The following is a 53,638-nucleotide window of genomic DNA, read 5'->3' on the forward strand; positions in this document are numbered from 1 at the left end:
CCGGCAGTCGGATGCCGCCGGCGACCGACATCACCCGCCCCTGGCGTTCCAGCAGCTGGATGTCGCGTCGCACGGTCATGTGCGAGACGCCGAGCAGCTCAACCAGTTCGTTGATGCTCAACACCCCGCGGCCGGTCAGCCGGGAGACAATCAGGTTTTGCCTCTCGGCTGGAATCATGGTCAGCGGGCGCGAAAGGACGCAAACCAGCCCAGGCCGGCGGTGGTGTCGCCACGCGGATTGTATTCGCAGCCGATCCAGCCCTGGTAGCCGGTCTTGTCCAGCACGGCATAGAGGTGCGGATAGTTCAGCTCGCCCTCGTCCGGCTCGTGCCGCTCCGGCACGGAGGCGATCTGAACATGGGCGAACTTGCCCGCCATCTTCTCGATCAGCCGGGTCAGATCGCCATCCATGATCTGGGCGTGGTACAAGTCCAGCTGCACCGACACGTTGGGCCGGCCCACCTGCTCGACCAGCTCCATCGCTTCCAGCTGATGGGCGATGAAGTAGCCTGGCATGTTGCGGCTGTTGATCGGCTCCACCAGCAGGGTGATGCCTTCCTTGGCCAGCTCGTCCGCGGCGTGGCGGAAGTTCTCGACAAAGGTCTTCCTGCAGGCGTCCCGATCGAGGCCGTTCACCATGCCGGACATGCCATGCACCGTCTTGCAGTTCAGGGCCCTGGCATAGCGGATGGCGATCGCGACGTTGTCGCGGAACTCCTGCTCGCGGCCGGGGATGGCGGCCATGCCGCGCTCTCCCTGGGCCCAGTCGCCCGGCGGCATGTTGAACAGCGCCTGAGTGAGATTGTGCTTCTTGAGCTCGGCGGCGATCGCCTCGGGCTCGTGCTCGTAGGGAAACAGGAACTCGACGGCCTCGAACCCGGCCTCGGCGGCGCGGCCGAAGCGCTCCAGGAACGGCACCTCGGTGAACATCATCGACAGGTTGGCGGCGAAGCGCGGCATGGTGGTGGTCCTCCCGTTATGCGGCGGCGGATTGCGCGTCGAAGAAGAAGCGCTCCTGGCCGAAATTGCCCGATTTCAGCGCGAGCGACAGGTTCCGGCCCACGGCCCGCACCCACGGCACGCCCGGCGCGATCTGCGGCCCGATGGCGAACCCCTTGATGCCGAGGGACTGCGTCACGATGCCGGAGGTTTCGCCGCCGGCGATGATGAACTGCTCGAAGCCGGCCTCGGCCAGCCGCCTCGCCAGCGCACCGAAGGTGCGCTCAACCGCCTCGCTGGCTTCGGCGGCACCGAAGCGCTGCTGCACCTCCCGCAGTGCCTCCGGCGGCAGGGTGGCGTAGACCATCGGCGCCAGCCCGTCGCGCGGCTGCGCCTCGACCCAGACGGCGAGTTCGCCGGCATAGACGTCATCCTGCAGGCAGCGTGCCACATCGACCGCGAGGGACGGCGCCGCCTCCCGGTAGGCCGCCACCTGCGCATTGGTCATCTGCGAGCAGGAGCCGGACAGCACCACCGCGCGGCCCTGCACCGGCCGGCCGGCCTCGGCCGCCTTCGCCGCATCGCCGCGCAGGTCGGTCCAGGCGCGCGCCATGCCATCGGCGAGGCCGGAGCCGCCGGTGACCAGCTTCATGTCGGACACTGCCTCGCCCATGGTGACGAGATGCGCGTCGTTTAGCGCATCCAGCACGGCGTAACGCACGCCCTTGCTCTTCAGCGCGGCGAACGCCTCGCGCACCGCCTGCGGGCCCTGGTCCATCACGGTGCTGGGGACGTTGCCGGCGCGACCGCGGGACTGCGCCTCCATGACGCGCATGATGTTGCTGTCGGTCATCGGCGTCACCGGGTGGTGGCGCATGCCGGATTCGTGCAGCGGCACGCCGTTTACGAACAGGTACCCGTTATAGATAGTGCGGCCATTCACCGGCAGCACCGGGCAGATCACCGTGAAATCCTCGCCAAGCGCCCCGAGCAGCGCATCGGTCACGGGGCCGATATTGCCCTTCGGCGTGCTGTCGAAGGTGGAGCAGTATTTGAAGAAGAATTGCGGGCAGCCACGCGCCTGCAGCCAGCGCAGCGCGGCAAGGCTTTCGTCGATGGCCTGTTGCGGCGGGCAGGACCGCGTCTTCAGGCTGATGACCACGGCATCCGCATCCACCTGCAGCGCCTCGTCCGGCACGTCGTTGAGCTGCACGGTGCGCAGCCCGTTGGCCACCAGGAAACCGGCGATGTCGGTGGAGCCGGTGAAATCGTCGCCGATGACGCCGAGGCGCATGGTCACTTCTCCTGCTTCTGACCCGGCAGCGTGATGCCGGCAAAGGTCTTGATCACCGCCGCGTCATCCTCCTTGCCGTAGCCGGCGTTGGAAGCGTTGGCGAACATGGTGTAGGCGGTGCTGGCCAGCGGCAGCGGGAAGCCCAGCGTCAACGCCGTTTCGGTGACCAGCCGCAGATCCTTGACGAAGATGTCCACGGCCGATTTCGGGGTGTAGTCGCCGTCGACCACATGCTTCATGCGGTTCTCAAACATCCAGCTGTTGCCGGCGGCATGAGTCACCACGTCATACATGGTATCGAGCGGGATGCCGGCACGGGCGGCCAGCGCCATCGCCTCGGCGCCCGCCGCGATGTGCACGCCAGCCAGTAGCTGGTGGATGATCTTCACCGTGGCGCCGAGGCCGATCTCCTCGCCGATCTCGTACACCTTGCCGGCCACCGCATCGAGCACCGGGCGGAGCCGGTCGAAGGCGGCTCGGGAGCCGGAGGCCATCACCGTCATCTCGCCGGCGGCCGCCTTGGCGGCGCCGCCCGAAACCGGGGCATCCAGCATCAGCAGCCCGTGCTCGGCCAGGCCGGCGCCGATCGCCTGAGCATCGGCGGCCGAGATGGTGGCGGACACCATGACGCCGGTGCCCGGGCGCAGCTTCGCGGCCAGCCCGTTCTCGCCGAACAGGACGGCCCGGCATTGCGCGGCATTGACCACCAGCAGCAGCACGGCGTCGAGCTGCGCGGCGAAGGCCGCGGCATCGGGGCCGACCGCCACGGCGCCCGCCCTGGCGAGGCTGTCGCGGACGGCGGGGTTCAGGTCACTGCCGTAGGTGCTCAGCCCCGCGGCGATGCAGGAACGGGCCGCGCCCATGCCCATGGATCCCAGTCCGATCACACATACGTGATATTCGTTCCTTGGCACCATGGCGACGGTCCTTGTGAATTCCTGTGCAAGCTTGCGCAGATCGGCGCTTCTACTCCGCTGCCATCCCGCGTGTAAGAGAGATTTCACAACAAATCTTCACAGCTTCCGGCGCGAAGGCGTCGCCCTACTCAAGCGTTGTTAACCGCGAGAATGCTTCCCTGCGGGCACCGCTTCTTTGGAATCGACCGCGCCATGAGTTTGTTCCTGAACAACCTGACCATTCGCGCCAAGGTGGTCGCCGCCTTCGCCATTGTTCTGCTCGGCACCGCCGGCATGGGTGGCTTCGCCTTGCAGCGCCTCGCCCTGGTAAACGCCGCCGCCGAGGATCTTGCCACCAACTGGCTGCCCAGCAGCCAGGTGCTGGGCAATGTTGCCCTGGAATTCGAGAAGCTGCGCGCCCGCGAGTCGCAGATGCTGTTACGCAGCGGCGAAAAGGCCGAGGCATCCGCCCGGCTGGTGGTGGAAAGCACCACCCTGGTGGAGGAGGCGCTGCGCCAGTACCGCCCACTGGTGTCCACCGGTGAGGAAGGCCGCCTTGCCGCCCGGATGGAACAGGAATGGCAGCGCTACCGCGCCGTGTCACAGCAGATGCTGGCAGCCTCCCGCGCCGGCCAGCAGGCCCAGGGCAGCGAACTGTTGTTCGGCGCCGGCAGCGCGGCGCTCGGCGGTGTCCGCGATTCCATCAAGGCGGTGCGCGATCTGCAGAGCGCCGGCGGCGAGGCCGCGGGCCGGCTCGGGCGCGAGCTCGGCGCGTCGACCCGGCTATGGGTGGAAATCGCCCTGGCGGTTACCGCGCTGCTCTGCATCCTGCTGGGCGTGGCCGTGGTTCGCGGCGTGGCCGGCCCGGTGATCGCCATGACGGCGGCGATGCGGCGCCTGGCGGAGCGTGACCTGGCGACCGAGATCCCGGGCCGCGGTCGCGGCGACGAGATCGGCGGCATGGCCGCCGCCCTGCAGGTGTTCAAGGAGAACATGATCACCGCCGACCGGCTGCAGGCGGAACAGGAAGCCGCCCGCGCCGGTCGCGAGAAGCGCGCCGCCACGGTGGATGCGCTGGTGCGCGGCTTCGAGCAGCGCGTGGGCGAGACGGTGGGGGTGCTGTCCTCCGCCTCCACCGAGTTGGAAGCCACGGCGCGCGCCATGTCCGCCACTGCGCAGCAGACCAACAGCGAGGCCGGCGAGGTCAGCCATGCCGCCGCGGATGCCAGCAGCGGCGTGCAGACCGTGGCCGCCGCCGCCGAGGAGCTGAGCTCCGCCATTGGCGAGATCAGCCGCCAGGTCAGCCAAGCCTCCGCAGTGGCCGAGCGCGCGGTGGGCAGCGCGCGCCAGACCGACGCCACGGTGCGGGCCCTGGCCACCGGCGCCAGCAAGATCGGCGAGGTGGTGGGGCTGATCACCACCATCGCCGGCCAGACCAACCTCCTCGCGCTGAACGCCACCATCGAGGCGGCCCGCGCCGGCGAGGCGGGCAAGGGCTTCGCCGTGGTCGCCTCCGAGGTGAAGAACCTGGCGCAGCAGACCAGCAGGGCGACGGAGGAGATCGGCGCTCAGATCGCGCAGATCCAGGCGGCGACGAACGAGGCGGTGCATGCCATCCAGACCATCGCCGGCACGATCGACGAGGTCAGCGCCATCACCGTCACCATCGCTGCGGCGGTGGAGGAGCAGAGCGCCGCGACCGGCGAGATCGCCCGCACGGTGCAGCAGACGGCCCGCGCCACCGGCGCGGTGACGCAGAGCATCTCGGCGGTCAGCCGCGGCGCCAACGACACCGGTGCCGCCGCCGCCCAGGTTCTCTCCGCCGCCGCCGAGCTGTCCCGCCAGTCGGAGAACCTGACCGGCGAGGTGCGCGGCTTCGTCACCGAGGTGCGCGCCGCCTGACACGATTGAGGCAGGCGCGCGCCTGCCTCCCGCTTTCGGGACTTGCCCCCGGTCGGTCATTGACCCAGCTTCGTGGCACCGGTCCGCAAGAGGCCGGAACGGAGGAGAAGCAGATGACACCGGACGACAATCTTCGCGTGCTGCGTCAGCAGGTCCGCGCCGCGCGGCGTGAACACATCGCGGGCGCGCTGGGACAGGTTCCGGCCGACCCGTCGCAGGACCGCCTGCCCCGGGTCCAGCGCATGCTGGCCAACCTCGACCAGGCGCTGCACCTGCCGCAGCCCGCCCACAAGACCACCGGCCAGCCGCAAGGCTGAGCGCTCCGGCGGCGCCGGGCTCAGGGCAGCAGGGCGCCCGGCACCGCCAGCCCGGCCGACTCCCCGGCAAAAGCGGCCACGTTGATGCCCAGGATGGCCCACTGGCCCGGCGCCCGCTCCGCGAGAAGCGGCGCGCCGCTGGCGCCGCGGGTGCCGGCGCAGTCATGGCGCAGCAGGGCGACGCCGCCGGCGCCCCGCACCACCCCGGCCAGGGCGCAATCCGGATCGGCCAGCAGCACCTCGGCCCGGTCCTGCTGATAACCGCCGAGCATCAGGCGGGTGCCGCGTGCCGGCAGCGCGCGCATCACCTCGAGCCATTCGCCGGGCGCGGTGGCCAACGGCACCGCGAGGTGCAGCAGCGCCCAATCGGCAGCGGCCGGCCCGCGGCGGGCGGGATCAAAGCCGGGCGCGACCTGCAGCCGCACCGCGCGCGCCGCGGCCCGCCAGCGGCCCCGCTCATAGCCGAGCAGCATGTGCACCGATCCGGGCTGCACCAGTCGGCCGCTGTTTGGCGCCACCAAGCAATGCGCAGCGGTGAGCACGGTACGGGGCCCGATCAGCGCCCCGGTGCAGCGCGCGCCGAGTTCCGTTTGCACGCGGCCGAGCGCCCGCCATGGCGCCATGCCGGGCTCCATCACCCGGCGCGGGTCGTGGCTGCCCAGCCCCGGGCGAAGGGGCGGTTCGGCCTGGAGCGTCGCGATGCCTGCTGCGCCGCAAAACAAGAGCGTGATCGCCGCAACCCGTGTCTTGCGGCTCAATGTTAACGCCGCGTTAAACTTGCTGCTGAACAATCCGGTCATCTCATTCCGGCCCGAGACCCGCCCGATGCCATCGCGTATCCACCTCCATCCGCTTCATGCTCTCGGCCTGCGCCTGGGCCGCATCATGCGAATCCTGTCGCGCTGGACGCGTCGCGACGGCTACAGGCCCGAGCGGCGGTACATGCGCGGCCGCGTCTGAGCCGGCAGCGTCCGGGCCGGTTGTTCAGGGCAGCTCGACCCGCGTTTCCGCTGCGCCGCGATGCACCGCGAGGCCGGCCGCCCGCAGCGCGGCCTCCGTGGCATCGTCGGTGGGCCAGTTCACCGTGATGTTGCGGCCGTCGAGCAGCAGCAGCGGCACGCCATGCGGCAGGTCGCCGGCCGGCATCACCAGATCCAGCAGGGCGAGATCCACCTCCGGGCGGCCCGGACGCACCGGGGCGGTGGCGCGGATCTCCATCTTCAGCGGCTTCTTCACAGCCAGCGCCAGCACCGGGCGCACCGCTTCCAGGAAGCGCCCGGAATCGGTTTCCGCCTGTTCCTGCGGCCGGCCCAGACGGAAATAGCTGCGCAGCAGCGCCTCCATCTCCTTCATGCCCTGCTGGGCCCGTGCCATGCGGAGGGCCGACTTGTCCTCCGGCGGCAGGGTGTTGGCGACGCTCTCCAGGTTCACCTGCAGCACCATGAAGAAGTTGTTCAGCGCATGCTGCATCGGGCGGGCGAGGCCCGCCATCCGGTCCGGCGCGTCGGTCAAGGCGGTGTCTCCTGCAGCACGTCGTGGAACAGGCGCGCCGGCAGGCTGCCGCCGCTGACCTCGTTCATGGGACTGCCATCGTCATTGCCCAGCCAGACGCCGATGACCAGGGGGCCCATGCGGCTGCCCGCGATGCCGACGAACCAGGCATCACGGAAATCCTGGGTGGTGCCGGTCTTGCCGGCCACCGCGCGGCCCGGCAGGGCGGCGGCGCGGCCCGTACCCTCCCGCACCACGGCACCCAGCATGCGGCGCATCGCCGCCGCCAGGGCGGGCCGCAGCGCCGGCTGCGGCGCGGTGCGGGGCACCGCCAGCAGCCGCTCTGCGGCCTCGGCCCGCTGCACGCCGTAGGGCGTGACCCGGAAACCGCCATTGGCAAAGGCGGCATAGGCGGCGGTCAGGTCGAGCAGGGTCACTTCCGCGGTGCCGAGGGCCAGCGACGGATGTTCGGGCAGGCGTCCCGCCACGCCGAGACGCCGCGCCACCGCCGCCACCTCGCGGGCGCCGCCACCCTGCAGCAGCAGCCGCACCGCCGCGGTGTTGACGCTGTGCGCCAGTGCGTCTTTCAGCGTGATCATGCCGCGGGACCGCCAGGAACCATTGCCGGGCGACCAGCCGCCGAGGCTGAGCGGCGCATCGGACACGCTGTTCTCCGGCCCCAGCCCGCGCTCCATCGCCGCCAGCCAGACAAACGGCTTGAAGGCCGAGCCGGGCTGGCGGCGCGCCGCCGTGGCGCGGTTGAAGGGGCTGCCGCGATAGGACCGGCCGCCAGCCATGGCCCGCACCGCGCCGTCCCGCGCGTCCAGCACCACCACGGCACCCTGCCCGACCCCGGCGGCGCGGCCGGCTCCGTCCAGCAATGTTTCCAGCCGGCGCTCCACCACGGCCTGCAGCCGCAAGTCCAGCGTGGTGCGCAGCACCAGGTCGCCCGCGCCGGGGTAATCCTCGGCCAGATCGGCCTGCACCCAGTCGGAGAACCAGCCGGCATCGCCGGACGGCCGCAGCGGCAGCACCATGCGCTCGGCTTCCAGCGTTTCCTGGCGCACCGTGATCAGGTTCTCTTCCCGCATCGCCGCCAGCACCTCGGCGCCGCGCCGGATGGCGGCATCGGGGTTGTTGCGCGGGTTGAGGCGGGAGGGCGCCTTCGGCAGCCCGGCCAGGATCGCCGCCTGCCACAGCGTCACGCGGCGCGCCGACACGCCGAAATACAGCCGCGCCGCCGCATCCACGCCATAGGCCCCGCTGCCGAGATAAACGCGGTTCAGATAGATCTCCAGCAGCTGGTCCTTGGTGAAGCGGCGCTCCAGCCAGAGCGCCAGCATGGCTTCCTGCACCTTGCGGCGGAGCGAACGCTCCGGTGTCAGGAACAGGTTCTTGGCCAATTGCTGCGTCAGGGTGGAGCCGCCCTGCACCACCCGCCCGGCCCGCAGATTGGCCACCGCCGCGCGCGCCAGCCCCACCGGGTCCAGCCCGGCATGCGACCGGAAGCGGCGGTCCTCCACCGCCATCAGCGCCGCCGGCACGAAGGCGGGCAGCTCGGCCAGCCGCGCCGCCTCACCGTACAGATCACCGCTGGCGGCCAGCAGGCGGCCATCCCGCGCCTCCAGCATCACCGACGGGCGTCGGGTGGCGGCCAGCACCTGCTCCGGGCGCGGCAGGTCCCAGGCAAACCACAGCAGCACCAAGCCGAGGGCGAGGCCGCCCCAGATGCCCAGCAGCAGCAGGGCGCGAACCAGCCTGCCGAACAAGGGCGGCGATGCAGCGGAGGTCGAGTTCACCAGGGACAGCGGCGTGCCGGAAGCTCAAGGGGCCAGGGAAGCCTGCCATATGTGGCGCCCCGGCCCCGGCTCACAGGGCGGCGGCGCGCGCCGCGGCGATTTCCCCGGCAGGCGCGGCGCCCGGCAGACCCCGGAGCACCTGTTCCGCCCCATAATTTCGCCCAAGTTCAAGGCAATCTTGGTTGGATCAAGCTTTGCAGGCGGAATCCCGGCGTGTTGTCCTCCTTGTCCAAGGTCCTCGTCACCGGAGGTGCCGGCTTCATCGGTTCCGCGCTGGTCCGCCATCTGGTGGCGGGGCGGCGCCACCGCGTGCTCAATCTGGACAAGCTCACCTATGCAGGCACGCTGAGCTCGCTGGCCGCCGCGACGGATGATCCGTGCCACGAATTCGTGCAGGGCGACATCGGCGATGCCGGGCTGCTGGCGCAGCTCTTCGCCCGCTTCGATCCGGATGTGGTGGTGCATCTCGCCGCGGAAAGCCATGTGGACCGCTCGATCGACGGGCCCGCCGCCTTCGTGGAAACCAACGTGGTCGGCACCTTCGCCCTGTTGCAGGCGGCGCTGGCCCATTGGCGCGGGCTGCCGCCGCCGCGCCGCGAACGCTTCCGCTTTCACCATGTTTCCACCGACGAGGTATACGGCTCGCTCGGGGCGGAAGGGCGGTTCACCGAGCAGACGCCCTATGACCCGCGCTCGCCCTATTCCGCCAGCAAGGCGGCGTCGGACCACCTGGTCAGCGCCTGGCACCACACCTACGGGCTGCCGACGCTGATCACCAACTGTTCCAACAATTACGGCCCGTTCCACTTCCCCGAGAAGCTGATCCCCCTGGTGACGCTGCGCGCCCTGGCCGGCGAGGAGCTGCCGGTCTATGGCCGGGGCGAGAACATCCGCGACTGGCTGTTCGTCGAGGACCATGCGCGCGCCCTGGAAGCGGTGTTCGAGCGCGGCGCGCCGGGCGAGACCTACAACATCGGCGGCGATGCCGAGCGCCGCAACATCGACGTGGTGCGCGGCATCTGCGCCATTCTCGACCGGATGCGGCCGCGCCCCGACGGCCTGCCGCATGCCGGGCAGATCCGCTTCGTGCAGGACCGGCCCGGCCACGACCTGCGCTACGCCATCGATGCCGGCAAGATCCGGCGGCAGCTGGGTTGGGCGCCGCGCGAAAGCTTCGAGAGCGGGCTGGAGAAGACGGTGGCCTGGTATCTCGGCAACGAAGCCTGGTGGCGGCCGATCCAGGAGCGGACCTATGCCGGACAACGCCTCGGGCTGAAGGGCTGAACGCCATGAAGGGCATCGTTCTCGCGGGCGGCACCGGCACGCGGCTGCACCCCGCCACCCTGGCGGTGAACAAGCAGCTGCTGCCGATCTACGATAAGCCGATGATCTATTACCCGATCTCGGTGCTGATGCTGGCCGGCATCCGCGAGATCCTGGTGATCTGCTCGCCCGAATTCCTCGACATGTACCAGCGCCTGCTGGGCGATGGCAGCCAGTATGGCGTGTCCTTCGCCTACGCGGTGCAGCCTCGTCCGGAAGGGCTGGCGCAGGCCTTCGCCATCGGCCGCGACTTCATCGGCGATGATTCGGTGGCGCTGGTCCTCGGCGACAACATCTTCTACGGCGCCTATTTCTCCGACACGCTGCGCGCCGCCGCCAGCCGGGTCAGCGGCGCCACCATCTTCGCCTACTATGTCGAGCAGCCGGAGCATTACGGCGTGGTCGAGTTCGGCGAAGGCGAGCAGGTGCTCTCGATCGCGGAGAAGCCGAAGCAGCCGCGCTCGAACTGGGCGGTGACCGGGCTGTATTTCTACGACAACCGGGTCATCGACATCGCCGCCGGGGTGACACCCTCAGCCCGTGGTGAGCTGGAGATCACCGATGTCAACCTGCGCTACCTCGAACTCGGCCATCTGAAGGTTGAGAAGCTGGGGCGCGGCCATGCCTGGCTCGACACCGGCACGCATGACTCGCTGCTCGACGCGGCGGAGTTCGTGCGCACCATCCAGCAGCGCCAGGGCCTGCCGATCGCCTGCCTGGAGGAGATCGCCTTCTACAACGGCTTCATCGACGTGGAGCAACTTCGGCGGCGCGGCGAGATGTTTAGCAAGACCTTCTACGGTCAGTACCTGCTGCGCCTCGCCGCGCAGCAATGACCGTCGGGCTGCGTGCTGGACCACCTTCCGGCAAGCGGCTATGAGGGCGCGTCTGCAGCATGGATCCAGGAGAGGCCCATCGTCCGGCTGGACCCTTTGAACAGCGGCTCATGCTCGGAGCGGCGCGGCGGGACCGAAATGGGGCGCCGGACTTCCGGGGCACTGCGCATGGTGCTGCAGGCGGCCGGCACGGATCGCCACGAAACGTCCGGCTCCTCCCGCCAGGGCGTTCCTGAGCTTTTCAGGGCAGACTGGGTTTTTCCAGGTTTCACATCGCAACACCGTGGCAAATAAGGGTTCGGAATGGCGCGCGCGCTCATCACTGGCGTGACAGGACAAGATGGTGCTTACCTGTCGCAACTGCTGCTCGATAAGGGTTACGAGGTCTTCGGGCTGCTCCGCCGTTCCGCATCGGCCGATGTTGTGGGCGAGCGGCTGCGCTGGCTGGGCATCATAGATCGCGTGAAGTTGATCGACGGCGACCTGCTGGACCTGTCCTCGCTGATCCGCATCGTCCAGGACGTGAAGCCGGATGAGGTCTACAACCTCGCTGCCCAGTCTTTCGTCAAGGCGTCCTGGAACCAGCCGCTGCTGACCGGTCAGGTGACCGGCATGGGCGTCGGCCACATGCTGGAAGCGGTGCGGCTGGCGGCGCCCGAGGCGCGCTTCTACCAGGCCAGCAGCAGCGAGATGTACGGCCTGATCCAGGAATCCGTGCAAAGCGAGACCACGCCGTTCTATCCCCGCAGCCCCTACGCGGTGGCCAAACTGTACGGCCATTGGCTGACGGTGAACTACCGTGAAAGCTTCAAGCTGCACGCCTCCTCGGGCATCCTGTTCAACCATGAAAGCCCGCTGCGCGGCATCGAGTTCGTGACCCGCAAAGTCACCGACGGTGCGGCCCGCATCAAGCTCGGCCTCGCCAAGGAGCTGATGATGGGCAATCTGGACGCCAAGCGCGACTGGGGCCACGCAAAGGACTATGTCCGCGCCATGTGGCTGATGCTGCAGCAGAAGGAGGCCGATGACTACGTCGTCGCCACCGGCCGCACCACCACCGTGCGCGACATGGCCCGCATCGCCTTCGCCCATGTCGGCCTGAACTACGAGGACTTCATCCGCATCGACCCCGCCTTCATGCGGCCGGCCGAGGTGGATGTGCTGCTCGGCGATCCAGCCAAGGCCAAGCAGAAGCTGGGCTGGGAGCCGGAGATCTCGCTCGAGGCGATGATCGAGGAGATGGTCGAGGCCGACCTCTTCCGCCACCGCTCGCGGATGCAGTGAGCCGGTCGCCCGGACCGTGAGGATCCTTGTCACAGGCGCCGGCGGCTTTGTCGGCGGCCACCTGATCCCGCGCCTGCGGGCGGCGTTTCCGGAGGCGATGCTTCTGGCGGCCTCCCGCAGCGGTGCCGCGAACGGCTGTGACGAGGGCTTCGCCCTGGATCTGCTCCGCACCGACGAGCTGGCGGCGGTGCTGCGGGAAGCGCGTCCGGACACGGTGGTGCACCTCGCGGCGCAGGCCAATGTGCAGCTCGGCTTCGCGGATTCTCTGGGAACCTGGAAGATCAACCTTCTGGGCACCCTGGCTCTGGCCGACGCGGTGCGCCAGGCCGTGCCGCAGGCCGGCTTCATCCAGGCCTCCTCGGCCGAGGTTTACGGCCTGTCCTTCCAGTCCGGCACCGCCTTGACCGAGGATGCGCCGCTGCGCCCGGCCAACCCCTACGCCGCCAGCAAGGCGGCGGCGGATCTGGCGATCGGCGAGATGACGCTGCGCGGGCTGCGCGCCGTGCGCCTGCGCCCCTTCACCCACACTGGGCGCGGGCAGTCGCCCGGCTTCGTGGTCTCGGCCTTCGCGCGCCAGATCGCCCTGATCGAGGCCGGGCAGCAGGAGCCGGTGATCAAGGTGGGGGCGCTGGACCGCTGGCGCGACTTCCTCGATGTGGGCGATGTCTGCGGCGCCTATGTGGCCGCGATCGACGCGTTGCGCGATCCCGCCTCGCCCGCTTCCGGCGCGGCCTTCAACATCGCCTCCGGGCACATGGTCCGGGTGGGCGACGTGCTGTCGCAGCTGGTGGCCCTCAGTTCCGTGCAGGTCACGGTGCAGGAGGAACAAACGCTGCTGCGCCCGACGGACGTGATCAGCACGCTGGGCAACAGCGACGCGGCGCGCCGTGTGCTGCATTGGCAACCGCGCGTGCCCTTTGCCGAGACCCTGCAAGCGGTGCTGGAGGATTGGCGGCAGCGTGTCCGCCAAGTGGAGCCGCCGCCGGCCCGCTGAGGCGGACCGGCCCCAATTGACCGGCCAGCCCTCAGAAGGAGCCCAAGCGGTGGTGGTGCACCGGCGCCCGCACCGGTTTCTCCGGGTCCGCCGCGGCCTCCGGCGCGCCAGGGGGCGGCAGCAGCGCTTGCCGGACCACCTGGGCGGCTTCGGTCCATTCCACGCGGCGGAACTCCCGCACCACCTGCGCTTCCCAGGCCTCCAACTGGGCGGGATGTTCGATCACGTCGCGGATGACTTGGTAGGCTTCCGTGGAATTCTCTGGATCGAAGTAACGCGCCAGCGTCCCTCCGGCCTCGGGAAGGGAGGTGCTGTTGGACACGATGCAGGGCTTGCCGAAGGACAGGCTCTCCGTCACCGGCAGCCCCCAGCCCTCGTAGAAGGAGGGAAACACGGTGAACAGGCAGCCGCGGTAGAGCTGGCCCAATTCACCATCGGAGGGGTTCTCGATCACCACGATCTTGCCCTCAAGGAAGCCGGCATTGCGCAGCTGCTGCATCAGGTCGTCCACCAGCCAGCCGATCCGTCCGGCGAACACCAGCGTCGGCACCGCCTCCGGCGGCATCTCGTCCAGCAGTCGCCGCCAGACCCGGAACAACAGAAGGTGGTTCTTGCGCGCCTCGATGGTCGACACGATCAGCGCATAGCTTCCGGCCGGCGGCAGGCGCGACGCTTCCGCGTCGTCCAGAACGGCGGAAGCTTCCGAGGAGAAACCGGTCCCCATCGGCACCACGACGGGCAGGCGCCGCAGCGTCTGGCCGCGCTGCGCGGCGAAGCGCTCCACATCCGCGGCGCTGGCATGCGAGATGGTCAGAACGTCGTCCGCCAGCGGCAGCACCGCGCCCAGCCATTCAGAAAAGATGCGGACCAGCCCGGCATCGCACCATTCAGGACGCCGCAACGGAATGATGTCGTAGATGAGGAGGGCAAAGCCGACACCCTTGTCGCGCTTCAGCCTGCTGATGATGCGGCCATATTCCGGGTGAAACCAGGGCGATCCCAGCACCGCCAGCACGTCGCCCGGCTGCACTTGCGCCTCGAAATCCATCCGCTCCGCGGCCTGCGGCGTGCCCTGGCCGGGATCCCTGCCGGCGGCCGGATCCGGTCGCGCCGCGGCCGCGCGCCGCCGCACGCCCTGCAGGGCCGCCCTGCCAGCGGCCGCGGCGGCGCGCAGGGCATCCACCTGGTGCCGCACCGCCTGGGACAAGGGAAAGCGGAAATCGGGCGGAAGCCGGTAAGCCAGCTTCTTCAGCGGCCCGCGGGAGCCTTCCTGGGAGGCGACTATCCCGCGCTGCACCGCCGCCCGCCGCGCCGCCGGCCGGACACCAGGGTCGGTCAGCCCGGCAAACAGGCTCGACACCTCTGCCCAGCCGACGCAGCGGAACGTGCCCTTGGATGGAACATGACGCAGGAACCCGATGCTGCCGCCATCGGGATCGTTTTCCGCCAGGGCACGGCACAGCTCGTATTCGACACGCTGGATGCCGCTCGGGCGCGGGTTGAAGCGCGCGTATTCGAACAGGTCCTCGACATCCACCCAGATCTTGCCAGCCAAACCCTGTTCTCCTTTGCGGCCCTGCAAGACTGGTCAGCATCGTCGCAGGACCATGTGACAGACGCGTGGCAAAGCTCTCCACGCCGCAGCCACCGCTTCGTTGCAGCCTAGGTCGCGCTTCCGCCGATCAAGGCTGCGTAATCGGGAACCGGGAATGGCACCGGCGGAAAGCTCCGGGGCCCCAAATCGGCCAGCCGCCGCAGGGCAGCCGCAGCGGCGGCCTCGTCCGGCTCGGCCCAGCACATCTCCGGATGGTGGTAGGTCGCCTGCGGATCCTCCGCCGGCACCAGCCGCGCCGGCACGCCGAAGCAGCCCGGCCCGTGCATGAAATCCGTGTTGCCCGACCATTCGGTGGCGATCACGGCGCGGCCGAGCCGCATCGCCTCGGCGATGGCGAGGCCGTAACCCTCAGCGCGATGCAGCGACAGCACGGCGTCCACCGCGCGCATCAGCGCCCAGCGATCCGGCTCCGGCAGGGTCGCATCCACCACGCGGATGTTGGGCGTGGCGGCGGCGATGGCGGCGATCTCGGCCCAGGCGGCGCCGGCCTGCGCGGTGCTGTGCGTCTTCAGCACCAGCAGGCGGTCGGGACGGTCGCCAAAGGCGGCGCGATGGGCGCGGATCGCCGCCATCGGGTTCTTGCGCGCGATGGAGGAGCTGGCGTCAAACATCACCAGGCTGACGAAGGCGTCCTCCGGCAGGCCGAAATCCGCCCGGCCCCGTGGCGAAGGGTCCGGCGCCGGCACGGGATAAGGCACCACCCGCACCGGCAGTGGCACCGCCGCCTCGACAGCCTCGGCCACGAAGCGGCTGCCCACCCAGATCTCATGCGCGAAGCGGAAGCCGTGGCTCCAATCCGCCGGCAGCCGCGGCAACTCCCACGCCCAGACGGCGATGATCCGCTTGCCGGCCACGGCGCGGCGTCCCAGCGCCCGCATCGCCCAGGGCAGCATCGGCCCGTTCACGTGCAGGATCAGCGTGCCGGGGCCGGGCGCGGGCGGCACCATCGGTACGGCCTGCCCACCCTGGCGCAACGCCGATGTCAGGTCGGTGGCGTGCGGGTCGAGGCCCTGGTCACGCATCGCGGCCAGCATGCGCTGCGCACCGATGCCGAGGCCGGTGGAGGTGGACAGAAAGCCCGCCACCGTGACCGGCCCATCGCGGTCAGGGTGTCGGGATGGACGCGGCGCCAGGGCCGCCATGCCGCCGAACAATAGGCCGCGGCGCAGGCCGCGCGGCAAGGTCTGCCAGATCCGGTGCACCAGACTCATGCCACGCCTTTCCGCCGCAATCCGTCGATCAGGGCGGCGGCGGCGCCATCCCAATCGGCGCCGCCGCCATGTTCCAGCGCGGCCCGGCGCAGCGCGGCGCGCCGGGCGGGATCGGCGAGGCTGGCCAGGGCCATGGCGAAGGCTTCCGGCGTCACGGCACCGGCCACCACGCCGCCGCTCTCCGGCCGCACCTGTTCCACCAAGCCGCCGACGGGCGTCGCCACCACCGGCAAGCCCATCGCCTGTGCCTGGGATACCAGGCCCGACTGGCTCGCCTCGCGATACGGCAGCACCACCACGTCGGTATCCCGCAGCAGGGTCAGGATCTCCGGCTCGGCCACCCAGCGCGACTCGACGCGAACGCCGGGCAGGGCCGACAAACCCGGGGCGCAGCTCTCGGCGCTGCCCTCCCCCACCACGCGCAGCTGCACCGACAGGGAGGGATAGGCGGCGTGCAGGTGGCGGATGCTGTCCCGCAGGAGGTCGAGCCCCTTATAGGCGCGCATGCGGCCGAAGAAGAGCAGGCGCAGCGGCCCCTCCCCCATGCGCAGCGGCGGCGGCTCGGCGGCGCCCAGCAGGGCAGGCATGGGCATGCGGATCTGCGGCAGGGCCGGGAAGCGGGCGCGCAGCGCCGCCGAGACGTGGTCCGACAAGGCAACGGCCGCCGCCGCCGCCTGCATCTCGCGCCGAAGGCGCCAATCCCACAGCAGGGCGGGATCGCCCGGGTGCGGCGCCGCATCATGCACCACCGGCACGAAGCGGGCGCCGGTGCGCCGCAGGCCAGGGGCCAGCAACGGCGTCCAGAGATGGGTCATGGCGGAAATCACCGCGTCCTGGCCCCGTGCCGCCGCCGCCAGGGTGCGCCCCCGCGCCGGGATCCGCGGCAGCGACAATGCGAAGCCGCGCCGGTCCCGGTAGGTTTCCACGGCCTGGCAGCCCACGCCGAGCGCACGAAACGCCGGCAGCAGCTCGTTCTGCGCCGAGAGCGAGAGCGAGAGCTCTACCTCCCGCTGCCGCGCCAGGGCGCGCGCCAGTTCCAACGCGAATTGCGCGCCGCCACCGCGGCGGCCCCAGTACCAGAGCATCAGGCGCATCGTGCGGGTTCTGCCGGTCAGCCCGCCACCGGCTCGGGCCCCAGGATCTGCTCCACCGGCCCGTCGGCCACCACGCGCCCGGCATCCAGGCGCATCGCCCGGGTGCACCAGCGGCGGACGATGCCCATCTCGTGCGTCGCCAGCACCAGCACGTCGGCGCCTTCCACCAGCCGGCCGAGGCGCTGCTCCGCCTTGGCCATGAAATCGGCATCGCCGGCCAGGAACCACTCATCCATCAGCAGCACCTGCGGCTTGATCGCCGTGGCCATGGCGAAAGACAGCCGCACCGTCATGCCCGATGAATAATTGCGCACCGGCACATCGAGGAACTCGCCGAGGCCGGAAAACTCGGCCACCTCCTCCGCCAGGAGCTGGGCCTCCCGCTCACCCATGCCGCGGTACAAGCCGCGCAGCACGATGTTCTCGCGTCCGGTGGCGTCCATGTCGAGGCCGGCACCCGGGTCGATCATCTGGCCGATGATGCCCGCCACCTCCAGCTCACCCGCCACCGGCTCGTAGATGCCGGCGAGCGTCCGCAGCAGGGTGGTCTTGCCGGCGCCGTTGTGGCCGATCAGCGCCACCCGCTCGCCGCGGGTGATGGAGAAGTTGAGGTCGCGCAGGGCGGACACCACGACGCGGTTGGCGTCGTCCGAGCGCATCCGCAGCGGCGAGGAGGCCAGCAGCCGCTTCTTCAGCGAGCGGGCGCCCATGTGGTAGAGCGGGAACTCGATCGAGACGCCGCGGGCGATGATGTGGGCCATGCCGTTACACCCAGAACGCGACGCGGCCGCGGAAGCGCACAAAGAAGGCGAAGCCGACGGCGCAGTGGACCACCGTGTAGCCGATCGCCGTCAGCCACACGGCCAGATTGCCACCGCCCTCGATCAGCGGCCCGCGCACCAGTTCCAGCAGCGTGTAGAAGGGGTTCAGCAGCAGCAGCCAATGGTATTCCGGGCTGAGCAGCTGCGGCTTCCAGATCACCGGCGTCATGAAGAAGGCGATCTGCATCACGCTGCCGACGATCGGCGCGATGTCGCGGAACCGGGCGCACACCATGCCCAGCAGCAGCGAGGCGCTCAGCGCGTTCACCGCCAGCAGCAGCAGCCCTGGCAGCGCCAGCAGGCCCGACCAGCCCGGCAGCACGCCGAAGATCAGCAGCACGATCACCACCAGCGGCAGGTTGTGCGCCGCCACCAGCGCATTGCGCGTGACGCAGCGCAGCGCGTGCACGGTGAAGGGCAGCGGCATCTGCCGCACGATGCTCTCGGCGCTGGTCAGGCTGGTGCAGGCCTCGGTCACCATCTGCGCCAGCATGTTCCAGAGGATCAGGCTGACCGCCAGCCAGGGCAGGTATTCGGCCAGCGACATCTGGAACAGCGTGGAATACAGCAGGCCCAGGCTGGCCAGCATCACCGCGGTGGACAGGGTCAGCCAGAACGGCCCCAGCACCGAGCCGCGGTAACGGTTGCGCAGGTCGAGCCATGCCAGCGCCCCGGCCAGCCGGCGCTGGGCGAAGCCCTGACGCAGGTCGCGTAGGGCGCGGCTCAGACGCTGAGGATCGGCGGCGTTGAAGCGCACGGAAACCGGCGTGCCGGGCGGGGTGACATGGGCGTCCATGGGGCGCTCCTATAGACGCAAAGCCGGGGTGGGCCAATGCCGCCGCCGTTCGGGCGGCCGCGCGGCGGCCATGCGCCGCCTACAGCCCCATCAGGTCCAGGGTGCGGCCCACCACCTTGGCTTCGTCGAACCGCTCCAGCGCCAGGGCGCGGCCGGCGGCGCCCATGCGGCGGCGCAGCGCCGGATCGGCAGCGAGGCGGGACAGCGCCTCCGCCAGGGGCGGCACTGCCGCGGGCGGCACCAGCAGGCCGGTCTCGCCGTCGCGCACCTGCTCGCGCGGGCCGCGGATGCCGGTGGCGACCACCGGCAGGCCGGTCATCATCGCCTCGATCACCGACATGGGCAGGCCCTCGAAATGGCTCGGCAAACAGAACACGTCTGCCGCCGCCAACACCCGGCCCACATCCTCGCGATAGCCAAGGCGCCTCAGGCGCGGTCCCAGCACCGCCTCGGCCCGGGCGAATTCCGCCGCCATGTCGGGGCCATGGTCGGTGGGCAGGCGCTCCCCCACCACCCAGAGCACGGCGCCAGGCACGGCTTCCATGGCGCGCAGCAATTCCACATGGCCCTTGTGCCGCACCAGGCGGGACACGATGACCACGACGCAATCGTTATCCGCGGCGCCCAGCTCGGCCCGCAACGCGGCCCGCACCCCGGCATCGGGACGGAAGCGCAGCGGATCGCGACCGTTGCGGATGCCCACCGCGCGCGGCGCGATGCCGAGGCGCCGGGCATCCGCCGCTTCCTCCTCGGACACGGTCATGAACACGTCGGTCAGGCGGCCGCCGAGTCGCTCCAGCCACAAGGACAGGGTGCGCCGCCACCACGGCCCGGGCTGGTTGAACAGGAAGCCGTGCCCGGTATAGGCGACGCGCCCCACCCCGGCGCGCCGCGCCGCCAGCCGCGCCAGCAGGCCGGAAATCGGCATGTGCGCGTGCACCAGGTCGAAGCGCTCCTCGCGAAACAGCTCCAGCAGCGCGCGATAGGCGCGCCATTGCGCCAGCGGGTTCAGCGACCGCGCCATCGGCACCGGCACGATGCGGAAGCCTTCCCGGCGCGGCACCTCCAGCAGCCTGCCTTCGGCGCAGATGCCGACCACCTCGTGCCCGCGGGCGCGGGCGCCGCGCATCACCGGCAGCACGAAGTGCCGCAGGGAGAAATCGACGTTGCAGACTTCGGCGATCTTCAAGGCGGGACGACCTTCAAGACGGCGGGAGCCGGCCTATTCCGCCGGGCCGTCGGATGGCGCGGCCGCCGGCCCCTTGGCGCCGGAGGCGGCGGGCTGCGGCACGCTGACGCGGCTCAGCGCCCATTGCACCGAGGCGGTGCCGGCCTCGGCGCTCAGCACGATCTGCGAGGACCGGCGCGGCTCGCCGGCCATGAACACGCTGTCTTCCACCGCCAGAATCGCTTCCTTGGCGCGGAACCGCCAGGACGCGCCGGATGGCAGGCGGAGCAGCACGGTGTTCTCAGCCTCCTGCCGGCTGGCCACCACGCCAGGATGCAGGTGGAAGCGCACGGTGAAGCCCGGCAGGTTCTCGCCTTCCACCGCGTCCTCGCCGCGCAGGTCGTCGCCGGATTCCGACAGGTAGAGGCGGCGGCGATGAACGGCGCCGAAGCCGCGGCGATAGCCGTCATGGCTGGCATCCAGCCATTGCGCGCCATTGGCTTCCTGGCGCTCGGCCTCCACCGATTCAGGGCGGCGGCCGAGGCCGTCCTCGCGCAGTTCGCTGCTGTTGGTGTCGGACAGCACCAGGGTGGAATGCGCGGCGGTGGCGCGCAGCGCGTCCCGCCAGGGACCGGGATCGGCGGTGGCGGCGCCGCAATTGGTGATCAACCGGTCGCGCCCCACCGACATCTCGAAGGACAGGGTCCCGGCGTGGTGGAACCGGTCGGCGCCACGCGGCAGCCCGGCGGGGCCCGTGGCGGCACGGCCGGAGGGCGGCGGGCCGCAATCGGCGATCACCAGGGTGCGCCCGGCCTGCAGGCGCTGGAACCCGGCCTCCGCCAGGATCAGCGGCGCACGGCCGCGCGCCTGCCCCTGGGTCAACACCAGATCCACCAGGGAAGCGCCGTAGTCGCGCGTGCCGTTGAACAGCGCCAGGCCACCATCGCCGTGGCGGAACAGCCGCAGCGCCGGCGCGGCGCGGTCCAGCGCCAGCCCCAGATGCGGCGGCGCTTCCAGTCCGGCGCCGTGCAGCAGGTTGCGGATCTCGATCAGGTCCTGCACCGCCAGCAGCAATTGCGCCGGCGAGCGTTCCACATGGGCGCCGTCGGGCAGGATCTGCCGCTCGATCTCCTGTGGCAACACGCGCAGGCAGCGGGCGACCCAAGCTTCCTCGCTCAAGGCCACCGAGGCGGCGAGGCCGCCCTTCAGCGCCACCAGCGCGCCACGGTGCCGACCCTCGGCCGGAAGCGCCACCACCAGCCCGCGCGCATCCTGCGCCAGCCGCACCATCAGGGCGCGGCGAAAGCCGTCCTCGGCGGTGGCGGCCAGGAAGTCCCAATGGCCCAGCCAGGCCGACAGGCGCGCCCCGACCACGTCCGGCACGGCGGCGATGCCCTCGCCCCCGCCATGCGCCAGCCAGTCCGCTGCGAGGTCGCGGGCGCGCAGCCGGGCGCCATCGGTGCCCAGCGCGCGCAGGTCGCGCAGCCAGGCGAAGCCGTGCACCGCGGCGCGCCAGAGCACCGAGCCGTCCTGTGCGGCCCAGCCCTGCCCGCCCTCGGCGGCGATCGTCAGCGGGCGCACCGTGCCGGCCACCTCGCATTCGCCCCGCAACAGGCGGTGGCCGCGCGCCGCATCGCCGGGCCACAGGTCGCGGAAAGCCCGGCTCGGCGCCTCGGGCACCTTCACCGGCTTCAGCCCCGCCACCATGCGGCGGGCGCCGCGCAGCCATTCGGCCATCAGGCGCGGCCCGCGCGCAGCGTCGCGATCGCCGCGGCGTAGTCCGGCGCGCCGAACACGGCGGTGCCGGCCACCAGCACGTCGGCCCCGGCTTCCAGGCAGAGCGGTGCCGTTTCGGCGGTGACCCCGCCATCCACCTGCAAGGCGATCTGCCGTCCGGACGCGTCGATCATGCGGCGCAGTTCCCGCATCTTGGGCAATTGGCTGGGAATGAATTTCTGGCCGCCAAAGCCCGGGTTCACCGTCATCACCAGGATCAGGTCCACCAGGTCCAGCACCGGCTCCACCAGGGCAGCCGGCGTGGCCGGGTTCAGCACCACGCCGGGCGAGCAGCCCAGCGCGCGGATGGTCTGCAGCGAGCGGTGCAGGTGCGGCCCGGCTTCCGGATGCAGGCTGATCCGCTCGGCGCCCGCCTCGGCGAAGGCCGGCAGCAGGGGATCGGCGGGCGAGATCATCAGGTGCACATCGAACGGCAGGCGCGTGTGCGGGCGCAACGCCTTCACCACGGCCGGGCCGTAGGAGATGTTGGGCACGAAATGCCCATCCATGATGTCGAGGTGCAGCCAGTCGGCACCGGCGGCCTCGATGGCGGCGATTTCCTCCCCGAGACGCGCGAAATCAGCGGCCAGCAGGGACGGGGCGATTTTGACGGGGCGTGACACGCGGCAAGTTATGCCCGCGCCTCCCGGTATGGACAAGGCGCCACGAGGGGGAAGCGCCTCGTTGGCGTTCAACCGGAAGCTGTTCAACCCGGCTTGCGGAACCGGGCCACGAAGAAGCCGTCCAGTCCGCCCTGCTCCGGCCAAAGGTCCGGGCGGGTGCGCACCCAGCCTTCCGGGGTCAGCGCCGAATCCAGGCCAGGCAGCTCGTCCGGCCGCACCGGCTCGGGCGCGAGGCCGCTGGCGAAGGCGGCGCGGGCCTGCGCCTCGCCTTCCTCCGGCTGCAGCGAGCAGGTGGCGAACACCAGCCGGCCGCCCGGCCGCAGCAGCTTCGCCGCCGCCTGGATCAGCGTGGCCTGCAGTCCGGCCAGGGTGGGAACATCACCCGGACGCTTCAGATGCGGCACGTCCGGGTGCCGGCGGATGGTGCCGGTGGCCGAGCAGGGCGCGTCCAGCAGCACGGCATCGAACTGCGCGCCCGGGTTCCAGGCGGCGGCATCGGCCTGCACCACCTCGGCGGCGAGCCGCAGCCGCGTCAGGTTCTCGCGCAGCCGGCCGATCCGGTGCGCGTCGCGCTCCACCGCCACGACCTCCGCCCCGGCGGCGGCCAGCTGCGCCGTCTTGCCGCCGGGCGCCGCGCACAGGTCGGCCACGCGCTGGCCGGCCACGGCGCCCAGCAGCCGGGCCGGCAGCGCGGCGGCGACGTCCTGCGCCCAGGCATCGCCGGCGGCGAAGGCGGCGATCTCGGCGATGCGGGTGCCGGCGGGATAGCGTGCCGTGCCGGTGGGCAGCATCAGCGCCCCCTCGGGCGGCGCGGTGCCGGGCCGCAGCGACAGGTCGAGCGGCGCCGGCAGCCGGTGCGCGCGGGCGATCGCCCGCACCGCCGGGCCATAGGCGGTGTGCCACGCGCTCCACAGCCAGCCGGGAGTATCGAGGCGCTCGCCATCCAGCTCCTCCAGCGTGGCGGCGCCCTCGGCGGCGACGCGGCGCAGCACGGCGTTCACCAAGCCGGCAAAGGGGCGCGGCACCAGGTCGACGCAGCTCGCCACCGCCGCGTGGGGCGGGGTGTCCAGCAGCAGCAGCTCGGCGGCACCGATGCGCAGGGCGTTGCGCACCTCCGGCGGCGGCTCGCGGCGCAGCAGCGGCTCCAGCACGGCATCGAGGCTGCCGAGGCGGCGCAGCACGGCGGCGGCGATGCGGTGGGCGGCGGCACGGTCCCTCGCCTCGGCGGCCGGCAGAGCGTCCAGCGCCTCTTCCAGTGCGCGGTGGCGCTCCAACACCGCGGTCACCAGGGCCAGGGCGGCGCTGCGGGTCGGGTTGCGCGGGCGGCCGCCCGATGCGGGGCGCGCGGAGCGAGGGCCGGAGGGGCGGGAACGGGACGAGCTCATTGCCAGGGGCTATGGGCCGGAAGGGCCCGTCCTGTCGAGCCGTTCCGCATGCGGGGCGGGCTGTGCGGGGCGCATGGCGCGATGCCCGGCCGAAGGCGCGATGTCAGGCCAGGGCCACCCAAAAGATCAGGGCGCCCGCCGGCAGCAGCAGGAAGGGGCTGGCGCGGGTGGTCATCAGCAGCACGGTGGAGGCGGCGGCCACCGCCCAGGCCAGCCAGCCACCCTCGGCGACGCGCAGCAGGGTGGCGCCGGCGGCCAGGATCATGCCGGCCGCCACCGGCGCCAGGCCGCGCTCCACCGCCTTCTGCCAGGCGGCGCCGTGGGTTCGCCGCCACAGCCCGGCCAGGCCCCAGACCAGGAAGGAGGACGGGGTGAAGATGGCGAGAGCCGCGAGCAGCGCGCCCCACGGGCCCATGGCCTCGAACGCCACCATGGGCGACAGCAGCGCCCCGGGCCCCGGGGTGAGCCGCGAAAGGGCAAACAATTCCAGGAAGCGGGCATCGCTCATCCAGCCTTGCACCTCCACCGCCTGGCGGTGCACGTCGGACACGATGCTCTGCCCGCCGCCCACCGTCAGGAAGGACAGCGGCAGGAACACCAGCAGGATGCGCCAGAACGGATGCTCCATCAGCCGCCACCCCTGCGCGACATCGCCCAGGCCGCCTGTGCGATGCCGAGCGGGGCCATCACCAGCACCACCCAGATCAGCGGCAGCCGCAGGGCGAACAGGGCGACAAAGGTGGCGGCGACGATCGCGGCGGGCGCCACGCCGCGCCGGGCGGCGCGCCAGGCGGCGCGCAGCCCCATCTGGATCGACAGGCCCAGCGCCGCCGCCGCCACCCCGGCCAGCATCCAGTGCGCCGCCGGGCCGCGCACCGCCTCCCCCGCCAGGGCGACGACGCCGAGCGCCAGGATCAGTGCCGGCACCACCATGCCCAACGCGCCGGCCAGGGCGCCGCGGCCGCCGCGCAGCCGATAGCCGATCCAGATCGACAGGTTCACCACGTTCACCCCCGGCAGCGCCTGGCAGAGCGACAGCCCGTCCAGGAACTCCCCTTCGGTCAGCCAGCGGCGGTTGCCGACGAATTCCCGCATCATCCAGCCGGACAATCCGCCGCCGAAGCTGGTCAGCCCGACCTTGCTGAAGGCCAGAAAGATCTGCATCAGGCCAGGAGGTGGTGCGTCCGCCCGTTCCGTTGTCATCCTGCGCTCCCGCTGCCTGCCGCGGTTTGTTGCTATACACCGCGCCGCGAAAGGCTCTACAGCCCGGGCATCATGGCGTTTTCCCCGCGCGACTTCCTCGACCGGCTGCCGGAGATGCGGTGGCCGCGTTCCGGCCTGACCCTGCTCTGCCTGCTGCTGTGGCTGCCGGGCTTCTTCACCCTGCCGCCCGGCGACCGCGACGAGAGCCGCTTCGCCCAGGCCAGCCGGCAGATGGTGAACAGCGGCGACTACGTCCGCATCCGCTTCGGCGAGGAGGAGCGCAACAAGAAGCCGGTGGGCATCCACTGGGCACAGGTGGCCTCGGTGAAGGCGGCGGAAGGGCTCGGCCTCGGGCATCGCGGGCAGATCTGGCCTTATCGGCTGCCCTCGCTGATCGGCGCCTGGCTCGCCGTGATGGCCACCTTCCATTGGGGCCGCGCCCTGGTGGGGCGGCGCGCCGCCTTTCTGGCCGCCGCGATGCTGGCCTCCTCCCTGGTGCTGGTGGTGGAAACCCACATCGCCAAGACCGATGCCGCGCTGCTCGCCACGGTGACGGCGGCGATGGGGCTGCTGGGGCGGGCCTATCTGGCACCCGGTGCCTTCACGGCGCGGCAGGCGGCGGCGCTGTGGGCCATCCTCGGCGTCTCGATCCTGCTGAAGGGGCCGATCGGGCCGCTGGTGGCGCTGCTGGCGGGGGTGACGCTGGTGGTAGCCGACTGGAAATCGGAGCGCGGCGGCGCCTGGCTGCGGGTGCTGCGGGCCGGCTGGGGGGTGCCGCTGATGCTGGCCATGACGGCACCCTGGCTGATCGCCATCGGCCTTGCCACCGAGGGCCGCTTCTTCGCCGAGGCGGTGGGCGGCGACATGCTGGGCAAGGTGTCCTCCGGCGAAGAAGCGCATGGCGGCCCTCCCGGCTACTACCTGCTAACCTTTCTGCTGACCGCCTTTCCCGCCGCTTTTCTGGTGCTGCGGGCCCTGCCCGCCGCCTGGCGTGACCGGATGAACCCGGCGACCCGCTTTCTGCTGGCCTGGATCGCGCCGTCCTGGCTGATGTTCGAGGCGGTGGCGACCAAGCTGCCGCACTACACCCTGCCGATGTTTCCGGCCCTGCTGCTGCTGACCGCCGGCTGGGCGATGGACCCGCTGCGCCGCCCGGCGCCACGCTGGCTGGCCGGGCTGGGCTTTGGGCTGTTCGCCCTGGCAGTGCTGGCGCTCGGCCTGACGGCCCCGGTTCTGCCCTGGATCGCCGACCGCCGCATCGATCCGCTGGCGGTGCTGGCGCTGCCGGCGGCGCTGCTGCTGCTGTGGGGGGTGTGGCGGGCGCTGCGCTGGGGACCGGCGCAGGCGGCGCTGGCCGCTGCGATCCTGGCGGTGCCGCTCTACGCCGCCATTCTGGGCGGCACGCTGCCGCGGCTGGAGGCACCCTGGATCGGGCCGCGCCTCGCCGCCGCCCTGGCGCTCAGCGCGCCGTCGGGCGAGGTGCAGGGCGCCTTCGGCATCGTTGGCTATCACGAGCCGTCCATGGTGTTCGCCACCGGCACGGCCACTGCCCTGCTGCGGGATGGCGGGGCGGCGGCCGGCTTCCTGGCCGGGGCGCCGGGCCGCACGGTGGCGGTGGGCGACCGCGACGTGGCGGCATTCCGCGCCGCCGCCGGGCAGCGCGGCCTGACCTTGCGCGAACTTCCCGTGGTGGAGGGCTACAACTACACGCGCGGCCGGCGATTGAAGCTGCATCTGTTTCAGGGAACCGCTGGATGATCGAGTGGATCACGCGAATGGTGGGGGAGGCCGGGCCGGCCGGAGTGTTCTTCCTGATGTTCCTGGAGAACCTTTTCCCCCCCATCCCGTCCGAGCTGATCATGCCGCTGGCCGGCTTCGCCGCCGCCGAGGGCCACATGGGCGTCGTCACGGCCGTGCTGTGCGGCACGGCCGGATCGCTGGTCGGCAATGGCGTCTGGTACGAGGTGGCCCGCGCCATCGGCAGCCATCGCATCCGGCCGCTGGTGGCGCGCTACGGCCGCTGGTTCGGTACCTCGGCCGAGGAGATGGACAAGGCGGAGGCGACGCTGCGGCGGCACGGCCCGGTGGCGCTGTTCTTCGGCCGCATGCTGCCGGCGATCCGCACCCTGATCTCCATCCCGGCGGGCCTCGCCCATATCGGTCGGCGGGTGTTCTACCTGTGGACCGTGCTGGGCAGCCTGTTGTGGGTCACGCTGCTGACGGGCGCCGGCTACCTGCTGCGCGACCAGTACCGCAAGGTGGAAGCCTTCATCGAGCCAATCAGCTATGTGGTGGTGGCCGCGGTGGTCGGCGCCTACCTGTGGCACCTGTGGCGCACCCGTCGCGCGGCGCGCAGCTGAAGCGGAAGCGAAGCAACTTGTTGGTGAAGTTCGCGTTGGACCGCCAGACCGTCATGTCAGGCGGCTTCACGCGTCAACAAGAGGAGCTTTCCCGCCATGCATCACCGCAAGATCCTGTCGGCCATCACCGTTTCGGCCGCCCTGCTGGGGCTGGCGGCATGCGACCAGGCCCGTTCGGTGGACTCCAACACCGCGCCGACCCGTGCCTATGACCGGGCTACCGGCGTCAACACCTCCGGCGCCTATCCGGCGCAGAGCGATGGCACCCGCGCCAATCCCGCCGGCACCGAGGGGACGCGGGCATTGGACCGCGCGGCAGGCACCAACACCTCCGGCGCTTACCCGTCGCAGAGCGATGGCACCCGTACGAACCCGCCCGGCACCGCGGCCACCCGCGCCTATGACCGCGCCACCGATTCCAACACCTCCGGCGCTTATCCGCAGAACTCGGTCCGCTGAGGCCCCGGCACCCGGGCAACCGGGCGCCGAACGCAAAAAGGGGCGGGAGGTCTGGACCTCCCGCCCCTTGCTTGTGCCGGCGGCGGGTTCAGGCCCAGCCGCGCCCGGCCACCAGCGAGATCAGGAACAGCACCAGGAAGATGACAAACAGGATCTTGGCAATGCCGCTGGCCGCGGAGGCAACCCCGGAAAAGCCGAGCACGCCGGCCACCAGCGCGACGACAAGAAAGATCAGGGTCCAGTAGAGCATGGCGACGCATCCTTGCGATCGGTCGGAGAAGGTGCCGGGGCCAGATTGGCGCCGGCGAACAAGCCGTCGGGCCTCATTGGCGGCAATCCCGGCCGGCCCCTGCAGAGATGGAGCCCCTGCCGGAGCAGGCCAGCCCGGTCCGCGGGCCGCTGATCCGATGTTCTGGCAAGGAACGGCCTCCCTCCGTGGGACCGGCCGAACACTCTGGTGCCGGCGGTGCTCAAGCAACGTCGCGCTTGAGCCGCCGGTTGCAGCGTCAGCCGATGGGTACGGTAGAGCACACGGCCTGATAGGTGGCGATGGCGAGCGCCAGCGGCTCGAAGGGCTTCGAGATCACAAAGGCCGGCTCCACCTGCTCCGCCGTCAGCAGCCGCTCCGGATAGGCGGTGACAAAGATCACCGGAACCTTCAGCCGCTCCTGGATGCGGTTCACCGCGGTGATGCCGTCACCGCCGGCACCGAGGTTCACGTCGGCCAGGATCAAGCTGGGATTGCGGTCCTGAGCCAGCCGCACCGCCTGCGTCTCGGTGGCGGCGACGCCCACCACCCGGTGGCCGCAATCCTCCACCAGCTGCCGCACATCCATGGCGATGATCGGCTCATCCTCGATCACCAGGATATCCGCTGCGGTGGCGCTGCGCAGGGCCTCCCGCGCCTGATGCAGCTCGGTTTCCGCCACGTCGGGCGGCACCCCGACCACCTGCGCGGCATCGTTGAGGTTCAGTTCCTCCAGCGCGGTCAACAGCAGCAACTGGCGGTGGCGCGGCGAAAGATCGGCGCCCGCCGGCGGAACCGGGGGCAACGGGGCCAGGCGGGTCACGCCGGCATACAGCGCCAGGCGTGGCGGAAGGGATGGCAGCCCGGCCCGCAACGCGTCGGCCACCAGGGCATCGCCGGATTGCTGGCTGCCAGTCAGGGCGCGAGCGTAGCGACGGGCGGGCGGCAGGCTGCGCAGCAATTCGGCCTGAGTGACAGCATTCGTAGCGTGCATAGCGTGGCCCTCGTTTCGGTCCTTTTAGTCAGCAAGACCGCGATCGCATGGTGATGACAAGTAAAACAGACCCGATCCGCGCCGGGCTGGCCGGGCTGCTGCCGGATCTGCGGGCCTTTGCCCGCTTCCTGGCGCGCGACGCGGCCCTGGCCGACGACCTGGTGCAGGAAGCCATTCTGCGCGCGTTGCGCGCGGAATCCCAGTGGGACCCTGAAACCAGCCTGCGGGCCTGGATGTTCCGTATTCTGCGAAACGTCTTTCTGGAACAGATGCGCCGCCGCGGCACTGAGCGCCGGGCACTGGAGCATCTGCCCGACCCGGACCGCCCGGCGCCGGCAGCCCAGGAAGCCCGGCACGCCGTGTCCGATCTCGCGCGTGCCATGGACACGCTGCCGCTGGCGCAGCGCGAGGCACTGATCCTGGTGGGAGCTCATGGGCTCTCACATGAGGAGGCCGCGGCGGTGTGCAATGTGCCGGTCGGCACCATGAAGGCGCGGGTGGCACGGGCACGTGGTGCGCTGGCCCGGCAGATGCCCGAGGACGCGCCATGAGGCAGCAGGCGTGCGGAGTGCGGCACCGGCAGTGCTTCGGCGCGAACTGGGCCAGTCAGAACAGATGTCATGGATGGATCCGGCCGGCACAACAACGGGGGGACCCTCTCGTTTCATGCTTAAATCGCATGCCTGCCATGCGTCAGTTACATGAACGCGTTGCAACTGGTTTTCCGGCCTGTGCATTGGTCGAACATGCAAAGCGAGCACAGCACCATGAACAGCATGACCACCAAGCCGATCGCTGCCGTTGCTGACGCGACTATCCCGAGCTTCCACGACCAGCTGGTGGCCCTGCTGCCGCGCCTGCGGGTGCAGGCCGTGTCCATGACCCGCAACCGTGCGGATGCCGATGACCTGGTCCAGGCGGCCGTGAGCAACGCGCTCGCCGCCCAGCACAGCTTCACCCCGGGCACGAACTTCGGCGCCTGGATGTTCCGCATCCTGCGCAACCGCTTCCTGTCCGACATCCGCCGCCGCCGCGACACCTGCGACATGGACAACGCCCCGGCCGAGGCGCTGGCCCGTCCCGCAGCGCAGGAAGACAGCTTGGCCCTGCGCGAGCTGCGCCGCCGCTTGGCTGATCTGCCGGCCGATCACCGCACCGCGCTGATGCTGGTCACCGTGCAGGGTTTGTCCTACGAGGAAGCGGCCGAGGTGATGGATTGCGCCGTGGGTACTGCCAAGTGCCGCGTGTTCCGCGCCCGCCGGCAGCTCGAAGCCTGGCTGATGGGTGAGCAACCGACCGCCCGTCGCGGGGCTGGCAAGGCGAAGGCGGCCGAGGCCACGCGCCGCAGCGAAGCCCAGCGTGCGGGTCGGACCACAGCCGAGATGCGGGCCATGCATCCGGGAAGCTGATGGACGAAGACGAGGATAAGCGCATGTTGGCGGACCCGGCCGTGGAGGGTAACCGTCCGAGGTCGGGCCGGTCGCGCAAGCGCGTGCCCGACGCGGCGTTCGAGAAATGGCTGCAGCACGGGTTGCACGCCATGTATGACGACGTCGCGAATGAGCCGATTCCCGAGGAATTGCTTCGGCTGATCGCTGAGAAGCGGACCGAGGACCCGAAGCAGTGATCTCCCCGGCTCGGCCCGAAGGGCCGACGCTGGGGTCTATGCTTCGCGGCGTCCGCGGCCGCATGCTGCTTCTCCTTCTGGTGGCCAGTGTCCCGGTGGTGGGAATCGCCGGGGCCAATGCCGTTCTGAGCTACGAAGCCGAACTGGCCGCGGGCCGACGCGAAGCGGCCATCCTCAGCGAGGTGGCGGCGGCCCGCCATGGTGCCACCATCGAGGCCCTGCGCCAGACTTTGGAAGGGCTGGCGCGCAACGGGCAAATGCTCGAAGGGGTACCCGCGCGCTGCGAAGCGCTGTTGCGCGGCGTGGTCATGCTCTACCCGCAGCGCTACCGCGACTTCTGGGTGCTGGATGACCAGGGCCGGGTCCGCTGTGGCGCCAAGCTGGCCGGCCCGCTGGGCGAAGACACCCTGCCCCCCCTCTACAGCCGCGGTGAATCGCTCGAGCAGGAGCGCTACGTCCAGGTTGCGCAGCAGGAGCAGAAATTCACCATCACCCCGTTTCGCCGCAACGCCAACAGGCCGCCCGTGCTGATCGGCGCGGTGCCCATCCTCCAGGATGGCCAGGTGGCCGGCGTGGTGGCCGGCAGCCTGCTGCTCGACGCCTTCGTGCGCAGCGAAAGCGCTGCCTCGCCGCAGCGGCAGCAACGGGTTTGGCTGCTGGACCGCGAGGCCGTGGCTCTGCCCCTCACCCCGGCCGGTGCCATCGAACTGCCGCCGGCCGAGACTTTGCGGAACATCGCCACTCCGGGCAGCCCACGCTCACTGGAAACCCGGGCCCAGAGCGGCGCGCAATACGCCTACGCCAATGCGGAGCTGGCACCGGGCCTGCGCCTGCTGGTCGGGCTGCCGACCGGGGAGATCCGCGCCGCGGCCAACACCGTGCTGCTGCGCCGCGCGCTGGAACTGGCCGTGTTTCTGCTGGCCTGCCTGATCGTGATCGTGGTTGGTGCCGACTTGGCCATCGCCCGACCGCTGCGCATCCTGGCCGCGCGGGTGCGGCAATGGCGGCCCGGCGCCCCCTTCGGCGCCCGGCCCCTGCGCGGCGAGCCCGACGAGGTGCGCGCCCTGGAGCAGGCGGTGACCGAGGCAGCGAGCGCCATCGGCGCGCGCGAGGCCGAGCTGCGCGCCACCCTGCGCCAGCGCGACCTGCTGATGGCCGAAATCCACCACCGGGTGAAGAACAACCTGCAGATCGTGGCCTCCCTGCTGAACCTGCAGGCCGGGCGTTTGCGCGATCCGAAGGCGCGGGCCGAGTTCGCCACGGCGCGGGATCGCGTGCAGGCGCTGGCGACGCTGCATCGCCACCTCTACACCAACCAGACCTTCGAGGTGATCGCGCTGCGCCCCTTCCTGGAGGAGCTGGGCCAGCAGCTTTTCGCCGCACTGGGCGAGCGTCCGGGCCAGCGCATCCGGCTGGTGGTGGAAGCCGACGAGCTGGAGATCGTCACCGATCAGGCGGTGTCGCTGGCGCTGCTGATCACCGAAACCGTCACCAACGCCATCAAGCACGGCTTTCCGGATGCCCGCAGCGGCACCGTCACCATTTCCGTGCATGCGGCGCCGGCGGCCGAGGATGAAGGTGAGGAGGTGACGCTGCGGGTGCTGGATGACGGGCTGGGGCTGCGGCTGGATGATGAGGAAGCCGGGCAGGGCATCGGCCTGACCCTGATCCGCGGCTTCGCCCAGCACCTAGGCGGCGAGATGGAGATCCACCGCGAGAACGGCACGGAGATGGTGGTGCGCTTTCCCCTGCGCCGGCGCGAGGCCGATCCGGCGCTGGTGCCGGCCGAAGCTTGAGCGTGGGCGAAACCCCCAGCTTGGCCTTGCGTTGGAAGGCCGAGAAACAGGAGTGATGCCTTGATGCGCAAGTTCTTTGCCGCCACCCTTCCCATTCTGCTGCTGGCGGTGCCGCTGGTGGCGTGCAGCGAAGGCCCTGCGGAGCGGACCGGAAAGCGCCTCGACAATGCCGGCGCCGCGATCCGCGACACCGTTGATCCGCCGCGCGGCCCGGTTGAGCGCGCCGGCCGCAGCATCGACCGCGCCCTCGACTAAGACGCCCGGCCCGACAGAACCGGTTCACACCAGACTAGGAGCCATCGCATGAGCCGCTATTCCTCCATGGATCTTTCTTCGGTCGAGGATCGCATCGCCGAACTGCGCCGCAAGGTGGAGTCGCTGATGAGCGAGCAGGTGAGCCCGGCCGTGTCGCGCGCATCCGGTCGTGCCCAGAACCTGGCGCATCAGGCCAGCGATGTGACCCGGCGCGAGGCGGAACAGGTGTTCGGCCTGGTGCGGGAACGCCCGGTCGTCACCATCGCCGTGGCGGTGGGGGTCGGCTTCCTGATCGCCAAGCTGCTGCGACGCTGAGCCGCGGATGCGTGCGTTCCGCCTGACGGCCGCCTCGCTGGAGGCGGAGCGCGTCCTGCTGACCCTGCAGGCGCAGCGCACGGCGCGGCGCGTCGTGTTCGGCGTCGTAGCCGCCATCATGGCCGGCTGCGCGCTGGCGATGCTGCACCTTCTGGTCTGGGTCTGGCTCGGCACCTGGACGCCGTTGCAGCGCGTGTCCCTGCTGCTGGGAGCTGATGTGCTGCTGGCGGCGATCTTCGGCACCCTGGCCCTGCGCAGCACGCCCGGACCGCAGGAGGTGGAGGCCAGGGTGCTGCGCGACACCGCCTTCGCCCAGGCTCGCTCCAGTCTCAGCCTGCTGCCGCTGATCGGCACCGTCGCCACCTCGCCCCTGATCGCGGCCGCGGTGGGCCTGCTGCGCCGCCGGCGCTGAGCCGGCGCCTCAGTCCAGAAGGCGGCGCAGCAGGGCGATGAGCGTTGTCCGCTGCGCCTCCGTCAGCGGCTTCAGCAATTGCTCATTGGCCCGCCGGCCCTGTTGCACCGCCTCAGCGAGGATCGCCTCGCCTTCCGGCGCCAGCGACAGCACCACGGTGCGACGATCCAGCGGGTCACGGGCGGTCCGCAGCAGCCCGCGGTCGCGCAGCCGCGCCACCACCCCCTGGGTGGTCGCGGGGTCCAGGGCCACGGCGCGACCCAGGGCGTTCTGCGTGGCCTGCCCGAGTTCGGATAATTTCAGCAGCGTGGCGAATTGGGTCGAGGTTAGGCCGCCGACGGCGCCCCGGTCCTGGAACAGCGCCGCGTGGCGCTGGTGCGCCCGGCGCAGCAGGTGTCCGACCGATTCGTCCAGGCTGTAGCCGATCGGCTTGGACAGAGGCGGCTCCTCATCCCGCACGGCATCGGCGAGCAGTGTCAGGTCACGGTCGATGATGGCGAGGTCCCCGGGCTGCGATGGTGGACGGGCAACGCACCTTCCCCTTCGCACACCGGGCCGTCAACCATCCCTACCGCGCCGCAATATTACCCCGCGAGAAGTTGCAGCGCGAAACCCACCAGGGTGATGAGGCCGAGGCCGGCCGCCACCAGGGCTGTCCGGTCGGCATGCCACATCAGGCGCTCAGCCAGGATGGAGGCGAGTTGCCGGCGTCCTTCCAGGCTGCGGAGCTTGCGCGCACCCTGCCCGGCCATGGCTTGCAGGCGCCGCCACACCAGGCTTCGGCGTGGATCCTGGTAGGGCGCGCGCAGCGCTGCACCCCACAGACCCAGCCACAGGGCAGCCGTCATCAGCGCACCGCTCTGGAGCGCCAGCAACGGTCGCGCGGCCAGCCCGGCCATCACCAGGGTGATCCCCAGGGCAATGGCGCCGAGAACGCGGCGGATGGAATGGTCAGCCAGAGCGCGGAGCGTGTCCATGAGGCCCCCTTCAACCCCTTATGCTGACGCCGGCGACGCGAAGATGCCAGTTGCTTTTCATACCTGCAGGACGCCGACCTGATTTTTTGCTGCCGGCGGCGTGCCGGCCGGCCCTGTCCTGGGAACGGCTGCGGCGCCGCAGCGTTGCAGGCGACCATTCTTCAACCGTGGCGCGGGCGTGAGCGCCGCCGTGTCGCGGCACCCGTTGGTGCTACAGCGAACCGCTCCGCGGCCCCGGCTCTCCCCTGGGAAGATCCTGAAATCTGTTGCGCTTCTGGCGTGAAACCGGATCAATACCGCGAGGCTTCCGCAGGCGCACAACGCCTCGGATCGGGCGATCCGACGCCGGCCCGGCGGCTTTCCGCCGCCGGCCGGCAGCACCAACTTGGCCGCGTGACTCAACACGCGGCGGCGCAACAAGAACAACCGGGGCTGCGATCCTCGCATCCCGGAGGGCAGGAAGAGTTCACCCATGGGCGCAACGCACCCCAGAGCCGCTTCGGACAATCGCCCGATGTCGCGCGAGGAACGAAAGGTCATCTTGGCCTCTTCGCTCGGCACGGTGTTCGAGTGGTATGATTTCTACCTCTACGGTTCGCTCGCGATCTTCATCGCCGCCAAGTTCTTCACCGTGCTCGGCGCCGATGGCCAGCCGATCTTCGATGAGGCCACGCGCAACATCTTCGCGCTGCTGGCCTTCGCCGCCGGCTTCCTGGTGCGCCCCTTCGGCGCCCTCGTATTCGGCCGCTTGGGCGACCTGGTCGGACGCAAATACACCTTCCTGATCACCATCGTGATCATGGGCGCCTCCACCTTCATCGTCGGCATCCTGCCCACCGCCGAGCAGATCGGCATCGCCGCGCCCGTGATCCTGATCGTGCTGCGCTGCCTGCAGGGGCTGGCGCTGGGCGGCGAATATGGCGGCGCCGCGACCTACGTGGCCGAGCACGCGCCGCATGGCCGCCGCGGCTTCTACACCTCCTTTATTCAGATCACCGCCACGGGCGGGCTGTTCCTGTCGCTGATCGTGATCCTGAGCACCCAGGCGATCACCGGCACCGAAGGCTTCCGTGAATGGGGCTGGCGCGTGCCGTTCCTGGTGTCGATCGTCCTGCTCGCCATCTCGGTCTGGATTCGCACCCAGATGGAGGAAAGCCCCGCCTTCAAGAAGATGAAGGAGGAGGGCACCCATTCCAAGGCGCCGCTGACCGAGGCCTTCGGCCAGTGGAAGAACGCCAAGGTGGCGATCCTGGCTCTGTTCGGCCTCGTCGCCGGCCAGGCCGTGGTCTGGTACACCGGTCAGTTCTACGCGCTGTTCTTCCTGGGCTCGGTGCTGAAGGTGGACAGCTACACCGCCAACATCCTGATCGCCTGGGGCCTGCTGCTCGGCTCGGGCGGCTTCGTGTTCTTCGGCTGGCTGTCGGACAAGATCGGTCGCAAGCCGATCATCCTGGGCGGCTGCCTGCTGGCGGCGCTCACCTATTTCCCACTGTTCAAGCTGATGAGCGCGGAAGCCAACCCCGCCCTGCACGCGGCGCACCAGAACATCCCGGTGGTGGTGCAGGCCGACCCGGATAATTGCTCCTTCCAGTTCAACCCGACCGGCACCGCCCGCTTCACCAATTCCTGCGACACCGCCAAGGCGGCGCTGGCGCGGCTGTCGGTGAACTACCGCGTCGAGGATGCCCCGGCCGGCAGCGCCGCCGTGGTGCAGGTCGGCAACACCAGCATTTCCACCACCGATGCGAACTTCGTCCAGGCGCTCGGCACCGCCGTCACCGCCGCCGGCTACCCGGCGGCGTCCAATCCCACCGTGGTGAAGCTGGCGCACCCCTTCGACATCTTCCGCGAGCAGTCGGGCGTGCTGGTGCTGATCCTGGCGGTCCTGGTGATCTATGTCACCATGGTCTACGGCCCGATCGCCGCGGCGCTGGTGGAGCTGTTCCCCACCCGCATCCGCTACACCTCCATGTCGCTGCCCTACCACATCGGCAATGGCTGGTTCGGCGGGCTGTTGCCGGCGACGTCCTTCGCCATGATCGCGCAAACCGGCGACGTGTATTACGGCCTCTGGTATCCGGTGGTGATCGCCCTGGCGACGGTGGTGATCGGCCTGTTCTTCGTGCCGGAAACCAAGGACCGCGACATCTTCGCCGAGGACATGGCGAACCGGCCTTCAGGCAAGCCGAACCCGCTGCGCGCGCGGAGCTGACGCTCCGACCCGCCGCCGCCCTGACGGGCGGCGGCAGCCGGGAAAGGCGTTCCAGCCCCGGCCCTGCCATTCCCCGGGAATGGCCAACAATGCGGTTCATCGGCGGGAGGGTTCAGCATGCCGCAAGGCTATGACGCCATGGCGGCGTCCTGGCGCCAGGATCCCGAGGGTTACTGGCGCGGCGCCGCCCAGGGAATCGACTGGTCGGTGCCGCCGCGGCGCATCTTCGACGCGGCGCAGGACCTCTATGGACGCTGGTTCCCGGATGCCCGGCTGAACCTTTGCCACAATGCGGTGGATCGTCACGTTGCCGCCGGCCGCGGCGCGCAGCCGGCGCTGATCTGGGACAGCCCGGTGACGGGCAGCCAGCGCCTCATCCGCTACGACGAATTACAGGACATGACCGCCCGGCTGGCCGGTGCCCTGGCGGCCCGCGGCGTGGCGGCGGGCGACCGGGTGGTGATCTACATGCCGATGGTGCCGGAGGCGGTGGTGGCCATGCTGGCCTGCGCCCGGCTCGGCGCCGTGCATTCCGTGGTGTTCGGCGGCTTCGCGGCGGCGGAGCTGGCCGCACGCATCGCCGATGCCGCACCAAAGGCGGTGATCGCCGCTTCTTGCGGCATCGAGCCGGGGCGGGTGGTGAAGTACAAGCCGCTGCTGGACGCGGCGCTCGACCTGTCCCCGCACAAGCCGGCCACCTGCCTGATCCTGCAGCGCGACAGCTGGCGGTGCGAGTTGCGGGCCGGCCGCGACGAGGATCTGCTGGAGGCGATGCGATCCGCTGGCCCGCACCCCTGCGTCGAGGTGGCCGCCACCGATCCGCTCTACATCCTCTACACCAGCGGCACGACCGGCAAGCCCAAGGGCGTGCTGCGCGACACCGGTGGCTACGCCGTGGCGCTGCACCATTCCATGGAACTGCTCTACGGGCTGAAGCCCGGCGACGTGTCCTGGACGGCCAGCGATGTCGGCTGGGTAGTGGGCCATTCCTACATCGTCTACGGGCCGCTGCTCGCCGGCTGCACCAGCCTCGTCTACGAGGGCAAGCCGGTAGGCACACCGGATGCCGGCGCCTTCTGGCGCGTCTGCGCCGAGCACGGGGTGACGGTGCTGTTCACCGCGCCCACCGCGCTGCGCGCCATCAAGAAGGAGGATCCGGAGGGCCGCCACCTCCGCCAGCACGATTTGTCGAAGCTGGAGGCGCTGTTTCTGGCTGGCGAGCGCTGCGACCCGGACACGGTGACCTGGGCGCAGCGCCTGCTGGATCGCCCGGTGATCGACCATTGGTGGCAGACCGAGACCGGCTGGTGCATCACCGGCAATTTCCGCGGCGCCGGGCTGTTCCCGCCCCGCCCCGGCTCGGGCGGCAAGCCGGCCCCTGGCTATGACGTGCGTCCACTGGACGAGGCGGGGCGTCCCGTGGCGCCGGGGCGGAGCGGCACGCTGGCGATCCGCCTGCCGCTGCCGCCGGGCTGCGCGCCGACGCTGTTCCGGGCCGAGGCGCGCTTCCGCGAAGCGTATCTCGACGCCTTTCCTGGCTGGTACAACACCGGCGACGCCGGCCTCATCGACGGGGATGGCTATGTGTGGGTGATGTCGCGCACCGATGACATCATCAACGTCGCCGGCCACCGCCTGTCCACCGGCCAGATGGAGGAAGTGCTCGCCAGCCACCGGGATGTGGCGGAATGCGCGGTGGTGGGCGTGAGGGACGCGCTGAAAGGCCAGGCGCCGCTCGGCCTCGTGGTGCTGAAATCCGGCGCCGACCGCGACGAGGCCGAGCTGGAGGCCGAGCTGGTGGCGCTGGTGCGGGAGCGCATCGGCCCCGTCGCCGCCTTCAAGGCCGCGCGGGTGGTGCCGCGCCTGCCCAAGACGCGCTCGGGCAAGATCCTGCGCGCCACCCTGCGCAAGCTGGCCGATGGCGAGCAGCCGGCCGTGCCGCCCACCATCGACGACCCGCTGATCCTGGACGAGATCGGCACGGTGCTGGGCGTGCGCTGAGGCGCGAGCCCGCGGCGCCGCGCCCGGCCAGGAGATCGCTCGCTCCCCCGGCCCTTCGGCGCCGATCAGCCGACGCGGTTGCCGATCAGCTCCTCGACCACCGTCGGATCGGCCAGCGTCGAGATGTCGCCCAGGCTGTCCGTCTCGTTGGCGGCGATCTTGCGCAGGATGCGGCGCATGATCTTGCCCGAGCGCGTCTTGGGCAGGCCCGGCGCCCATTGGATGGCATCGGGCGAGGCGATCGGGCCGATCTCCTTGCGCACCCAGGCCACCAGCTCCTTGCGCAGCGCCTCGGAGGGCTCCTCGCCCGATGTCAGCGTGACGTAGGCGTAGATGCCCTGGCCCTTCAGCTCGTGCGGCATGCCGACCACGGCGGCCTCAGCCACCTTCGGGTGGGCGACCAGCGCGCTCTCGATCTCCGCCGTGCCCATGCGGTGGCCGGACACGTTCAGCACGTCGTCGACGCGGCCGGTGATCCAGTAATAGCCATCGGCGTCCCGCCGCGCGCCGTCGCCGGAGAAATACTTGCCGGGGAAGGTGGAGAAGTAGGTCTGGATGAAGCGCTCATGGTCCTTGTAGACGGTGCGCATCTGGCCGGGCCAGGAGTCCAGGATCACCAGATTGCCGTCGGCAGCACCTTCCAGCAGCTGGCCCTCGCCATCCACCAGCGCCGGCTGCACGCCGGGCAGCGGCAGCGTGGCCGAGCCAGGCTTCAGGTCCACCGCGCCCGGCAGAGGGGAGATCAGGATGCCGCCTGTCTCGGTCTGCCACCAGGTGTCGACGATCGGGCAGCGCTCGTCGCCGACCACGCGGTAGTACCAGAGCCAGGCTTCCGGGTTGATCGGCTCGCCCACCGAGCCGAGCACGCGCAGCGATTGCCGCGACCACTTCTTCACCGGCGCCTCGCCTTCCCGCATCAGGGCCCGGATGGCGGTGGGCGCGGTGTAGAAGATGTTGACCTTGTGCTTGTCGACCACCTGCCAGCAGCGGTCGACGCCGGGATAGTTCGGCACGCCCTCGAACATCAGCGTGGTGGCGCCGTTGGCCAGGGGTCCGTAGACGATGTAGCTGTGCCCGGTCACCCAGCCGACATCGGCGGTGCACCAGTAAATCTCGCCGGGGCGGTAGTCGAACACCAGCTCATGCGTGAAGGAAGCCCACACCATGTAGCCGCCGGTGGTGTGCAGCACGCCCTTCGGCTTGCCGGTGGAGCCGGAGGTGTAGAGGATGAACAGCGGATCCTCGGCCGACATGGGCTCCGGCTCGCAATCGGCGGCGGCGGCCTCGGACAGGGTGTGCCACCAATGGTCGCGCCCTTCCTCCATCGGCACCCCGCCGCCGGTGTTGCGCACCACGATGACGTTCTTCACCGAGGGGCAGGATCGCAGCGCCTCGTCTGCGTTGGTCTTCAGCGGCACGGTGCGGCCGCCGCGGCGGCCCTGGTCGGCGGTGATCAGCAGCGTGCTGTCGCAATCCTGGATGCGGCTGGACAGGCTGTCGGGGGAGAAGCCGCCGAACACGATGGAATGCACCGCGCCGACACGGGCGCAGGCCAGCATCGCCACCGCCGCCTCGACGATCATCGGCAGGTAGAGCGTGACGCGGTCACCTTTCTTCACCCCGAGCGAGCGCAGCACGTTGGCCATGCGGCAGACGCGTTCGTGCAGCTCGCGGTAGGTGACCTTGCTGTCGCTGTTCGGGTCGTCGCCTTCCCAGATGATCGCCACCTGGTCGCCGCGCTCGGCCAGATGCTGGTCGAGGCAGGAGACGGACGCGTTCAGCACGCCGTCCTCGAACCACTTGATCGAAACGTCACCCTCGAAGGAGGTGTTCTTGATCCGGGTGGGCGGCGTCATCCAGGCGATGCGGCCGGCCTCCTCGCGCCAGAAGCCTTCCGGATCGCGCGCCGCGCGCTCAGCCATCTCGGCCCGGCGGGCGGCGTCGACGCGGTTGCCCTGGGCCAGCTCGGGCTTCACGGGAATCACGCTGTGATCGGTCATTCGAACTCCTCCCGGAGTGGCGGTGGGGGCGACGCGGCCACCGTTTCTGTTTGCCTGCATTGGACCCGGGCGCCGGCGGCGCCGTCAAGCGCCGGCAGGGTGCGGCGCGGTTGAATGCGCAGGCGGCCTGACGCAGCGCCGCGGCGGTCCGCCGTCAGGCGCCCGCATCGGCCGGGACGCGGATCATGCCCCCGACATCGATCCGCGCCGGCACCGCTTCCAGGCTGTCCCCCATGCAGGGGCCGGACAGGCAATACCCGTCCTCGATGCGGAAGCTGGCGCCATGCACGGAGCACAGGATATGGCGGCCGGCGCCGTCGAGGAAACGGTCCGGCATCATCTCCAGCGGCACGCCGATATGTGGGCAGGAATTGACGTACACGAACACGGCCCCGCCGCGACGCACCGCCAGCAGCCCCATGAAGCCGCCGGGCCGGCCCGGAAAACCGCGCGCCTTGCCATCGGGAATGTCGTGCAGGGGGCAGAGGATGCGCTCCTCGACGGCGCCAGTAGTGTCCATGGTCTCGCTCTACACCGCCGCGCCATCGGGCGGGAGAGGGCGGGAGGCGCGGCCTGTTGCGGATCCGCGCCACCGGGCTCAGTTCTGCGTCAGGCCCTTGCGGTCTTCATTCCGCGTTTACCCGCGTGGCGCAGAGTGCGGCGGCATTGGAGGAGCGGAGCGATGCGGTGCGGGCGGATGGGATGGAGCGGCTTGCTGGCCGTGATGCTGGCCTTGCTGCCCCTGGCGGCCGAGGCGCAATACCTGACGCCGCGCCACGGCCAGGCCTATGGTGGCGATTTCGGTGGCCCGGTGCCGGACCGCTTCATCGAGCGCCGGGGCGGCACGCTGCGCCATTATGACAGCTGGGGCACCTATGAAGGCCGGACCGAGCGTTCGGCGGGCGGCGGGGTGGTGCGGCATTACGATGCCGACGGACGCTATCTCGGCCGGGACGAGGTGAACCGGGATTTCCGCCGCCGCCCGCCCAGCACCGGCGCCTGGGGCTCCAATGGCCAGGACGGGCAGGGCAGCCCCGGCGTCCAGCTCTACCTAGACCCTGGCCTGATGCAGCCGCCACCGGAGATGCGACCGGAGTTCCCGGCCAGCCGCGGCACGCCCTGGTTCAACAACGGCAGCCGCCGCTAGCTTCCGCCATTCCGGCCGGGGCCGGGCGTCAGCCGCGCCACCCTCCCATGGCGCAGAGCACGCCCCAGTGTTCGGCGCTGATCGGCATCACCGAAAGGCGGGATTGCCGCACCAGCGGGATGCCGTCCAGCCGCGGCTCGGCCTTGATGGCCGCCAGGGTCACCGGCTCGGGCATCGGCCCCACGGCGCGCATGTCGGTGCACACCCAGCGCGGCGCCTTGCCCTCCGGCACATCCTCGGTCGGGTCGGGATAGGCTTCGCGCACCACCTCGACCACACCGACGATCTCCTTGCCCACGTTGGAATGATAGAAGAAGGCCAACTCCCCCCGACGCATCGCCTTGAGCTGCGCGGCGGCCTGGGCATTGCGCACGCCGGTCCAGGGCTCGGTGCCGTGGGCCACCTGCTGCTGCCAGGAAAAGGCGTCCGGCTCGCTTTTCACCAACCAGAAGGCCATCAGCCGGCGATTCGCGCGCCGCCCGAGAACACCTGACGAAACGGGCGGATGCTCACGGCTCCGAACAGCCCGGCCAGCGCGTAGGGATCGTTCGCCGCCAGCGCCTCGGCCGCGGCCTGGTCGGCCACATCCACCAGCAGCAGGCTGCCGCAGGGCTTGCCCCCGGCATCCAGCACCGGGCCGCCCTGGATGATCGTGGCGGCATGCCCGTCGAGGTATTCCAGGTGCTTCGGCCGCGTCGCCATCCGCAGATCGAGAGAGTCGGGCTTGTCCTCGCACTGGATGGCGAACAGCATGCGGCGCTTCCTTTCCGGCCTTTCCGCCGCGCCGGAGGCGGCGCGACTGTGGCATGACGTAACCGGCCATGGCGGACGCTTCAATCCTGGCGCGGCTGGGCTTAGGTTGCGGACCGTGAGCACCCCTGCCCCCTCCTCGCCGCGCCCGCTGGCCAGCACCGCCCCACGCGGCGGCGGCCTGCACCGCTTCGCCAATCCCGGACGCTTCCTGCGCCTGACCGACCGGCTGCTGCCCTGGCTGTGGGGCTTGGCCGCCGTGGTGCTCGGCGCCGGCACCGCCTGGGCGCTGTTGTTCTCGCCGCCCGATTGGCAGCAGGGCGAAACGGTGCGGATCATGTACGTGCACGTGCCCATGGCCTGGCTGGCCATGGGCGGCTATGCCGGGCTGGCCGTCGCGTCGCTGATGTCGCTGGTCTGGCGCCACCCGCTGGCCGACATCGCGGCGCGTGAATTGTCCCCGGCCGGCGCCATGGTCACCGCGCTCTGCCTCGCCACCGGCAGCCTGTGGGGCCGGCCAATGTGGGGCACTTGGTGGGCCTGGGATGCGCGGATGACCTCCGTTCTGGTGCTGTTCTTTCTCTGGGTCGGCCATGCCGCCCTGGTGCGCGCCTTCGACGAGGAGGAGCGTGGCGCCCGTGCCGGCGCCATCCTGGCGCTGATCGGCGCGGTGAACCTGCCGGTGATCAAATGGTCGGTGGACTGGTTCAACACGCTGCACCAGACCGCATCGGTGACGCGGATCGGTGCGCCGGGCATGCACACCGGCATGCTGTACCCGCTGCTGGTCTGCACCATCGGCTTCACCCTGCTGTTCGCCGCGCTGGTGCTGGCGCAGGTGCGGGCGGCGGTGATGGAGCGGCGGCTGCGGCAGGGGCAGCTGGCCCAGGCGCGCCGGCAGGAGGGCGCGGCATGACGCAGCACTGGTGGCACGTGGCGATCGCCTGGGGGCTGGCAGCCCTGGGCTTCGGGATCATGGCGTGGCTGGCCGCACGGCGGCACGCTGCGGCGAAGCGGCGCCTCGCGCTGCTCGGGCCGCGCGAAAGGAGGCTGGGGTGAAGCTGTCGCGCAAGAGGCGGCGCCTGTGGATCGTGGTGCTGGCGGGGCTCGGCCTCGGCACCGCCACGGCGCTGACGCTGACCGCCTTTCAGGACAATCTGGTGTTCTTCCTGGCGCCGAGCGAGATCGCCGGCAAGAACCCGGGGCCGGAGCGTGCCTTCCGCCTTGGCGGGCTGGTGGAGGCCGGCTCCCTGGTCAAGGACACCACGGCGGATGGCCGGCCCGAGGCGCGGTTCCGCGTCACCGATGGCCCGGCCACCGTGCCCGTCACCTATGTCGGCGTGCTGCCCGACCTGTTCCGCGAGGGCCAGGGCGTGGTGACGCTGGGCAAGCTCGGCCCAGATGGCCAGTTCCGCGCCTCCGAGGTGCTGGCCCGCCACGACGAGACCTACATGCCGCCCGAGGTCGCCGCCGCGCTGAAGCGCACCGGCCATTGGGACCCGAAGAACGGAGCGCCGCCGCCGGCCGCCTCCTGGAATACCATGGAGCCGGCCCCCGCCCGGCAGGGCAGCTAGAACCGCATGATCGGCGAACTTGGACATTTCGCGCTGGCGCTGGCCTTTGTTCTGGCCTTGGCGCAGACGGTGCTGCCGCTCTGGGGCGCGGCGCGGCGCGACGGGCGGATGATGGCCGCCGCCGGGCCGCTGGCCCACGGCCACCTGCTGGCCTGCGCCGCCGCCTTTGGCGCGCTGCTCTATGTGTTCGCGGTGAACGACACCAGCGTCGTCAACGTGGTGCAGAACAGCCATTCTGCCAAGCCCATGCTGTACAAGCTGGCCGGCGCCTGGGGCAACCACGAGGGCTCCATGGTGCTGTGGGTGCTGATCCTGGCGCTGTGCGGCGGCGCCGTGGCCGGCTTCGGCCGCGATCTGCCGACCGCGCTCAAGGCACGGGTGCTGGGCGTGCTGGGTCTGGTGGCGGCGGGGTTTCTTCTGTTCATCCTGGTCACCTCCAACCCGTTCGGCCGGGTCTGGCCGCCTCCCGCCGACGGGCAGGGGCTGAACCCGGTGCTACAGGACCCAGGCCTCGCCTTCCATCCGCCGCTGCTCTATCTCGGCTATGTCGGCTTCGCCGTGACCTTCGCCTTCGCTGTCGCGGCGCTGCTGGAGGGCCGCGTGGACGCCGCCTGGGGCCGTTGGGTGCGGCCCTGGGCGCTGGCCGCCTGGAGCTTCCTGACGCTCGGCATCGCGCTCGGCTCCTGGTGGGCTTATTACGAGCTCGGCTGGGGCGGCTACTGGTTCTGGGACCCGGTCGAGAACGCGTCGCTGCTTCCCTGGCTGGCCGGCACCGCGCTGCTGCATTCCGCCGTGGTGGTGGAGAAGCGGGAGGCGCTCAAGGTCTGGACCGTGCTGCTGGCGCTGCTGGCCTTCGGCTTCTCGCTGCTCGGCACGTTTCTGGTGCGCTCGGGCGTGCTGAACTCGGTGCACGCCTTCGCCAACGACCCGGAGCGCGGCGTGTTCATCCTCGGGCTGCTGGTGTTCTACATCGGCGGCGCCTTCGCGCTGTTCGCCTGGCGCGGCCCGGCCATGGCTCCCACCGGCATGTTCTCGCCGCTGTCGCGCGAGGGCGGGCTGGTGCTGAACAACCTGCTGCTCTGCTCCGCCGCGGCGGTGGTGCTGGTCGGCACGTTGTGGCCGATGTTCGCCGACCTGTTGTTCGACCAGAAGATCTCGGTCGGCCCGCCCTTCTTCAACACCGCCATCCTGCCCCTGACCGTGCCATTGGTGCTGGCCATGGCCGCGGGGCCGCTGCTGTCCTGGAAACGCGCCAGGCTGTGGCCGGTGCTGGAACGGCTGTGGTGGGCGGCGCTCGGCGCCGCCACCGCGCTGCTGCTGTGCCTGTTCCTCGCCGGCTGGCGCGTCGGCCCGGCGCTTGGCTTCGGCGCGGCGATCTGGCTGATCCTGGGCGCGCTGGCCGACCTCGCCGACCGCATCGCCCTGTTCCGCCGCCCGGCCGCCGCCTGGAGCCGCGCCGGCGGCCTGCCGCGCGCCGCCTGGGGCGCGGCGCTGGCCCATGCCGGGCTCGGCGTTACCCTGCTGGGCATCGCCGGCATGGGACTGGCCACCGATCATCTGTCCGCCATGCGCCCCGGCCAGAGCGTGGCGCTGGGCGGGTATCAGTGGCGGCTGGACAAGGTGGAGGACGCGATCGGCCCGAACTGGTCGGCCCGCCGCGCCACCGTCACCGTGCTGCGCGACGGCGCCACCGTCACCGTACTGCATCCGGAACGCCGCTTCTTTCCCGTGGGACGCTCCACCACCACCGAGGCCGCCATCCACACTGGCCTGTCCGGCGACCTGTATGCCGTGCTGGGCGAGGAACAGGACGGCGCCGCCGTGCTGCGCCTGCACCACAACCTGCTGGCACCGTGGATCTGGCTGGGCGCGCTGATCATGGCGCTGGGCGGGGCGATCTCGCTCACCGACCGGCGCATCCGCGTGGCGGCGCCGGCCTCGAAGCGCGCGGCGGCCCTGGCGGCGAAGGCATGACCGCCACAATGACGGGAGCCTCCGCATGTCCCTGACGTCCCGCCGCGCCCTGATGCTGGCGCCGCTCGGCCTCGCGGTGGCCGGGGGCGCGGGCTTCTACGGCATGCTGCGCGGCATCGGCACCGGCAGCTACGACCCGCGCGGCGTGCCGTCCGTGCTGATCGGCCGCACGCCGCCGGACTTCGCCCTGCCGCCGCTGCCGGACAGCGGCAAGTCCGGCTTCGCCGCCGCCGAATTGCGCGACCTGCCGGGGCCGGTGCTGGTGAATTACTGGGCCTCCTGGTGCGTGCCCTGCATCATCGAGCATCCGCAGCTGATGCGCCTATCGCGCGAGGGCGTGCCGATCTGGGGCATTAACTACAAGGACAAGCCGCGGGATGCCGGCGCCTTCCTGGCACGCCATGGTGATCCCTTCGCGCGCCTGGCGATGGACGAGCCGGGGCGCGTCGCCATTGACTGGGGCGTCTATGGCGTGCCGGAAACCTATTTCATCGACCGGCAGGGCATCATCCGCTGGCGCTGGGCCGGGCCGGTGACGCCGGAGGTGCTGGACGGGGACATCCGCCCGCTGTTGCGGCGCTACGCCTGATGCGCCGGTTGATCCTGGCCTTGCTGCTGCTGGCCGGCCCTGCCTTTGCCGTCGGCTCGCCCTCCGAGATGCTGCCCGACCCGGCGCAGGAGCAGCGGGCGCGCGCCATCGGGCGCGAGCTGCGCTGCATGGTCTGCCAGAACGAATCCATCGAGGAAAGCCAAGCCGGCCTGGCCCGGGACCTCCGGCTGATCGTGCGCGAGCGCGTGGCCGCCGGCGACAGCGACCAGGCGGTGGTGGCTTACGTCCATGACCGCTACGGCGACTTCGTGCTGCTGCGGCCGCCCTTTCGCCTGGCCACGGCGGCGCTGTGGGGCGCACCCTTCCTGGCACTCGGCGCCGGACTGCTCGCCATCCTGCTGCTGCGCCGCCGCGGCGCCCCCTCCGAGCCGGTGCCGCTGAGCCCGGAGGAGCGCGCCCGCCTCGCCGCGCTGGAGAAAGACCCCACCGCATGATCTGGGCCCTGTTTCTGGGGCTGGCCGCGCTGGCCCTGGCGCCGCTCGGCTTTGCCTTGTTCCGCCCGGCGCGGGTCATCGGCCGCAAGGAAGCCGACCTCGCCCTGTACCGCGCCCAACTGGCCGAGCTGGACCGCGAGCGCGCTGCCGGGCGGCTGGAAGAAGCGGCACACCGCGCCGCAATGCTGGAAGTGCAGCGCCGCCTGCTCTCCGCCCCCGACATGGCCGTGCCGGGACGGGCCGGCCGCGGCGCTGCCGTGATGGCGGCCTTTCTGTTCCTGATCCCGGCGGCCGGCTTCGGCCTGTATCTCTGGCGCGGCCATCCCGACATCCCCGCCGCGCCTTTCCGCGAGCGCCAGGAAGCGGCCGCCCGTGACGATGCGCTGCTGGTCCAGCTTCGCGCCCGGCTGGCGCAGACGCCGCCCAACATTGAGGCGGCCCGCCAGGGCTGGATCCTGCTGGGCAATGCGGAGCGCGGGCGCGGGCGGCTGGACGCCGCGGCGGAGGCCTGGAACCGTGCCCTGGCGGCGCGCTTCGATCCCACCCTGGCGGCGGAGCTGGCGCAGCTTCAACTCGAGCGGGGTGAGAACGAGCCCGCATCCGCCCTATTGATGCGGGCCCTGGGCGAGGCTCCCGCCGATCCGCGTCTGCGCTATCTGGCCGGGCTGGCCGAGGCGCAGGCCGGGCGCAACGCCAATGCCCGCAGCACCTGGCGCGCCCTGCTGGCGGACACGCCGGCCGATGCGCCGTGGCGGGCGCTGCTGGAGCGGCAATTGCAGGACCTGCCCTGAGCGGACGGCCGGGGAAGCGCGGCTTTCCCCTGGCCGCCGCAACCCGGCGGAACGGTCAGCAGCCGGTCTGGCGGGGCATGCGTTCCACTTCGAGGCCGAAGGCGGGGCGCAGCCGGGTGCCCAGCACGTTGCCGAGAAAGGCCGCCGCCATCCACACCCAGCCATGCAGGCTGCCCGAGGCGATGCCGGAGAAGTAGGCGCCGATGTTGCATCCATAGGCCAGGCGCGCGCCGTAGCCGAGCAGCACGCCGCCCACCACGGCCGCCACCGCCGAGCGCAGCGGAATGCTGAACTTCGGCGCATAGCGGCCGGCCAGCGCCGCCGCCAGCAGCGCGCCGACGATGATGCCGAGATCCATCACCGAGGTGACGTCGCTCAGCACGCCGCCCTGCAGCGCCGCCTGCTGCGCCGGGCTGGACCAGAAGGGCCAGCTGGCCACCCCGAAGCCGAGGCCCGCGGCGACCTTGGAACCCCACAGCGCGAAGGCCGAAGTGATGCCCCAGGGCCGCCCGGCCAGTGCCAGCGTGGCGAAATTCAGCAGCGCCAGCGCCACCGCGCCGGCCAGGATCGGCCACGGCCCCTGCAGCAGCCGCGCCGGGCCACGCCGCCCCGGACGGGAAGCGGCGACGAGACGGCCATGCCGGCGGCGTTCCAGCACCACCGTGGCACCGGCAATGGCGGCAAAGGCGGCGAGGTTGACCGCCAGCGCCGGCAGCACGCCCCAGCTCTGCACCACCGAGATCGGCGGCAGGTGCGGCAGCGCGGCCCACCAGTGCAGATGCGCAGCCCCGAGCGTCGAGCCCAGAATAAAGGCCGCCAGCGTCAGCACCATGCGCACGGAGCCGCCGCCCGCCGTATACAGCGTGCCGGAGGCACAGCCGCCGCCCATCTGCATGCCGAGGCCGAAGATGAAGGCCCCGAAGATCATGCCGACGCCCACCGGCGCGACCAGCCCCTGCACCGGCTGCCCCCACAGGCTGCCGGCCGACAGCGCCGGGAAGAACAGCAGCACGGCGATGGCCAGCATCAGCATCTGCGCCCGCAGCCCCTCGCCCCGGCGGTCGGCGATGAACACGCGCCAGGCCGAGGTGAAGCCAAAGGCGGCATGGTACAGCACCAGGCCCAGCGCACCGCCGAGCAGGTACAGCACCGCCTGCCGGCTGCTGACGGCCTGGCCGATCCAGGCCATGCCGCCCAGCAGCAGCAGAAGGGCGCCGGCGACCACGGTGGTCTGCACCGAGGGCGGCCGCGGCGACGCTTCGATATAGGTGGATGCGGACATGCGGGATCCTCTTGAAACGCGAATCGGCGTCGGTTTTCGTGAAATAGAACTGCGCCCGGCGCATTTCACCACGAAAACCCGTGCACTGGATGCATTCCTCCCGCGCGCCGGCGCGGTCAAGCTCACGTTCAATCGTGAAAACATCGGGGCCGCCACAGAAAACAATGCGTCCCCCGCATCGCGATTTGCTTTGCTGGCCGCTTGCACAAGGCGGGAGGCAGATGATGCTGAGGCGTTCCTTGCTGGCCGCGGGCGGCCTGATGGCCGGAAGCATCCTGCTTCCCGCCCGCCCCCGGGCCGAAGAACCCGTGGACGTGCTGCTGGTCCTGGCCGTGGACGTTTCCCGTTCCGTGGACGAGGACGAAGCCAAGCTGCAGCGCGAGGGCTACCGCACCGCCATCACCGATCCCCGCGTGGTCGAGGCGGTGCAGGGCGGCATGATCGGCGCCATCGGCGTGACCTACATGGAATGGGCCGGCGCCGAGTATCAGCGGCAGGTGCTGCCCTGGATGCGGCTGGCCGGGTCGCAGGATGCCGACCGATGGGCCAGCGCCCTGTCCGAGGCGCCGCGCGCCTCGCTGTCCTGGACCTCGATCTCGGGCGCCCTCACCTTCGGCACCCGGTTGCTGGACGAAGCCCCGTTCGAGGCGGCGCGGCGGGTGATCGACGTGTCCGGCGACGGGGTAAACAATTCCGGCATGCCCGCCGAGCAGGCGCGCGACGCGGCAGTGGCCAAGGCTATCGTCATCAACGGCCTGCCGATCATGAACGACCGGCCGAGCTTCGGCCGCCGCCCGACGCTGCCGCTCGACCAGTATTTCGCCGAAACGGTGATCGGCGGGCCCGGCGCCTTTATCGTGGCGGCGGATGATTTCACCAGCTTCGGTGCCGCCATTCGCCGCAAGCTGATCCGCGAGATCGCCGGATTGTCAGGCCCGCTGATCGAGCGGGCTTGACGCCGCCTCAGCGCTCGATCTCCTCCACCGCCAGGCCGAAGGCAGCCAGCCCCTCGGCCAGCAGGTCGCCGGCCATGTCCATGCCCAGCAGATAGGAGGAGGTGTCGCCGGCCGCGCTGCGCTCCTTGGCGAGCCGCACCGCTTCCGCCCATTCCTCCGGCTCGTAATCGCCACGGCCCACCCAGGCCAGCGCCACCAGCGCCGCCTGCTCGTCCTCGTTCAGGTCTTCGATAAAGGCGGCCAGGGTTTCCTCGTCGAAATCCTCCTCGTCGCCATCGTCATCGGGATCCTCGTCCTCGGTGTCGACCTCGTTGCTGTCCTCGCCTTCCTGGATTGCGCGGATGTGGTCCACCACCGTGGCGACGGTTTCCAGGCTGATGCCCAGATCGACCTCACCATCCTCATCGCCGCCGTCTGGGGAAGTGTCGCTCATCTCGCGGTGTCTCCTCTTCGATGTCGGCCGCCTGCGCTCGCGAAGCCAAAAACCCCACCCATGGTTGCGGAAAATATTTTGTGTTCCCCGCGCACCTCACATGGCGGCAACGAATCGTCGGCGAAACCATTGTTTCAACATGCACCCGACATCGTTGCTGTCCCCCCTGGCGGCGGTTGTCATCGGAGCACTGACCCAGGCCTCGATGACCCCCGCATCGCCTGCCCCGGCCGCTTCTGTTCAACAGGTGGCCCTGCTTCGTCCCGTGACCCTGCAGGGCATGGCCGAGACTCCCGGCTGCGCGCAATCCGCGCCGCTGTTCCGCTCCGTGATGCCGAGCCGCATCGCCTGGCACGCCGCCGGCGACAAGGCCCCAGCGGACGCTGCCCCCGCCGAGGCGGAACCGGAGCCCGCCATGCACCAGGCGCTGCATCTGTGCGTGGTGGAGACGTTCAATCCAAGGCGCGCCTTCAGCGGCGCCAGCAAGGCCGTCTACCACCTGTAGAACCGGGATGCCCCGTCACCGCTCGGGGCTGCCCTGCGCCTCTGCCGGGACGTCCGGGCCGGAAAAGCTCGCTTTTTCGGCCCGAACGTCCTATCTGTGCGCCGCAACAAGCCGCCAGGCCCGCCCTGCCCGACCCCATGCCGCTTCAAGGTCATGGGGTTTCGGGCCGCGTGCGCAGGCGGCGCAGCCTTGGGACTGCCCGCCGTATGGAATTGCGCAACGTCGCCATCATCGCCCACGTCGACCATGGGAAGACCACCCTCGTCGACAACCTGCTGAAGCAGGCCGGGGCTTTCCGCGCCAACCAGGCCGTGGCCGAGCGCGCCATGGATCGCAACGACCTGGAGCGTGAGCGCGGCATCACCATTCTCGCCAAATCCACCGCCGTCGAGTGGAAGGGCGTGAAGATCAACATCGTCGACACCCCGGGCCACGCCGATTTCGGCGGCGAGGTGGAGCGCATCCTGTCCATGGTGGACGGCGCCATCGTGCTGTGCGACGCCGCCGAGGGCCCGCTGCCGCAGACCAAATTCGTGCTCACCAAGGCGCTGGCCCGTGGCCTGAAGCCGATCGTGGTGATCAACAAGGTCGATCGTCAGGACGCCCGCGCCGACGAGGTGCTGAATGAGGTGTTCGACCTGTTCGCGGCGCTCGGCGCGTCAGACGAGCAGCTCGACTTCCACACCATGTTCGCTTCCGGCCGCCAGGGCTGGGCCGACCTGACGATGGACGGTCCGCGCAAGGACCTGTCGCCGATGTTCGACCTGATCCTGAGCCATGTGCCGCAGCCCACGGTGGATGCCAGCGCCCCCTTCGCCATGAACGCCTCGATCCTGGAAGCCGATAACTTCCTGGGCCGCGTGCTGACCGGGCGCATCGAGCAGGGCGTGGCGCGCACCAACATGCCGGTGCGCGTGCTGCGCCAGGACGGCACGGTGGTGGAAACCGGCCGCCTGACCAAGCTGATGACCTTCTCCGGCCTCGATCGCGTGCCGGTGGACGAGGTGCAGGCGGGCGACATCTGCGCCATTGCCGGCCTGTCCGACGCCACCATCCCCGACACCATCGCCTCCCCCGAGGTGACGGAGCCGCTGCCGGCGATCCCCATCGATCCGCCGACCCTGAGCATGACCTTCCGCATCAATGACGGCCCGCTGGGCGGCCGCGAGGGCAAGAAGGTCACGTCGCGCCAGATCCGCGACCGCCTGTTCAAGGAAACCGAGGGCAACGTCGCCATCAAGGTGAAGGTGTCCGACGAAGTGGACGCCTTCGAGGTGGCCGGCCGCGGCGAGCTTCAGCTCGGCGTACTGATCGAGCAGATGCGCCGCGAGGGCTTCGAGCTGACCATCGGCCGCCCGCGCGTGCTGACCCGCGAGAACCCCGAAACGGGCGAGAAGGAAGAGCCCTTCGAGGAAGCCGTTATCGACGTCGATGAGGAATATTCGGGCGTCGTCGTCGAGAAGATGTCGCTGCGCAAGGGTATGATGCAGGACATGCGTCCGTCCGGCGGCGGCAAGGTGCGCCTGACCTTCCACATCCCGTCGCGCGGCCTGATCGGCTACCATGGCGAATTCATGACCGACACGCGCGGCACCGGCATGATGAACCGCCTGTTCCTGGGCTACCAGCCCTGGGCCGGGCCGATCGAGGGCCGCATCAAGGGCAGCCTGATCTCCAACTCCGATGGCGAGGCGGTGCAGTACGCGCTGTTCTCCCTGCAGGAGCGTGGCACGCTGTTCGTGGATCCCGGCCACAAGGTCTACACCGGGCTGATCCTGGGCGAGCATTCGCGCGAGAACGACCTCGACGTGAATCCGATCAAGGAAAAGAAGCTGACCAACGTCCGTGCCTCCGGCAAGGACGAGGCCCTGCTGCTGACGCCGCCCCGCCGGATGAGCCTGGAGCAGGCGATCGCCTATATCGAGGATGACGAGCTGGTGGAGGTGACGCCGTCGGCCGTGCGCCTGCGCAAGCGCTACCTCGACCCGCATGAGCGCAAGAAGCACGCCCGCCGCGCCGAGAGCGAGGCGGCCTGATCGGGAAAGGGGCGCTTCGGCGCCCCTTTCTGCGTTCGGGGCTTTCGGGTCCGAACCCCTCTTGCCCCAGGGCGCCCGCGCATCGTAACGCCGGAAGCGTGATGCACGATCTCTGGTCCTGGCTGGCGGGTGCGGCGTGGCCGCTGTGGCTGTCCCACGGTGTCGATTGGCGCGAGGGCGCTTTCCACGAGAGCCTCGACCTGGAGAGCCGCCACTGCCCGGTTCCATTCCGGCGCCTGCGCGTCGCCGCGCGCCAGGTCTACAGTTTCAGCCTGGCGCAGCGGCACGGCCTTCCCCGAGCCGATGAGGCGGTGGAGCTGGGTCTGCGCTTCCTGCGCCGGCACGCGGCGCGGCCCGATGGCGGCTATGCCTGGCGCTTCAGCCTGGACAACCAGGTGATCGATGACCGGCGCGACCTGTACGACCACGCCTTCGTGCTGCTGGCCCTGTCCACCGCCGCCACGGTGCAGCCGGGCACGGAACTGCGGGACGCCGCCCTGGCGCTGGACGATTTCATCGAGCACCACCTGACCCATGCCGAGGGCGGCTATCTCGAATCCCTGCCGCCCGACCTGCCGCGCCGGCAGAACCCGCACATGCACCTGCTGGAAGCACGCCTCGCCGCCGCCGCCAGCTTCGGCGACCAGCGCTTCCTCGACGCAGCCGGCCGCCTCGTGGCGCTGTTCCGCACCCGGTTGTTTCAGCCGGGCAGCGGCACCCTGGC

59 protein-coding genes (2 of these 59 cut by a window edge) are annotated in these 53,638 nt (G+C 70.6%); 31 read left to right on the forward strand and 28 right to left on the reverse strand.

Annotated elements, in window-relative coordinates; genetic code table 11:
* The 4 genes in view from D2K64_RS04175 to ltnD are tightly spaced (at most 16 nt apart) and all read right to left on the reverse strand, a layout consistent with a single transcriptional unit that may run on beyond the window.
* Positions 1–178: the 5' portion of a DeoR/GlpR family DNA-binding transcription regulator gene (locus D2K64_RS04175; protein ID WP_120006968.1), read on the reverse strand. The gene continues 635 nt to the left of window position 1, outside the view; the window shows 178 of its 813 coding nt (coding positions 1–178); the start codon lies at positions 176–178; the stop codon falls past the left edge of the window.
* A 2-nt stretch (positions 179–180) separates the two neighbouring features.
* Positions 181–960 (reverse strand): 2-oxo-tetronate isomerase, encoded by a 780-nt coding sequence (gene otnI / locus D2K64_RS04180; protein ID WP_120006969.1) that lies wholly within the window; start codon positions 958–960, stop codon positions 181–183.
* A 16-nt stretch (positions 961–976) separates the two neighbouring features.
* A complete protein-coding gene (gene otnK, locus D2K64_RS04185; RefSeq protein ID WP_120006970.1) occupies positions 977–2,233 on the reverse strand; it encodes a 3-oxo-tetronate kinase in 1,257 nt (418 codons plus the stop codon).
* 2 nt (positions 2,234–2,235) lie between these two features.
* Entirely contained in the window at positions 2,236–3,150 is a 915-nt protein-coding gene (ltnD, locus tag D2K64_RS04190; protein ID WP_120006971.1) for an L-threonate dehydrogenase, read from the reverse strand.
* A 192-nt stretch (positions 3,151–3,342) separates the two neighbouring features.
* On the opposite strand from ltnD, the gene D2K64_RS04195 reads away from it, so the two are divergent.
* Together D2K64_RS04195 and D2K64_RS04200 are read left to right on the forward strand one after the other, a co-directional pair.
* Positions 3,343–5,031 (forward strand): methyl-accepting chemotaxis protein, encoded by a 1,689-nt coding sequence (locus tag D2K64_RS04195; RefSeq protein WP_162306148.1) that lies wholly within the window; start codon positions 3,343–3,345, stop codon positions 5,029–5,031.
* 113 nt (positions 5,032–5,144) lie between these two features.
* The gene (locus tag D2K64_RS04200; protein ID WP_120006973.1) at positions 5,145–5,348 is read left to right on the forward strand and encodes a hypothetical protein; all 204 of its coding nucleotides are present in this window, start codon (positions 5,145–5,147) and stop codon (positions 5,346–5,348) included.
* A 20-nt stretch (positions 5,349–5,368) separates the two neighbouring features.
* Here the strand turns inward: D2K64_RS04200 and D2K64_RS04205 are convergent, their stop codons facing one another.
* Positions 5,369–5,971 (reverse strand): trypsin-like serine peptidase, encoded by a 603-nt coding sequence (locus tag D2K64_RS04205; protein ID WP_157985716.1) that lies wholly within the window; start codon positions 5,969–5,971, stop codon positions 5,369–5,371.
* A 76-nt stretch (positions 5,972–6,047) separates the two neighbouring features.
* Between D2K64_RS04205 and D2K64_RS24225 the strand changes: the two genes are divergently transcribed.
* A complete protein-coding gene (locus tag D2K64_RS24225; protein ID WP_157985717.1) occupies positions 6,048–6,308 on the forward strand; it encodes a hypothetical protein in 261 nt (86 codons plus the stop codon).
* Positions 6,309–6,332: 24 nt separating this feature from the next.
* On the opposite strand, the gene D2K64_RS04210 is transcribed toward D2K64_RS24225, so the two are convergent.
* Both D2K64_RS04210 and D2K64_RS04215 read right to left on the reverse strand, forming a co-directional pair.
* Positions 6,333–6,860, reverse strand: a complete 528-nt coding sequence (locus D2K64_RS04210) for a hypothetical protein (protein WP_120006975.1) — start codon at positions 6,858–6,860, stop codon at positions 6,333–6,335.
* Entirely contained in the window at positions 6,857–8,638 is a 1,782-nt protein-coding gene (locus tag D2K64_RS04215; RefSeq protein ID WP_202910468.1) for a transglycosylase domain-containing protein, read from the reverse strand. Before D2K64_RS04215 ends, D2K64_RS04210 begins: the two co-directional genes overlap by 4 nt.
* 213 nt (positions 8,639–8,851) lie before the next feature.
* On the opposite strand from D2K64_RS04215, the gene rfbB reads away from it, so the two are divergent.
* From rfbB to D2K64_RS04235, 4 genes are all read left to right on the forward strand, one after another.
* Positions 8,852–9,922 (forward strand): dTDP-glucose 4,6-dehydratase, encoded by a 1,071-nt coding sequence (gene rfbB, locus D2K64_RS04220; RefSeq protein ID WP_370764328.1) that lies wholly within the window; start codon positions 8,852–8,854, stop codon positions 9,920–9,922.
* 5 nt (positions 9,923–9,927) lie between these two features.
* Positions 9,928–10,797 carry a glucose-1-phosphate thymidylyltransferase RfbA gene (gene rfbA / locus D2K64_RS04225; RefSeq protein ID WP_120006977.1) on the forward strand — a complete coding sequence of 290 codons (870 nt, stop codon included), beginning with the start codon at positions 9,928–9,930 and terminating at the stop codon, positions 10,795–10,797.
* A gap of 303 nt (positions 10,798–11,100) precedes the next feature.
* Positions 11,101–12,081 (forward strand): GDP-mannose 4,6-dehydratase, encoded by a 981-nt coding sequence (gene gmd, locus D2K64_RS04230; protein ID WP_120006978.1) that lies wholly within the window; start codon positions 11,101–11,103, stop codon positions 12,079–12,081.
* 16 nt (positions 12,082–12,097) lie between these two features.
* The gene (locus D2K64_RS04235) at positions 12,098–13,075 is read left to right on the forward strand and encodes a GDP-mannose 4,6-dehydratase (protein WP_120006979.1); all 978 of its coding nucleotides are present in this window, start codon (positions 12,098–12,100) and stop codon (positions 13,073–13,075) included.
* A gap of 31 nt (positions 13,076–13,106) precedes the next feature.
* Here D2K64_RS04235 and D2K64_RS04240 read toward each other — a convergent pair whose 3' ends face one another.
* From D2K64_RS04240 to D2K64_RS04290, 11 genes are all read right to left on the reverse strand, one after another.
* Positions 13,107–14,630, reverse strand: a complete 1,524-nt coding sequence (locus tag D2K64_RS04240; RefSeq protein ID WP_120006980.1) for a glycosyltransferase family 4 protein — start codon at positions 14,628–14,630, stop codon at positions 13,107–13,109.
* 107 nt (positions 14,631–14,737) lie between these two features.
* Positions 14,738–15,901 (reverse strand): glycosyltransferase, encoded by a 1,164-nt coding sequence (locus D2K64_RS04245; RefSeq protein WP_120006981.1) that lies wholly within the window; start codon positions 15,899–15,901, stop codon positions 14,738–14,740.
* Positions 15,898–16,995: a glycosyltransferase family 4 protein gene (locus tag D2K64_RS04250; RefSeq protein WP_120006982.1), complete on the reverse strand. Its 1,098-nt coding sequence runs from the start codon at positions 16,993–16,995 to the stop codon at positions 15,898–15,900. The genes D2K64_RS04245 and D2K64_RS04250 overlap by 4 nt, the downstream gene beginning before the upstream one ends.
* A gap of 17 nt (positions 16,996–17,012) precedes the next feature.
* A complete protein-coding gene (locus tag D2K64_RS04255; protein WP_120006983.1) occupies positions 17,013–17,756 on the reverse strand; it encodes an ABC transporter ATP-binding protein in 744 nt (247 codons plus the stop codon).
* Between the two features lie 4 nt (positions 17,757–17,760).
* On the reverse strand, positions 17,761–18,612 hold the full coding sequence (locus tag D2K64_RS04260) for an ABC transporter permease (RefSeq protein ID WP_120006984.1): 852 nt from the start codon (positions 18,610–18,612) through the stop codon (positions 17,761–17,763).
* Positions 18,613–18,691: 79 nt separating this feature from the next.
* Complete coding sequence (locus D2K64_RS04265) at positions 18,692–19,801, reverse strand: glycosyltransferase family 4 protein (protein WP_120006985.1); 1,110 nt, start codon at positions 19,799–19,801, stop codon at positions 18,692–18,694.
* Positions 19,802–19,834: 33 nt separating this feature from the next.
* A complete protein-coding gene (locus D2K64_RS04270; RefSeq protein ID WP_202910470.1) occupies positions 19,835–21,517 on the reverse strand; it encodes a heparinase II/III family protein in 1,683 nt (560 codons plus the stop codon).
* Positions 21,517–22,179: a ribulose-phosphate 3-epimerase gene (rpe, locus tag D2K64_RS04275; RefSeq protein WP_120006986.1), complete on the reverse strand. Its 663-nt coding sequence runs from the start codon at positions 22,177–22,179 to the stop codon at positions 21,517–21,519. Before rpe ends, D2K64_RS04270 begins: the two co-directional genes overlap by 1 nt.
* An 83-nt stretch (positions 22,180–22,262) precedes the next feature.
* Positions 22,263–23,564 carry an RsmB/NOP family class I SAM-dependent RNA methyltransferase gene (locus D2K64_RS04280; protein WP_120006987.1) on the reverse strand — a complete coding sequence of 434 codons (1,302 nt, stop codon included), beginning with the start codon at positions 23,562–23,564 and terminating at the stop codon, positions 22,263–22,265.
* A 103-nt stretch (positions 23,565–23,667) separates the two neighbouring features.
* Positions 23,668–24,192 carry a chromate transporter gene (locus tag D2K64_RS04285; protein WP_120006988.1) on the reverse strand — a complete coding sequence of 175 codons (525 nt, stop codon included), beginning with the start codon at positions 24,190–24,192 and terminating at the stop codon, positions 23,668–23,670.
* Positions 24,192–24,767, reverse strand: coding sequence for a chromate transporter (locus D2K64_RS04290; protein WP_120006989.1), 576 nt, complete (start codon positions 24,765–24,767; stop codon positions 24,192–24,194). The genes D2K64_RS04285 and D2K64_RS04290 overlap by 1 nt, the downstream gene beginning before the upstream one ends.
* A gap of 72 nt (positions 24,768–24,839) precedes the next feature.
* Here D2K64_RS04290 and D2K64_RS04295 point away from each other — a divergent pair, with 72 nt between their 5' ends.
* From D2K64_RS04295 to D2K64_RS04305, 3 genes are all read left to right on the forward strand, one after another.
* Positions 24,840–26,525, forward strand: coding sequence for an ArnT family glycosyltransferase (locus D2K64_RS04295; protein ID WP_120006990.1), 1,686 nt, complete (start codon positions 24,840–24,842; stop codon positions 26,523–26,525).
* Positions 26,522–27,127, forward strand: coding sequence for a DedA family protein (locus tag D2K64_RS04300; protein WP_120006991.1), 606 nt, complete (start codon positions 26,522–26,524; stop codon positions 27,125–27,127). Before D2K64_RS04295 ends, D2K64_RS04300 begins: the two co-directional genes overlap by 4 nt.
* A 96-nt stretch (positions 27,128–27,223) precedes the next feature.
* Entirely contained in the window at positions 27,224–27,586 is a 363-nt protein-coding gene (locus D2K64_RS04305; RefSeq protein ID WP_120006992.1) for a hypothetical protein, read from the forward strand.
* Between the two features lie 88 nt (positions 27,587–27,674).
* On the opposite strand, the gene D2K64_RS04310 is transcribed toward D2K64_RS04305, so the two are convergent.
* Together D2K64_RS04310 and D2K64_RS04315 are read right to left on the reverse strand one after the other, a co-directional pair.
* A complete protein-coding gene (locus D2K64_RS04310; RefSeq protein WP_007006484.1) occupies positions 27,675–27,836 on the reverse strand; it encodes a DUF1328 domain-containing protein in 162 nt (53 codons plus the stop codon).
* A gap of 256 nt (positions 27,837–28,092) precedes the next feature.
* On the reverse strand, positions 28,093–28,827 hold the full coding sequence (locus tag D2K64_RS04315) for a response regulator (RefSeq protein ID WP_120006993.1): 735 nt from the start codon (positions 28,825–28,827) through the stop codon (positions 28,093–28,095).
* Between the two features lie 53 nt (positions 28,828–28,880).
* On the opposite strand from D2K64_RS04315, the gene D2K64_RS04320 reads away from it, so the two are divergent.
* The 7 genes from D2K64_RS04320 to D2K64_RS04350 all read left to right on the forward strand — a co-directional run bounded on the left by D2K64_RS04320 (position 28,881) and on the right by D2K64_RS04350 (position 33,232).
* Complete coding sequence (locus D2K64_RS04320) at positions 28,881–29,378, forward strand: sigma-70 family RNA polymerase sigma factor (RefSeq protein ID WP_202910472.1); 498 nt, start codon at positions 28,881–28,883, stop codon at positions 29,376–29,378.
* Positions 29,379–29,594: 216 nt separating this feature from the next.
* Positions 29,595–30,236, forward strand: coding sequence for a sigma-70 family RNA polymerase sigma factor (locus D2K64_RS04325; RefSeq protein WP_370764438.1), 642 nt, complete (start codon positions 29,595–29,597; stop codon positions 30,234–30,236).
* Positions 30,236–30,454 (forward strand): NepR family anti-sigma factor, encoded by a 219-nt coding sequence (locus tag D2K64_RS04330; protein WP_120006994.1) that lies wholly within the window; start codon positions 30,236–30,238, stop codon positions 30,452–30,454. Before D2K64_RS04325 ends, D2K64_RS04330 begins: the two co-directional genes overlap by 1 nt.
* Before the next feature lie 62 nt (positions 30,455–30,516).
* On the forward strand, positions 30,517–32,250 hold the full coding sequence (locus D2K64_RS04335; protein ID WP_162306149.1) for a histidine kinase dimerization/phosphoacceptor domain -containing protein: 1,734 nt from the start codon (positions 30,517–30,519) through the stop codon (positions 32,248–32,250).
* A 63-nt stretch (positions 32,251–32,313) separates the two neighbouring features.
* Entirely contained in the window at positions 32,314–32,505 is a 192-nt protein-coding gene (locus D2K64_RS04340; RefSeq protein WP_120006996.1) for a hypothetical protein, read from the forward strand.
* Positions 32,506–32,553: 48 nt separating this feature from the next.
* Positions 32,554–32,820 (forward strand): hypothetical protein, encoded by a 267-nt coding sequence (locus D2K64_RS04345; protein ID WP_120006997.1) that lies wholly within the window; start codon positions 32,554–32,556, stop codon positions 32,818–32,820.
* Between the two features lie 7 nt (positions 32,821–32,827).
* On the forward strand, positions 32,828–33,232 hold the full coding sequence (locus tag D2K64_RS04350) for a hypothetical protein (protein ID WP_120006998.1): 405 nt from the start codon (positions 32,828–32,830) through the stop codon (positions 33,230–33,232).
* Positions 33,233–33,241: 9 nt separating this feature from the next.
* Here D2K64_RS04350 and D2K64_RS04355 read toward each other — a convergent pair whose 3' ends face one another.
* Together D2K64_RS04355 and D2K64_RS04360 are read right to left on the reverse strand one after the other, a co-directional pair.
* Positions 33,242–33,781 carry a MarR family winged helix-turn-helix transcriptional regulator gene (locus D2K64_RS04355; protein WP_202910474.1) on the reverse strand — a complete coding sequence of 180 codons (540 nt, stop codon included), beginning with the start codon at positions 33,779–33,781 and terminating at the stop codon, positions 33,242–33,244.
* A gap of 35 nt (positions 33,782–33,816) precedes the next feature.
* Complete coding sequence (locus D2K64_RS04360) at positions 33,817–34,209, reverse strand: hypothetical protein (RefSeq protein WP_120006999.1); 393 nt, start codon at positions 34,207–34,209, stop codon at positions 33,817–33,819.
* 541 nt (positions 34,210–34,750) lie between these two features.
* Between D2K64_RS04360 and D2K64_RS04365 the strand changes: the two genes are divergently transcribed.
* Complete coding sequence (locus tag D2K64_RS04365; protein ID WP_306418934.1) at positions 34,751–36,421, forward strand: MFS transporter; 1,671 nt, start codon at positions 34,751–34,753, stop codon at positions 36,419–36,421.
* Between the two features lie 117 nt (positions 36,422–36,538).
* A complete protein-coding gene (locus tag D2K64_RS04370; RefSeq protein ID WP_120007001.1) occupies positions 36,539–38,422 on the forward strand; it encodes an AMP-binding protein in 1,884 nt (627 codons plus the stop codon).
* A 65-nt stretch (positions 38,423–38,487) separates the two neighbouring features.
* Here D2K64_RS04370 and acs read toward each other — a convergent pair whose 3' ends face one another.
* On the reverse strand, positions 38,488–40,422 hold the full coding sequence (acs, locus tag D2K64_RS04375) for an acetate--CoA ligase (RefSeq protein ID WP_120007002.1): 1,935 nt from the start codon (positions 40,420–40,422) through the stop codon (positions 38,488–38,490).
* Positions 40,423–40,576: 154 nt separating this feature from the next.
* On the reverse strand, positions 40,577–40,942 hold the full coding sequence (locus D2K64_RS04380; protein ID WP_120007003.1) for a Rieske (2Fe-2S) protein: 366 nt from the start codon (positions 40,940–40,942) through the stop codon (positions 40,577–40,579).
* A gap of 162 nt (positions 40,943–41,104) precedes the next feature.
* On the opposite strand from D2K64_RS04380, the gene D2K64_RS04385 reads away from it, so the two are divergent.
* Positions 41,105–41,569 (forward strand): hypothetical protein, encoded by a 465-nt coding sequence (locus D2K64_RS04385; protein ID WP_157985719.1) that lies wholly within the window; start codon positions 41,105–41,107, stop codon positions 41,567–41,569.
* A 28-nt stretch (positions 41,570–41,597) separates the two neighbouring features.
* On the opposite strand, the gene D2K64_RS04390 is transcribed toward D2K64_RS04385, so the two are convergent.
* Together D2K64_RS04390 and D2K64_RS04395 are read right to left on the reverse strand one after the other, a co-directional pair.
* Entirely contained in the window at positions 41,598–42,026 is a 429-nt protein-coding gene (locus D2K64_RS04390; RefSeq protein ID WP_120007005.1) for an EVE domain-containing protein, read from the reverse strand.
* Positions 42,026–42,322 carry a YciI family protein gene (locus D2K64_RS04395; RefSeq protein ID WP_120007006.1) on the reverse strand — a complete coding sequence of 99 codons (297 nt, stop codon included), beginning with the start codon at positions 42,320–42,322 and terminating at the stop codon, positions 42,026–42,028. The genes D2K64_RS04390 and D2K64_RS04395 overlap by 1 nt, the downstream gene beginning before the upstream one ends.
* A 115-nt stretch (positions 42,323–42,437) precedes the next feature.
* On the opposite strand from D2K64_RS04395, the gene D2K64_RS04400 reads away from it, so the two are divergent.
* Genes D2K64_RS04400 through ccmI form a run of 7 tightly spaced genes read left to right on the forward strand, consistent with a single transcriptional unit; the run spans position 42,438 to position 47,702 of the window.
* Positions 42,438–43,235 carry a heme ABC transporter permease gene (locus tag D2K64_RS04400; protein ID WP_238384007.1) on the forward strand — a complete coding sequence of 266 codons (798 nt, stop codon included), beginning with the start codon at positions 42,438–42,440 and terminating at the stop codon, positions 43,233–43,235.
* The gene (locus D2K64_RS24230) at positions 43,232–43,378 is read left to right on the forward strand and encodes a hypothetical protein (RefSeq protein ID WP_157985720.1); all 147 of its coding nucleotides are present in this window, start codon (positions 43,232–43,234) and stop codon (positions 43,376–43,378) included. Before D2K64_RS04400 ends, D2K64_RS24230 begins: the two co-directional genes overlap by 4 nt.
* A 2-nt stretch (positions 43,379–43,380) precedes the next feature.
* Complete coding sequence (gene ccmE, locus D2K64_RS04405; RefSeq protein WP_120007297.1) at positions 43,381–43,893, forward strand: cytochrome c maturation protein CcmE; 513 nt, start codon at positions 43,381–43,383, stop codon at positions 43,891–43,893.
* A 6-nt stretch (positions 43,894–43,899) separates the two neighbouring features.
* Positions 43,900–45,867 (forward strand): heme lyase CcmF/NrfE family subunit, encoded by a 1,968-nt coding sequence (locus D2K64_RS04410; RefSeq protein WP_120007008.1) that lies wholly within the window; start codon positions 43,900–43,902, stop codon positions 45,865–45,867.
* 25 nt (positions 45,868–45,892) lie between these two features.
* Entirely contained in the window at positions 45,893–46,456 is a 564-nt protein-coding gene (locus D2K64_RS04415) for a DsbE family thiol:disulfide interchange protein (protein ID WP_120007009.1), read from the forward strand.
* Positions 46,456–46,911, forward strand: a complete 456-nt coding sequence (locus D2K64_RS04420) for a cytochrome c-type biogenesis protein (RefSeq protein WP_120007010.1) — start codon at positions 46,456–46,458, stop codon at positions 46,909–46,911. The genes D2K64_RS04415 and D2K64_RS04420 overlap by 1 nt, the downstream gene beginning before the upstream one ends.
* A complete protein-coding gene (ccmI, locus tag D2K64_RS04425; protein ID WP_120007011.1) occupies positions 46,908–47,702 on the forward strand; it encodes a c-type cytochrome biogenesis protein CcmI in 795 nt (264 codons plus the stop codon). The genes D2K64_RS04420 and ccmI overlap by 4 nt, the downstream gene beginning before the upstream one ends.
* A gap of 55 nt (positions 47,703–47,757) precedes the next feature.
* Here ccmI and D2K64_RS04430 read toward each other — a convergent pair whose 3' ends face one another.
* On the reverse strand, positions 47,758–48,984 hold the full coding sequence (locus D2K64_RS04430; RefSeq protein ID WP_120007012.1) for a YeeE/YedE family protein: 1,227 nt from the start codon (positions 48,982–48,984) through the stop codon (positions 47,758–47,760).
* 224 nt (positions 48,985–49,208) lie between these two features.
* On the opposite strand from D2K64_RS04430, the gene D2K64_RS04435 reads away from it, so the two are divergent.
* Entirely contained in the window at positions 49,209–49,940 is a 732-nt protein-coding gene (locus D2K64_RS04435; protein WP_238384008.1) for a DUF1194 domain-containing protein, read from the forward strand.
* A 7-nt stretch (positions 49,941–49,947) separates the two neighbouring features.
* Here the strand turns inward: D2K64_RS04435 and D2K64_RS04440 are convergent, their stop codons facing one another.
* A complete protein-coding gene (locus D2K64_RS04440; protein WP_120007014.1) occupies positions 49,948–50,373 on the reverse strand; it encodes a DUF3775 domain-containing protein in 426 nt (141 codons plus the stop codon).
* Positions 50,374–50,512: 139 nt separating this feature from the next.
* On the opposite strand from D2K64_RS04440, the gene D2K64_RS04445 reads away from it, so the two are divergent.
* From D2K64_RS04445 to D2K64_RS04455, 3 genes are all read left to right on the forward strand, one after another.
* Positions 50,513–50,878 (forward strand): hypothetical protein, encoded by a 366-nt coding sequence (locus D2K64_RS04445; protein ID WP_157985721.1) that lies wholly within the window; start codon positions 50,513–50,515, stop codon positions 50,876–50,878.
* Between the two features lie 206 nt (positions 50,879–51,084).
* Entirely contained in the window at positions 51,085–52,914 is a 1,830-nt protein-coding gene (typA, locus tag D2K64_RS04450) for a translational GTPase TypA (RefSeq protein WP_120007016.1), read from the forward strand.
* Between the two features lie 101 nt (positions 52,915–53,015).
* A protein-coding gene (locus tag D2K64_RS04455) for an AGE family epimerase/isomerase (protein WP_120007017.1) crosses the window boundary here: on the forward strand, positions 53,016–53,638 show its 5' portion. Its footprint extends 463 nt past the window's final position; 623 of the gene's 1,086 nt are visible here — the first part of the coding sequence; its start codon is at positions 53,016–53,018; the stop codon falls past the right edge of the window.

It is taken from the genome of Teichococcus vastitatis, assembly GCF_003604215.1.
In the GTDB taxonomy this organism is placed as follows: domain Bacteria; phylum Pseudomonadota; class Alphaproteobacteria; order Acetobacterales; family Acetobacteraceae; genus Pseudoroseomonas; species Pseudoroseomonas vastitatis.

Excerpts from the sequence above, each read along its gene's own strand:
- otnI (WP_120006969.1), bottom strand. The coding sequence starts at position 960 with ATGCCGCGCTTCGCCGCCAACCTGTCGATGATGTTCACCGAGGTGCCG.
- otnK (WP_120006970.1), bottom strand. The coding sequence starts at position 2,233 with ATGCGCCTCGGCGTCATCGGCGACGATTTCACCGGCTCCACCGACATC.
- ltnD (WP_120006971.1), bottom strand. The coding sequence starts at position 3,150 with ATGGTGCCAAGGAACGAATATCACGTATGTGTGATCGGACTGGGATCC.
- D2K64_RS04195 (WP_162306148.1), top strand. The coding sequence starts at position 3,343 with ATGAGTTTGTTCCTGAACAACCTGACCATTCGCGCCAAGGTGGTCGCC.
- D2K64_RS04200 (WP_120006973.1), top strand. The coding sequence starts at position 5,145 with ATGACACCGGACGACAATCTTCGCGTGCTGCGTCAGCAGGTCCGCGCC.
- D2K64_RS04205 (WP_157985716.1), bottom strand. The coding sequence starts at position 5,971 with ATGGCGCCATGGCGGGCGCTCGGCCGCGTGCAAACGGAACTCGGCGCG.
- D2K64_RS24225 (WP_157985717.1), top strand. The coding sequence starts at position 6,048 with ATGCCTGCTGCGCCGCAAAACAAGAGCGTGATCGCCGCAACCCGTGTC.
- rfbA (WP_120006977.1), top strand. The coding sequence starts at position 9,928 with ATGAAGGGCATCGTTCTCGCGGGCGGCACCGGCACGCGGCTGCACCCC.
- gmd (WP_120006978.1), top strand. The coding sequence starts at position 11,101 with ATGGCGCGCGCGCTCATCACTGGCGTGACAGGACAAGATGGTGCTTAC.
- D2K64_RS04245 (WP_120006981.1), bottom strand. The coding sequence starts at position 15,901 with ATGAGTCTGGTGCACCGGATCTGGCAGACCTTGCCGCGCGGCCTGCGC.
- D2K64_RS04250 (WP_120006982.1), bottom strand. The coding sequence starts at position 16,995 with ATGCGCCTGATGCTCTGGTACTGGGGCCGCCGCGGTGGCGGCGCGCAA.
- D2K64_RS04255 (WP_120006983.1), bottom strand. The coding sequence starts at position 17,756 with ATGGCCCACATCATCGCCCGCGGCGTCTCGATCGAGTTCCCGCTCTAC.
- D2K64_RS04260 (WP_120006984.1), bottom strand. The coding sequence starts at position 18,612 with ATGGACGCCCATGTCACCCCGCCCGGCACGCCGGTTTCCGTGCGCTTC.
- D2K64_RS04270 (WP_202910470.1), bottom strand. The coding sequence starts at position 21,517 with ATGGCCGAATGGCTGCGCGGCGCCCGCCGCATGGTGGCGGGGCTGAAG.
- D2K64_RS04280 (WP_120006987.1), bottom strand. The coding sequence starts at position 23,564 with ATGAGCTCGTCCCGTTCCCGCCCCTCCGGCCCTCGCTCCGCGCGCCCC.
- D2K64_RS04285 (WP_120006988.1), bottom strand. The coding sequence starts at position 24,192 with ATGGAGCATCCGTTCTGGCGCATCCTGCTGGTGTTCCTGCCGCTGTCC.
- D2K64_RS04290 (WP_120006989.1), bottom strand. The coding sequence starts at position 24,767 with ATGACAACGGAACGGGCGGACGCACCACCTCCTGGCCTGATGCAGATC.
- D2K64_RS04295 (WP_120006990.1), top strand. The coding sequence starts at position 24,840 with ATGGCGTTTTCCCCGCGCGACTTCCTCGACCGGCTGCCGGAGATGCGG.
- D2K64_RS04300 (WP_120006991.1), top strand. The coding sequence starts at position 26,522 with ATGATCGAGTGGATCACGCGAATGGTGGGGGAGGCCGGGCCGGCCGGA.
- D2K64_RS04305 (WP_120006992.1), top strand. The coding sequence starts at position 27,224 with ATGCATCACCGCAAGATCCTGTCGGCCATCACCGTTTCGGCCGCCCTG.
- D2K64_RS04310 (WP_007006484.1), bottom strand. The coding sequence starts at position 27,836 with ATGCTCTACTGGACCCTGATCTTTCTTGTCGTCGCGCTGGTGGCCGGC.
- D2K64_RS04315 (WP_120006993.1), bottom strand. The coding sequence starts at position 28,827 with ATGCACGCTACGAATGCTGTCACTCAGGCCGAATTGCTGCGCAGCCTG.
- D2K64_RS04320 (WP_202910472.1), top strand. The coding sequence starts at position 28,881 with ATGACAAGTAAAACAGACCCGATCCGCGCCGGGCTGGCCGGGCTGCTG.
- D2K64_RS04325 (WP_370764438.1), top strand. The coding sequence starts at position 29,595 with ATGAACAGCATGACCACCAAGCCGATCGCTGCCGTTGCTGACGCGACT.
- D2K64_RS04330 (WP_120006994.1), top strand. The coding sequence starts at position 30,236 with ATGGACGAAGACGAGGATAAGCGCATGTTGGCGGACCCGGCCGTGGAG.
- D2K64_RS04335 (WP_162306149.1), top strand. The coding sequence starts at position 30,517 with ATGCTGCTTCTCCTTCTGGTGGCCAGTGTCCCGGTGGTGGGAATCGCC.
- D2K64_RS04340 (WP_120006996.1), top strand. The coding sequence starts at position 32,314 with ATGCGCAAGTTCTTTGCCGCCACCCTTCCCATTCTGCTGCTGGCGGTG.
- D2K64_RS04345 (WP_120006997.1), top strand. The coding sequence starts at position 32,554 with ATGAGCCGCTATTCCTCCATGGATCTTTCTTCGGTCGAGGATCGCATC.
- D2K64_RS04350 (WP_120006998.1), top strand. The coding sequence starts at position 32,828 with ATGCGTGCGTTCCGCCTGACGGCCGCCTCGCTGGAGGCGGAGCGCGTC.
- D2K64_RS04360 (WP_120006999.1), bottom strand. The coding sequence starts at position 34,209 with ATGGACACGCTCCGCGCTCTGGCTGACCATTCCATCCGCCGCGTTCTC.
- D2K64_RS04370 (WP_120007001.1), top strand. The coding sequence starts at position 36,539 with ATGCCGCAAGGCTATGACGCCATGGCGGCGTCCTGGCGCCAGGATCCC.
- acs (WP_120007002.1), bottom strand. The coding sequence starts at position 40,422 with ATGACCGATCACAGCGTGATTCCCGTGAAGCCCGAGCTGGCCCAGGGC.
- D2K64_RS04380 (WP_120007003.1), bottom strand. The coding sequence starts at position 40,942 with ATGGACACTACTGGCGCCGTCGAGGAGCGCATCCTCTGCCCCCTGCAC.
- D2K64_RS04385 (WP_157985719.1), top strand. The coding sequence starts at position 41,105 with ATGCGGTGCGGGCGGATGGGATGGAGCGGCTTGCTGGCCGTGATGCTG.
- D2K64_RS04390 (WP_120007005.1), bottom strand. The coding sequence starts at position 42,026 with ATGGCCTTCTGGTTGGTGAAAAGCGAGCCGGACGCCTTTTCCTGGCAG.
- D2K64_RS04395 (WP_120007006.1), bottom strand. The coding sequence starts at position 42,322 with ATGCTGTTCGCCATCCAGTGCGAGGACAAGCCCGACTCTCTCGATCTG.
- D2K64_RS24230 (WP_157985720.1), top strand. The coding sequence starts at position 43,232 with ATGACGCAGCACTGGTGGCACGTGGCGATCGCCTGGGGGCTGGCAGCC.
- D2K64_RS04410 (WP_120007008.1), top strand. The coding sequence starts at position 43,900 with ATGATCGGCGAACTTGGACATTTCGCGCTGGCGCTGGCCTTTGTTCTG.
- D2K64_RS04415 (WP_120007009.1), top strand. The coding sequence starts at position 45,893 with ATGTCCCTGACGTCCCGCCGCGCCCTGATGCTGGCGCCGCTCGGCCTC.
- D2K64_RS04420 (WP_120007010.1), top strand. The coding sequence starts at position 46,456 with ATGCGCCGGTTGATCCTGGCCTTGCTGCTGCTGGCCGGCCCTGCCTTT.
- ccmI (WP_120007011.1), top strand. The coding sequence starts at position 46,908 with ATGATCTGGGCCCTGTTTCTGGGGCTGGCCGCGCTGGCCCTGGCGCCG.
- D2K64_RS04430 (WP_120007012.1), bottom strand. The coding sequence starts at position 48,984 with ATGTCCGCATCCACCTATATCGAAGCGTCGCCGCGGCCGCCCTCGGTG.
- D2K64_RS04435 (WP_238384008.1), top strand. The coding sequence starts at position 49,209 with ATGCTGAGGCGTTCCTTGCTGGCCGCGGGCGGCCTGATGGCCGGAAGC.
- D2K64_RS04440 (WP_120007014.1), bottom strand. The coding sequence starts at position 50,373 with ATGAGCGACACTTCCCCAGACGGCGGCGATGAGGATGGTGAGGTCGAT.
- D2K64_RS04445 (WP_157985721.1), top strand. The coding sequence starts at position 50,513 with ATGCACCCGACATCGTTGCTGTCCCCCCTGGCGGCGGTTGTCATCGGA.
- typA (WP_120007016.1), top strand. The coding sequence starts at position 51,085 with ATGGAATTGCGCAACGTCGCCATCATCGCCCACGTCGACCATGGGAAG.